This window comes from Pseudoduganella namucuonensis, from assembly GCF_900116645.1.
GTDB lineage: Bacteria > Pseudomonadota > Gammaproteobacteria > Burkholderiales > Burkholderiaceae_D > Rugamonas > Rugamonas namucuonensis.
Genome location: NZ_FPBO01000054.1, coordinates 1 through 40,379, shown reverse-complemented (window position 1 = coordinate 40,379; position 40,379 = coordinate 1). Strand labels below are relative to the sequence as shown.

Genomic DNA, 40,379 nt, shown 5'->3' with positions numbered 1-40,379 from the left:
GGCGGCGTGGCGGCGCCGTCCAGCGCGTTGACGGTCTGCTCGATCAGCCGGTTGTCGTAGTTGTAGGTGTAGCGGATCTTCCAGTTCGGGTCGCGCGCGTCGGCCACCGACAGCAGGTTGCCCCAGCGGTCCAGGGTCAGCTTGTTGACGGCGGCGGTCTTGCGGGTGGCGACGCTGGTGGTGTCGACGCCGAGCTTGATGCCGTCGGCGAGGTAGCTCAGTTCCGACGTTTTAGCCGCGATCAACTGGGTCGTGGCCAGCACGGCGAGGCTTTGCTTGGTGTGGCCCTTGAACAGGTCGGCCGACAGGGCCAGCGCCGTGCCCACGCGGCTCATGAAGGCGGCGCGCATGGCCAGCCGGGTCGGGTTGCCCAGGCTGTAGGCCAGCAGGTCGGTGATCAGCTTGAGCGCGACCTTGCCGCGCGTGTTGCCGGCCACCGCCAGCAGGTTGGTGTAGGTGGTGATGTCCTCGGCGACGCCGGCGCTGTCCAGGCCCTGGCTGTACAGGCGCACGATGAAGTCGCGGTTGGCCAGCGTGGCCGGGTAGGCCAGCTTGCCCTCGGCGGAGTTGAGCATGTCCTGCGCCACCACGTCCAGCGCGGCGCCGGCGGCGGCCCGATCCATCCAGTACTGCAGGCCGGCCCGGTCCGGTGTGCGGCCGAAGATCACCGTGTAGAGTTGGGTCAGCTCCCTGGCCTGCGCCGCCAGCGGCGAGACCTTGGCGGCGGCCGCAGCGTCGGCGGCGACGGCTTCCTTGCGCAGCAGAGCCTCCGTCTGCGCGATGGTGTCGGTGGCGATGGTGGAACTGCTGGCGGCCACGATCAGCAACTGGGGCAGCCCCGAGAGCGCCGTCCTGACCTTGGTGTTGAAGGCGTTGGTGCCGGCCGTGGCCGTCTGGTGGGTCAGCTGGTCAATCAGGTCGAGCACCATCTGGGCCTTGCCGATGTAGGGCAGCTGGCCGTTCCAGTATGTATTTTCGGGACCAGGCACGCTGAGGGCGGTGCTGTTGGCGTACAGCTTGATGATGAACGTGCTGTTGGCCATGCCAGCGGGGTACACGGTGGGGTTGGCGGCGAACAGCTCGTCGATCAACTCCACCATGGTCTTGCCGTGCTTGAGCGCATGGTCGGCGGCGAGTATCTCGGCGGCGTTCGGCGCGCGCGCCAGCACCATGGTGTAGACCTGGGTCAGCAGCAGCACGTGCCGCGCGGCGGCCGGCATGGCGTCCAGGTTCTGTACCGCCTGCGTGTAGTCGCCCCGGGTGCGCGAGTAGTCGCCCTGGGCCTTGCTCAGCGTGGCGTCCTGGCCGACCACGGTCTTGAGCGTGGTGGCGTAGATTTGCGCCGCGGACAGCTCGGCCAGCGTGGTCACTTCGCGGCCGGTGTCGAGCGACACCAGCGCGAGCGCCGTGTTGGCGAGCTCGCGTTTGGCCCGCGCGTCGCGCTCGGCCGTGGAGGCGGTGGCGTTGGTGCGTTCCATGAACACGGCCAGCGCGTAGATGCGTTTCTTGAGGTCGTCCTGGGCCGTCTGCACGCTGGCCACGGCCGTGTTCAGGTTGCGCGTGGCCGTGCTGATCTTGCCGTCGATCGTCGCTTGCGCCGTCGCCAGCGCGGTGTCGTAGGCGGTGACGATCTTCTCGCCTTCCACCTGGTTGGCGTTCCACGCCGTCGTCACCTCGTCGAAATAGGCCGCGCGCAGGTAGGCCGGATGGCCGAACTCGACTTGCTTGGCGGCGAGCACGAAGCGGTACGACAGCGCCCAGAAGTTGGACTCGGGATAAGCCATCCAGTAGTCGTAGCCCGCCTGGTCCGGCGTGCGCAGCAGCACTGTGCTGTACAGGAATTTGACCAGGGCGTCTCGGTTGGGCAGGCTGCCCAGGAAGGAGCCGGCGATCTTCTCCATCGAGGTGGTGCCCGCGTGCAGCGCGGCGATCTGCGTCTTCAGCAACGTGTAGCTCAGCGGCTTGCGGAAGGCCACATACAGTTCGGTCAGCTCCTGCCGCTCGGGTGCCTCCAGCAGCGCGACTGCGGCGTCCTTGGCCGTGGCGGCCGTGATGACGGCGGGCTGGTCGGTGGCCACCAGCGCCTGGGCGGCTTCCAGGGCCAGGCCGGTGGTCACCACGTTCTTCTCGGCGGTGACGATGGCGGTCCTGGCCGTGCCGATGGCGCCTATGCCCGCCACCGAGCTGGTCGGCACCATCGCCAGCACGCCCGGTATCTGCAGCAGGGCGCTGGCGACCGCCTGTTCGAAGGCGATTTCGCGGGTCATCTCGGCGCTGGGCGCCTCCGGGTTGTTGATGGCGGCGTCGATGATGCCCACCGCCACGGCGCCCCGAGTGTAGCCCTGCAGGTCGATCTTGTCCTCCCAGAAGGTGCCGTCGGCGGCGGTCATGGCGCGGCCCAGCACTTGCTGGTAGATCTGCTCGACAAAGGCGCGCGTGCTGCCGGCCGCCGCGAACAGCGCGGCGCCTTCGTCGCTGTCGAGCATGTCGTCGGCGATGTCCTCCAGGCTGTAGCCGGCCTGGTATTCGCCGGTCCAGTAGGCCAGCCCGGCCATGTCGAGCGCCCTGGAGCGGCCCGAACCACGGTTGAGGACGCCTGTGAACAGGCGCGCCACGTCGAGCGCGGCGCGGCTGTCGACGGCCTGCGGGTTGGCCATCAGCGTGGCGGCGGTCTTGATCGGCGTGATTGCGGCGCTGGCCGCCGTGTTGGCCGCGTTGAGCTTGGCGGTGGCGTCGACCACGTCGGCGACGACCCGCGTCGGCTCGTTGACGATGGTGGTGAGCGCGGCGCTGACGCGCTGATGCAGGGCGCCGACCAGGCGCAATTCCTCGGCCTTGCCGGGCTCGGTGTCGGGCACCGTGGAATTCAGCATGGCGTCGATGAAGCCGGCCGCCAGTTCGCCGCGGTAATCGGGCCCCGGCAGCAGGTCGGTCCAGTACGCCAGGCCGGCGGCGTCCGGTTCGCGGCCCAGCACCTGCAGGTACAGCGTGGCCACGAAGGCCTCCGCGGCGGCGCGGTCCCACGGCTCGGCGGGCGGGTAGAGCAGGGCGCCTTCAGGGGAAGTGATCAGCATCTGGGCGACCGCGGCGTCCGATTCGCCGGCCAGCAACATCCGGCTGCGGTCGGTCAAGCCGCCGATGTCCAGCTTGGGATAGCCGGTCTGGCCTCGCTTCAGCAGGCCCACGTACAGGCGCGCCGCGCGCAGCACCGCGTTGGCGGTGGGCCTATTGGCTGTGGCGATGGCAATGGTCGCCGTGCTGAGGGCGGTGCCGGCCGTCACCAGCGGGCCGCCGGTGTTGACGGCCGCCTGCAGCAGCGGTCCGGCCTGGGTGGCGCCGGTGTAGAACTGCATCGCGTTGGCCTTCACCACCGGGGTGATGCTTTGCAGGCCAAGGGTGACCGCCGCCGACAGGTCGGACGCGGTCACCAGGGCCAGCATGTCCCTGGCCACGGTGGTGTCTTCTCCCGCCATGTCGAGCGCGTAGATCACGCCGACGGCCGCCTTGTTGTTGAACAGGGAGCGCTGCGCCTCGCTGGCCGCTGACGCGTCGCGCCGCAGCCAGGCGATGACGTCTTGCGTGAGCGCGCCGCGGCCTTGGGCCAGCTTTGGCATCATGTTCGCCAGCTCGGCGGCGGTCGGGGCGGCGCCGGTCACGTTGCGGTACAGGTGGGTGATGAAGTCGGCGTCGCTCATTGCCGGCAGTCCGGCCTCCTGGTCGGCATTGATCATGCCTTGCGCCACCTGGGCCAGCGAATTGCCGGTACGCATCGCGCCGAGCCAGAATTCCATGCCGGCCTTTTCCGGCGCGCGGTTCAGCAGGGCGGTGTACAGGCGCGCCACATCCATGCGCATGTCTTCCAGCGGGATGGCGCTGGCGGCGGCGTCCAGCGCGGTGGCCCGGTTCTGCGCGTTCAGCACGACGGTGTTGGCGTTGGCCACCGCGGCCACTGCGGCCGCTTGTGCTGTGGCGGCCGAGGTCACGGCGGCGATCATCGCCGTGCTAACCTCGGCGCCCTGGTTGCCCTGCAGCGTGTGCGCGTAGGTCAGGCCGACCGCGACCCTATCGAACAGCAGCGTGCGCGCGGCCAGGAAGGCCGCGTCGGTGCCGCCGTAGGTGGCGATTTTTTCGATGAACTGGGCGACGAACCCGCCCGGGGTCGACTGTGCGATGTCCGCTTGCGACTGGGTCAGTTCGGCGGCTGTCGGATCGCGTTGGAGCAAGGCCTGGTGGACGCGCGTGATGAGCGTCTGGTTGTATTGCGCGGCCGTCAAACCCGTTTTCGGATACCACTGCGCCGCCTGCGCCTCGGGCGTGTCGAGCAACGCGTCGGCGATGGCGGCCAGCGTCGCGCCGCCTTGCATGGCGGCGGTCCAGGTGGTCAGCGCGGCCCCTTCCGGTGCGCTGCCGAACAAGGCGATGTACAGCCGGACGATGCCGGCGCGTCGCTGCTCCAGCTGCGCCGCTTCGGTGCCGGCCTTTTTTGCGCCGTCGATGTCGGTCTTGGCCTGGGCCAGCACGCGCTCGGCGGTGGCGGCGTCGCTGCCGCCTTTCTCGACCAGATAATTCAGGAGCGCATCGAGGCGGCCCTGCAACTGCCACTGGTTCTCGTTGAGCAAGTCGGCGATGGCCTGGCCGCGGTTGCCCGGTTTGTCCATCTGCGCCACCCACTTCTCGATGTCGGCGAGGTAGGCCGGGTCGGCCGATTCCGGGCGATTCAGCGCGTCGCGGAACACCGCCTTGATGATCGTCCGGCTATCCGTGCCCAGGTGTTCCCTGCCTTCCGTTCCGGCCAGGAAATCTGCGGCCAATTGCGCCATGCTGATGCCGGTGTTGGCGCGCCCCACCCAGTAGTTCAGGCCCTGCGGATCCGGCGCGCGGTTCAGCAGCAGCAGGTAGAGGCCCATCACCAGGACGTTCTTGTTCAGCTTGGTCTCCGCAGTGATGCTGAGCAAGCCGCTGTCGCCGTCGGCGATGACGCCGGTGTCCGATTGCGTGACGGCCTTGTACTCGTAGGTGTTGCTGGCCAGTCCGGTGGTCAGGAACACCTTGTAATTGTCGATGGTCAGCAGGCGCGCCGCGCCGGCGTCCAGCCATGCCGCAGCGCCCTTGACGCGGTATTTCACCGCCGTCACCTTGGTCGCCGCGTCCGCGCGGCCGACCACGATCATCGCGTCGACATTGGTCTGGCTGCCGGCCTGGGTGGCGACGCGCCATTCCATGCCTTCGCGCTGCAGCACCTGCAGCGCGGTGTTGCCCACCAGGCTGGTGTCGACCACGCGCCCCAGCATGTCGTAGCGGGTTTCGGTGCGCATCAGGTCCGTCATGGCGACCGCGTCGGCGGCCTTTTGCACGCCCTTCAGGGCCTCGGCGTTGGCGCTCGTGCTGACCAGCTGCGCGCTGGCGCGGCCGAACGCGTCGAACAGCGTCACCCGGTACACGCCATCGCCCGCGTTGCTCAGCCAGGCATTGCCGGCCTGGTCGTAGGTGGTGGTGCTGAGGACGGTTTGAGCGCCGCCGGTCACGACGGCGGTGGCGACCACCTCGCCGAAGGCGTTGTAACCGGTGGTTCTGCGGGTCGCGGGCGTGTCGCCCCCCGCGATCAGGTTGACGTTGCCCGGCGTGACGGTGGCCACGGTCCTGCCCAGCGCGTCGTACTCCCTGATTTCGAACGCGGTCTGCTTGGCGCCATCGCTGTCGGTGACGACGCGCCATTGCTTGGCGACCCGGCCCTGCCTGTCATACGAACTGCGGGTGGTTGCGCGCCCCTGCGCGTACTGCTCGGCGTCCATCACCGCGATGGCCCGGCCGTACTGGTCGAAGCTGGAGGCCGTGACCCGGTTGGCGGAATTCCGGAGCGCCGCGGCGCTCAACTCCGTGTAGCCTTGTGCGCCCACGTTCTGCGCGCCGGTCGCGTAGTCGATGCGCAGCACCGCGTTGCCGTAAAGGTCGCGTTTGTATTCGGTCAGCGGCACGTCCGCGTTCGTGATGCCGGCGACCGCCGCGCTTTGCGCGCTCGCCACCGCCGTCACGCGGCCGAGCGCGTCGTAATAGGTGTAGGTGGCTCCCTTCAGCGCGTCGGTGACGGAGACCCGGTTGCCGGCGGCGTCATAGGTGACCGACGTGGTCAGCGTCGCGTTGGCGACCGTGGTGGCGGCGTCGGTGTTGTCGGTGTACGTCACGCCGTACTTCGATTCGGTGAGGCGGCGGTTCAGCGCGTCGTAGGTGTAGCCGGTCTTGCGGTCGAAGGCCGGGTTGTCGGCCGGCTGTCCATAGGTGTAGTCGTCCCAGGTTTCCAGGGCATCGCTGTATTCGATCCTGGTCTTCAGGTTGCCGGCCGGGTCATACTCGTAGGTGTTCAGGTAGCCGCTGCGCGACGTCGCGGTCTCGGACAGCGCCGCGATCTCGGCCACGAGCCTGCCGCTCACGTTGTAGTACATCCGGCTCACCGCGGCGGCGGTCAATTGCTTGCCGGCCGCGTCCGCGCCGTAGACGGACACCATGCGCACCTCGCCGAAGGCGTTGTAGACGGTGTCGGTGACTTTGCCCGCGGTGATGTAGGACGTCGCGCCCAGGGTGGACTGGTCGTACAGTGCCGCCAGCGGTTCGCTTACCTTCACAGTCCGGCCCAGCGCGTCGTAAGCGGTGCGGATGGTTCGGTCCTCGGCCGCCTTCACCGTCACCTTGACTTTCAACAGGTCGGCATTGGTGAGTTCCGTCGTCAGCGGGTCGGCCACCAGGGCCGTGGCGTAGCGCGTCAGGGTGGTGACGGCGCCAAACGTGTCGCGCTCGTAGCCGGTGACGTTGCGGTTCGCGTCGACCTCGTAGCGCACCCGCCCCAGCTTGTCGTACGCCTTGTAGCTCTTGGCGCCGCCGACGTCGACGTTGGCGATCGCGTTGCCCAGCGTGTCATAGGTGACGGTCGTGACGCGAATCCCGGAATGCGTTTCCAGCGCGGCGACCGAACCGGCGGTCGACAGGACTTCGCGCGAGGGGTCGTATACGCTGACGGAGTCCTGGATGGTGTGGGTCCGCCGGCCCAGCGCATCATAAAGGTACTCGGTGGCGCGGCGGGTGGCGTCGACTTCGGCAGCGGCTGCCTCGTCATAGCCGACCTCGGTACGTTTCACCAGGTTGTTCAGCGTGTCGTATTCCAACCGGGTCTTCAAGGCCAGGTTCTTTGGCACGCCCCAATTGCCCATGGTCGTCGCCAGGCCGCCGTCGTACACCGCCACCCGCGGCGTCAGCTCTTGCACCAGGCGGCCGGCCTGGTCGTATTCGTAGGTCCAGGTGTGTTGCGCCTTGTTGGTATAGCTGGTCTTGCGGCCCAGCGCGTCGTACTGGAACGATTCCGTGGCGCCCATGGCGTCGCGCACCAGCCGCACGTTGCCCATGTTGTCGTACTCGGTGCTCGAAATGCGCGCCAGGTTGCGCTGCCACTGGTCGTGGCCTTGCAGGCTGATCGCATACGTGCTGTAGTCGCCGCCCGTCAGGCGCTCGGGGAATTCCAGCGTGTTGACGGCGCGTCCCAGCGCGTCGTACTGGATCTCCTTGAAATAGCCTTCCGCGTCGATGGTGTAGCGCAGATTGTGGCTCTGGTCGTAGGCGTAGCGGGTGATGCGGTCGCGCTCGAGGAAATACCATGGCAGCAGCGCGTTGACGTCGCCCTCCGTCGCGGTGACCTTCACCGAGGCCATGGCGACCGCGTCGAGCGGCTTGTCGTAGCGCACGATGGTGGTGACGTTGCCGAAGATGTCGTAGCTGCGCTCCGTCACGGCGCCCAAGGCGTCGATGGTGTAGACCGGCTGGTTGCTCATGTCGTATACCGTGCGGGTGACGCGGTCAAGCGCGTGCGCGGCGGGCGCCACCACGCCGGAGGGCTTGGTGTAGTACTCGATGGTCTGGGCCACGTTGCCGCGGCTGTCGTAGACCTGCGCGGTGGCCGCGCCGGTGGCGTCGATGGTGAGCACCCTGCGTCCCGCGGTGTCGTAGGCGTGCCGGGTGGTGCGGTCGCGGGCCGCGTCGAGCGCCACGCCGGTCCGCAGGTCGGCCGGCGGATTGTCCACCACCCACGCGGTGGCGTGGCGGGTGGTGCTGGTCAGGTTGCCGAACGCGTCGTAGTCGCTGCGTGTGGCGGCCCATTGCTGCTTGCCGTCCGCGTTCAAGCCGAGCGAGCTGGCGGTCGCCGACACCCGGCCCTTGCCGTCATAGGCGTAGCGCGTGACCGTGTCCTTGAACGAGGCCGGCAACGCCAGCGCCAGCAGCTCGCCGGCGGACGGGGCCAGCTTGCGCAGCGTCTCCGCGTGGAGCGTGCGGATGGCGACGTCGCCGAACGAGTTGTACTGCAGGCGCTCTACGCTCCACTCGGTCGCATCCTCGGCGGAGGTGGCGCCCTTGACGAAACGCAGGGCGGTGGCCGTGACGGCCAGGCGTCCGGCCTTGTCGTAGGCCATGCGCTGCACCGAGTCGCGCTCCGAGCGGTTGGCGGGGTCGTCCAGCCATGCCAGCACCTGCGCGTCGGTGGGTGCGGTGCCCGCCACCTTCATGGCGGTGGCGTGGCCGATGCGTTCCACGAGGTTGCCGTCGGCGTCGTACACCTGCCGCACCACGGACCAGTCGCCACTGATGGCGCCTTGCGCGTCCTTGCTGCCCTGCTTCAGGACGAGGGTCGCGATCGGCCTGCCGCTGGCGTCGTAGACCTGGCGCTGGCGGACGTCGCGCAGCATGTCGGCCACGGGGGCCCCGGCGGTCGAGAGCGTGCCGTGGCTGACATGTTCGGTGATCCTGCCGGCGGCATTGTATTGGAACGATTCGGTGCGCCCGGATGCGTCGCGCGTCAGCACCACGTTGCCCATGTTGTCGTACTCGGTGCTGGCGAAGAGAGCCTGTCCACGCTGCGTCTGGCGCTCGGCCTGCGGCGCGATGGCCTGCAGGCTGTGGTCCCATCCGGTCAGCGGCTCCAGGAATTCCAGCGTGCCGACGACGCGTCCCAGGGTGTCGTATTTGAATTCCTTGAAGGAACCGTCGTCGTCGACGCTGTAGCGCAGCCTGCCATCCTGGCCGTACGCGTGGTAGACGGCGCGCGCGCGCCCGCCGTTGATCTCCGGAATCAGGTTAGCCACCGTGGCCGCCGTCGAGGTGGCCGTGAGTTTGGCCAGGGTGGTCGGCTTGAACGGCGTCTCATAGCGCAGAACGGCGGTGACGTTGCCGAAGTTGTCGTAGCTGCGTTCGGTCACGGCGCCCATCGGATCGATGGTGTACACCGGCCTGTCGTTCAGGTCGTACAGGGTGCGGCTGCCGCGGTCCGCCGCGTTGACGGCGGGTACCACCAGCGATCCGGGCTTGGTGACATACTCGATGGTCTGGACCAGGTTGCCGCGGCTGTCGTAGACCAGCGAGGTGGCCGCGCCGCTGGCGTCGACCGTCAGTTGCAGACGGTTCACGGCGTCGTAGCCATTGCGGGTGACGCGGTCGCGCGCCGCGTCGGCGACCACGCCGGTCTTCAGGTCGGCGGGCGGCTCATTGATGACCAGCGCGTTCGCGTAGCGCGTGTTGACGGTCAGATTGCCGGCCGCGTCGTAGTCGTTGCGCGTGATGGCCCACTGCTGCGTGCCCAGCGCGTTCAAGCCGAGCGCGGTGGCGGTGGCGATGACGCGGTTCGCGCCATCGTAGGCGTAGCGCGTGACCGCGTCCCTGACGGAGGCGGCCACCGCCAGCAGTTCGTCGCCGACGGGCGCCAGTTTGCGCAGCGGCTCCTCATGCACGGTGCGGTGGGAGACATTGCCGAAGGCGTCATACTGCAGGCGCTCGACGCTCCATTCGATCGCGTCCTCGGCGGCGCTGGAGCCCTTGACGAAGCGCAGGGCGGTGGCCGTGGCCATCAGGCGCCCGGCCTTGTCGTACGCCATGCGCTGCACGGTGTCCCGCGGCGTGCGGTTGGCGGGGGCGTCCAGCCACGCCAGCACCTGCGCGTCGGTGGGGGAGGCGCCGGCCACGTTCATGGTGCCGGCGTGGCCTATGCGCTCGATCGGATTGCCGTCGCGGTCGTACACCTGGCGCACCACGGACCAGGTGCTGGAAACGGCTCCCTGCGCGTCCTTGGCGCCTTGTTTCAGAACCAGCGTGGCGCTTGCCCTGCCGTTGACGTCGTAGAGCTGACGCTCGCGCACGTCGAGCGCGATGTCGGACAGCGTGCCCGCCGCGATCGCGGCGCGGATGTCGGCCGCGCTGGCGCCGGCGGCCGCCGGTTTGCCGTAAGTGACACGCTCGGTGACGTTGCCGGCGGCGTCGTAGCTGAACGCGGTGACCACGCGCGCGTTGTCGATGGTGGCCAGGACGCGCCCGTCGGCGCCGTAAATGGTTTGCCGCGCGCTGTCGGCGCCCGCCACCTCGGCGGTGCCGCCCGCCGTGCCCAGTTGCACCTGGCGGATGGCCTCGCCGAAGTTGTTGTAGCTGGTCAGCGTGTGGTTGCCCAGCGCGTCGCGGTAGTCGATCACCTGGCCGCGCGGATTGTAGCTGTAGGCTTGTACCCGGTTGCCGGCATCGGCCTTGCCCAGCGTGGCGGCCTCGGTGGCCAGGCCCTTGAGGAGCGCGGCGTTGACGCGCGGGGCGTACTGGGTGGTCGTGCCGACCTGGCCCAGGTCGTCGTAGGTCCGGCCCTCCACCTCGCCCATCGCGTTGACGGTGTAGCTGAGGCGCCCCTTGGCGTCGTAGTAGTTCAGCGTGCGCTGGTTGCCCGTGGTGCCGGCGAGGGCGGTGGCCAGGTCGGTGGTGGCGAACGTGGTGCCGCCGCCGCGCGCGGCGGCCACCGTGGCGGCGCCCAGGATGCCGCCGTAGACGATGGTGCTGTCGACCTGGTTGTAGCGGTTGTAGGTGCGCCCCGTGACGGTGCCGGCGCCGTCGAGCGTGTAGCGCAGCCGCCCGATGTTGTCGTAGTAATAGGCTTCGACGTGGTCGGCGGGCTTGGACAACGTCGCCATGATGGTGTTGAACGCGGCCTCGTTCTGGCCGCCGTTCAGCGTGGCCAGCTTGGCGGCGTCGATCGGCGTGGCGTAGCGGATGGATTTGACGGCGCGGCCGAACGCGTCGTACTTCTGCTGCGCCACCTCGCCGTTGCCGTTGACGGTGTGGGTCAGGCGGCCCACGTTGTCGTAGTAGAACAGCGTGCGCGCGCCGCCCGCGGCGGTGGTGCTGGCGCGCAGGCCCTGCTTGTTGTAAGTGTGCCGTATCGCGTATTGCCGCCAGATGGCGTCCAGCTCGGCCGGCGTGACCGCGTCGGCCAGCTTGCCGGCGCCTTCCGCGTTCAACTCCTCGGTCAGCCGGCCCTGCAGGTCGTAGCGCTGCTTCACGGCGCGCGCGGCGCCGCCCACCTGGCGGGATGTCTCGACGACATTGCCCTCGGCGTCATACGCGTAGCGCGTGACGATGCCGGCCTGGTCGGTTTCCGTTTCCAGCTGGTTGCGCGCGGTGTGGGTGTAGCTGACGGCGCGGTCCTCGGCGCTGGCGGTCACGCCCAGCTTGGCGATCGTGGCGCCGGCCGGGGTGGCGACCGGCGTGGCGTAGCGTATGCGCCGTTCCACGTTGCCGGCCGCGTCGTAGCGCGTTTCGGTGAGCTGGTTGTAGCCGTCGATCACGCCCACCTGCTGGTGCCGGCTGTTGTACAGGAAGCGCTGGCTGAGGTCGGCGGCGGTGGCGGCGGGGCGCATCAGGTCGACCGTGGCGGCGGCGCGGCTGGCGTCGGCCACCGCCGTGGCGTAGGTGACGGTCTTGACCAGCATGCCGGCGCCGTCGTAGAAGTTTTCCGTCAACAGGCCGTCCGGGTCGAGTTTGCCCACCAGCTTGCCGTCGGCGTCGTACAGCGTGCGGCTGATCCGGTCGGCCGCCGAGACGGTCTGGGTGAACGAGACCGGCACGTACACCGCCGCCAAGCTGGCGGTCGCCACCAGGGTGGCGCGCAGCGTCACCGTCACCAGGCGCGAGGCGCCGTCGTAGTCGTAGTGGGTCAGGGCGCCGCTGGCGTCGACGTTGTCGGTCAGGCGGCCGGCCTTGTCGTACAGGTTCCAGGTGCTGACGTCGGCGCTGTCGGCCACCGGGCGCAGCGTGCTCACAAGCACCTGCTTGGCGTTGTCCTGGGCGTCGAACAGGGTCGCGATGGCGGCCGCCGTCACCGGGGTGGCGTAGCGGGTGGTGCGCGTGACCTGGTCGTTCGGGTTATAGAAATACTCGGTCAGGTAGCCGTTCAGGTCGATCTCGCCGGACTGGCGGCCGGCGGCGTCGTAGACATGATAGGACTTCAGCGTGTCCTGGTATTCGCTGCGCACCAGCCTGCCGGCGCTGTCGTAGACGTTGCGGGCGCCGCTCAGCACCGTGGCCGGCGCCGCCTTGTCGGCCCGCGTGACCTGGATGGCGCGGCCGTTGCGGTCGAACGCGGTGCTCGTCACCAGGCCGCCGGCCTGGGTCGTGCTGATCTTGCCGCCGGTGGCCAGGTCCTCGTAAATGGTCGTGGTGCTGTTGCCCAGCGCGTCGACGGTGCTCAGCAGGCGGCCCAGGCCGTCGTACGCGTAGCTGGTGGCGTTGCCCTTGCCGTCGATGGATAGTCGCAACTGGCCGTGCTGGTCATAGACCAGATTGGTCTCCACCGCGGCGCCGACGGCCTGGTTCTCCAGCATGGCGTAGCTGGTGGTTTTCTTCACCAGGCCGCGGTCGTAGTCATAGTCGCTGCGGTTGATCAGCGCGTTCTTGACCGGCGATGTCTCCGCCCAGGCGGCCAGCGCGGCCAGCGTGGGCGCGCCGGCGCTGTAGGCGGCGCCCGCGTACTCGAGGGCGTTGCGCAGCAGGCCGGCGCCGTCGTAGCGGTATTCCTGCACCCGGCCCGCCGGGCTGACGGTAAAGCGCAGGTGGGTGGTGCTGGCGTCGTAGACAAAATGGGTGGTCAAGGGCTGGCTCGCCGCCTGCGCGCCCGCGCCGTCGGGATCGGCGGCCAGGTAGCGCGTTTCCGTCAGCAGCTTGTTGGTCGCCAGGTCGTAGCTGCGCGTGACCGTGTTGCCCATGGCGTCGCGCTCGAGCACGCGGTTGCCGTTCGCGTCGTAATCGAACGCGGTTTCCTGGCCCCGGGCGTCCAGTATCTTCGTCACGTTGCCATTGCCGTCGTAGGTGAACGTGGTCACCTGGCTGGCGGTGGCCGTGGCGGGCGCGGTGACGGACAACAGCTGGCCTTTGCTGTCGTAGCTGTACACCGTCTTGTTGGCGTAGGGGTCGGTGACGGTGGTCTTGCCGTCGATGCTGGTGTCGAATGTCGTGATCTTGGCGTTGCCGTCGATCATGGTGGCCACCCGCCAAGCGCCCCGCACCAGCAGATAGGTGAAGGAGACCTTGGTGCCATCGCTTTGGGCGATGCTGGCGATCTGGTTGCTGGTGTCGCGGTAGGTGTAGGTCGTGACGTAGGGCGTTTCGCCCGCGATGCCGTGGATTTCCGGCGACAGGTCGGTGGTGACGGTTTCCAGCCGGTTCAGCGCGTCGTAGGCGTAGCGCACCTGGATGGCGAGCGTGCCGCCGGAGGTGATCGTGCGAACCTGGCTCAGGTTGCCATTTGTGTAGTCGAAGGCCAGGATATCGCCGCTGGCGTCGATCACCTGGTCCAGCGTTCCGGACGCGTTGTATTTGTACTGTACGCGATTGCCGTCCTGGTCATAGGCATCGGTGATCCGGCCCGCTTGGGCGCCGTCGTAGAGCTCGCGCATGCCGGCCTGGTCCCGGCGCTCGCTGGTCCAGGTCCACTGCTGGCTCGCGGCGTCCAGGCTCAGGTTGCGGTAGGCGCCACCGCCGTCGGTGCCGCGATACATGCCCAGCGCCGCGTCATAGGTGTACAGGGAACCGCTGCCGTCGGTATCGACCAGGGTCACGGTGCTGCCGGCCGTGTTGGCGGCGCCGGTCAGGCCGGTGACCTGCCTGGTCATGCCCACCCGCCAGTTCGAACCCAGGCCGTTGCCGTCGTTGCCCAGGGAGTTGTAGGTCCTGGTCAGGTTCAGGTCGATGCCGTGCGAGGCCAGGAACTCGTCCTGGTGCTGCACTACCAGGTTGCCGGTGGCGACGTTGACGTAGGCGGCCTCCTTGCCGCTGCCGGTGACGGCGTTGCCGAACATTCCTTGCTGGCCTAGTACCGATGCCGAGCCCGTGAACAACCCCAAACCGCTTCCACTAACCACTGCAACCATGCAAACACTCCTAGAATTGAATGACGAGCGCTGAATACGCAGCGCCTTTTGCAAGGTATCCAAAGATTTTGGGAAAAGTTAAGGAAATCCGGAAATTTATTTTGCCCTGGACAAATATTAACTTTGTGTAATTTTTGTTGTTATGTAACAATTCGATAGATTTCACATTCACAACAGCTGATATCATTTTGCAACTCGACATGGCTGTTGTACCAATTCCCCAGGTTCCTCGGTGCAAGATCCCCGCTAAACACAGCGATGTTATGAAAACGTTTTCAATAGTTGACCGAGGAAATGCATAAATGGACGTGATGAAAATCGCCGCCGCGGGCATGCAGCGCGACCTGCAGAAAATGGAAGGCATCAGCCAGAACGTGGCGAATGTGCTGACCCCCGGCTACAAGCGGCAGATATTCACCGCCCAGGCCTTCGTGCAACAGGTGGACCAGGGCTTGCGGCTGGCCGAGGCGGCCGCCGGACTGAAGTCCATCGACGCCAGCCAGGGCACGCTGCGCCAGACCGGCAATCCGCAGGACGTCGCCATCGAGGGCGACGGCTACCTGGAGGTGGCGACGCCCGACGGCCCGCGCTATACGCGCCAGGGCGCGCTGCGGGTCGACAACGCCGGCCGCCTGGTGGGCGCCGGCAACCTCCCGGTGATGGGGCTGGGCGGCGAGATCGCGCTGGCCGGCGGCGCCTTCACCATCGACGCGCAGGGCCAGGTGCGCCAGGGCGACCGGATCGCCGGGCGCCTGAAGGTGGTGCGCTTCGCCGACGCCGGCCAGTTGCAGCCGGTGGGCGGCGGCATGTACGCGCAGGGCGCCGCCGGCTTCGCCGCCGACGGCCTCGAACCCCGGGTGCGCGCCGGCCACCAGGAAAACTCGAACGTGGACTCGGCCCGGGAGATGGTGGGGCTGGCTGAAACCGTACGTCATTTCGAAGCCTTGCACAGGATCGCCCAGGGGTACGACGAAGTGTTGGGCAACACCATCAGGAAGCTGGGAGAATTCAATTGAACGACGCGCTTTATATCGCCGCCACCGGCATGCACACGCAGCAGCGCAGCGTGGACACCATCGCCAACAACCTGGCCAACGTCAACACGCCCGGCTACAAGAAGGGCCGCGTCAACTTCGAGGACATGGTCTACCGCGGCATCGGCGGCGCGGCGCAGGCGCAGGGCGGCCAGGCTCCCGCCAGCCTGTGGCAGGGCACCGGCGTCGGCATGCTGTCGCTGAGCAAGGTGTTCACCCCGGGCGAGATCAAGAAGACCGATTTGCCGCTGGACGTAGCGATCCAGGGCGACGGTTTCCTCGAAGTGGTGGCCACCGATGGCGCGGCCGCGTACAGCCGCGGCGGCTCGCTGATGGTCGACAAGGACGGCCTGCTGGCCACCGCCGACGGCCACGCGCTCAAACCGGGCATCCACGTCGGCGTGGACGCCCAGGAGATCACGCTGAAGGCCGACGGCCGCGTGCTGGTGCGCAACCGCGAGCAGGGCGAGGCGGTCGAGGTGGGGCGCATCGAACTGACGCGCTTCTCCGACACCACCGGCCTGGTGGCGATGGGCGGCAACCTGTACCGGCCGTCGGAACGCTCCGGCGACGCCATATACGGCCGTCCGGGCGAGGACGGCATGGGCGGCATCGCCCAGGGCCACCTGGAATCGTCCAACGTCAAGCTGATCGAGGAAATGGTGGACCTGATGGTCGCCCAGCGCGCCTACGAGAGCAGCGTCAAGGTGATACAGGCGTCCGATGAGATGCTTGCGATGAGCAACAACCTGCGCAAGTAAATCCTCACCGGCTTTCGATTCCCCATGACCATCCATCTGGCATTGCGCCTGCTGCCGGCGTGCGGCCTCGCTTGCGCCGCCCAAGCCTGGGCCGCCGAGATCGTGCTCGACCTGCGGGACGAGGTCCTGCTGGCGCAGCCGCGGGCCCGCCTGGCCGACGTGGCCCGCGTGCACGCGCCGGACGCCGCGCTGCGGCAAGCGCTGGAAGCGCTGCCGGTGGCGTCCGCGCCGCTGGCCGGCCAGGTGGAACGGCGCAGCCGGATCGAACTGGAGGCGGCCCTGAAGGGCCAGCCCGCCATGCGCGGCCACAGCATCGCATGGCAAGGCGCCGCAGGCGTGCGCATGCGCACGGAAAGCGTGGCGCTGGACGGCGCGCGGCTGGCCGAAGCGGCCGGCGACCACCTGCGGCAACACTACGGCGCGGGCTACGAGCGTTTCGAGGCGCGCCCCGTGGCCGCGGTGCCGGACGTGGCCGTGCCGGTGGGCCCGCTGCGCCTGGTGGCGCGCCCGCTGGACCGGCCGCGGCCCGCCGCGCGCGTGGCGGTGTGGGTGGACGTGCTGGTGCGCGACACCGTGTACCGCTCGGTGGTGGTGCCGATGTCGGTGGCGGCCTGGCGCCAGGTGTATGTGGCGAAACGCGCGGCGTCCGAGGGCGCCGCGGCCGCCGGCGATTTCGAGTGGCGCGCGCGGGACGTGGCGGCGCTGGCGGACGATCCGGCGGAAGCGGCCGACCTGGCCCCCGGCGCGCGCCTGCGGCAGCCGGTCGCGCCGGGACAGATATTGCTGCGCAAGCAGCTGGCGCCGGGCGGCATGGTGCTGCGCGGCGAACGGGTGCGCCTGCTGGCGGGCGCGGACGGCATCCGCATCGAGACCTCGGCCGTGGCCGAGGCGGACGCGGCGCTCGGTCAGCCGGTGAAAGTGCGCCCCGGCGCGGATGGCGCCGCGGTCATGGCCCGGGTGACGGCGCCCGGCGTGGTCAGTTTGGAAGAAAGATAGAACGATGCGATACGGATACTTTTTGCCGGTCCTGGCCTGGGCCGCCTGCGCGGCCTGCGCCGCGCCGCCCGCGCAGGCCACCAGCCTGTACCAGCCCGCCACCTACCAGCCCTACACCTCCGACCTGCGCCCGCGCAGGGTGGGCGACCTGATCACGGTGATGGTCTATGAAAGCTCCAGCGCCAGCAGCAGCGCCAACACCAGCGCCGGCCGCGACGCGGCCGTGGGCGTGGAGGTGCACGCGGCCGGCAGGGCGCACGGCGCCGGAGCCGCCGCCAACAACCAGCTCGACGGGCGCGGACGCACCGAGCGCGCCGGGCGCGTGCTGGCCCAGATCACGGTCGCCATCCGCGAGATCACGGAATCGGGCGACCTGATCGTCGCCGGCGAGCAGCTGCTGGAAGTGAACAATGAAAAGCAGCAGATCAAGGTCGAGGGCCGCGTCCGCGCGCAGGACGTGTCGGACGCCAACGTGGTGCTGTCGACCCGCATCGCCAACGCCAGGATCAGCTACGCCGGCGAGGGCGACCTCTCCAATATCCAGCGGCCGGCCTGGTGGCACCGCTTCCTCACCCTGTTCGGACTGTAAGCGATGAGGCATCCCTTCCTGTGCGTGGCACTGGCGCTGGCCGGCCTGTTCGGCGCCGCCCTGGTCCAGGCCGACACCATCCGCATCAAGGACATTGGCAAGATCGCCGGCTGGCGCGAGAACGCGCTGACCGGCTACGGCCTGGTGACCGGCCTGGCCGGCACCGGCGACTCCAGCCGCAACAAGGCCACCCGCCAGTCGATCGCCAACATGCTGGCGCGCTTCGACATGACGGTGGTGGCGGACGACGTGCAAAGCCGCAACGTGGCGGCGGTGATGGTGACGGCGCGCCTGTCGCCGTTCGCCCGCGCCGGCGACGCGCTCGACGTCACCGTGACCTCGCTGGGCGACGCGCGCAGCCTGGTGGGCGGCGCGCTGATCCTGGCGCCGCTGAAGGCGGCCAACGGCCAGGTCTACGCGCTGGCCCAGGGCGCGCTGTCGGTGGGCGGCTACAAATACGACTTGAACGGCAACGTGGTGCAAAAGAACCACCCGACGGTGGCCTCGATACCGGGCGGGGCGACGGTCGAGCAGGGCGTGCCCAACGACGTCACCAACGGCGGCCAGCGCGTCACCTTCGTGCTCGCCGAGCCGGACTACACCACCGCCAGCCGGGTGGCCGCCGCCATCAACCGCGGCCTGGGCGCGCAACTGGCCGTGGCCGAGGACGCAGGCGGCATCGAGATCCGCATCCCCGAGGAGCGCCGCGGCCGCCTCAACGACTTCCTGATGGCGGTGGAGAACGTGCAGGTCGAGCCGGACCGGCGCGCCAGGGTCGTCATCAACGAGCGCACCGGCACCGTGGTGGCCGGCGCGGACGTGCGCATCTCGCGCGTGGCGGTGTCGCACGGCGAGCTGAAGGTGAGCATCCTGACCGAGAACGCCGTGTCGCAGCCGTCGCTGGTGGCCAACACCGGGGCGGACGTGCGCACCGCGCTGGTGTCGAACAGCCGGGTCGAGGTCGAGGAGCGCGGCGAGACCGGCCTGGTCACGGCCAACGGCAACACCGTGGCCGACCTGGTGCGCTCGCTGACCCGCATCAAGACCAATACCCGCGACATCATTTCCATCCTGCGCGCGGTGAAGGCGGCCGGCGCGCTGCACGCCGAGCTGGTGGTCCAGTGATGGCGCTCTTTTCATCTTTTTCCCGGAGCATGCCTTGGTTTCCCTAGTCGATCCCGCCACCGTTAATTTGCTGACCCTGGCGCTGGACGCCACCGCCATGCGCCAGCACGCGATAGCCCAGAACATCGCCAACGTCAACACGCCCGGTTACCAGCGCCTCGGCGTCGGTTTCGAGAGCCGCATGGAGGAGCTGAAGGCGGCCGCGGCGCGGGGCGCGGGCAAGGCCGGCCTGGCCGAGTTCCGCCCGGTGTTCGAGCTGGCGCCGGACGAGGCCGTCACGCTGGAGACGGAAATGGTGGCGTTGTCCGAGAACACGCTGCACCACCAGGCGCTGCTGAAGGCGCTGAACAAACAGATGGCGCTGATGAGCGTCGCGATCAACGAAGGAAAACGTTAATGGACTATCACGCGGCATTCCAGATCAGCGCCAGCGGCATGGCGGTGGAAAAACTCAGGCTTGACGTCACCGCCGCCAACATCGCCAACATGAACAGCGCCGCCGCCTCGGCGGACCAGGTCTACCGCCCGCTGCGCGTGCTGGCGCAGGCCGCGCCGCTCAGCTTCGGCCAGCAGTTCGGCCAGCTGTACGGCGCGGTGGCCGGCGGCGGCGTGGACGTGCTGGGCGTGGCGCCGGAGGCGGCCGCGCCGCGCATGGTGCACGAGCCGGGCCATCCGTACGCGGACGCCAAGGGCATGGTGGCCTACCCGGGCGTGAACCACACGCAGGAAATGGTCAACATGAGCACGGCCCTGCGCGCCTACGAGGCGAACGTGGCGGCGATGAACGCGGCCAAGACCATGGCGGCGCGCGCGCTGGAAATCGGAGGCCAGCAATGACGGTCGAGGCGATCGGCGCGGTGGCGGCGGTGGCCGCGCCCCAGGCGGCGCCGGTGGCGGCCGTGGCGCCGCCGGACGGCAGTTTCGGCAACTGGTTCGCCGGCGAGCTGAACGCCGTGAACGCGACGCTGGTGCGCGCCGACGAGGGCGTGCGCCAACTGGCGGCGGGCGAGGCGACCAGCCTGCACGAGGTGATGATCCAGCTGGAGGAGGCCAAGATGTCCTTCCAGCTGCTCGCGCAGGTGCGCAACCGGCTGCTGGAAGCGTACCAGGACGTGATGCGGACGCAGGTGTAAGCGATGGCGATGATGGAAACATGGAAAACGATGGCGCCGCGCGCCCGCGCCGGCATCGTGGCCGGCTGCGTGCTGATCGCCGGCTTCGCGCTGGCGCTGGGCCTGTGGGCCTACCGCGCCGACTACCAGGTGCTGTTCGCCGACGTGGCGCCGGCCGACGCGGCCGCGATGACGGCCGAGCTGGACCGCATGAAGACGCCCTACCAGCTGGCCGACGGCGGCAACACCATCCTGGTGCCCAAGGATCTGGTGTACAAGACGCGGCTCCAGCTGATGGGCAAGGAACTGCCGCTGCATGGCGCGGTCGGCTTCGAGGTGTTCAACAACGCCGATTTCGGCATGACCGAGTTCGTGCAGAAGGTCAATTACCTGCGCGCCATCCAGGGCGAGCTGACGCGCACCATCCTGTCGATCGAGGACATCCAGGCCGCGCGCGTGCACCTGGCGCTGCCCGAGCAGGGCCTGTTCAAGAAGGCGATCGCCAAGCCCAAGGCGTCCGTCACGCTGACGATGAAGAACGGACGCGTGCTGGCGCCCGAGCAGGTGGCCGGCATCCAGCGCCTGGTGGCGGCCTCGGTGCCGGACATCGCCAGCGCCGACGTGACCGTGCTGAACCAGCATGGCGTGGCGCTGACGCGCCCGGTGCAGGCCGACGCGGCGGGCGAGCAGTCCGGCACCGCCCAGCTCGACACCAAGCGCAGCACCGAGGAATACCTGGCCAAAAAGGTCACCCAGGTGCTGGAGCGCACCTTCGGCCCCGGCGAGGCGGTGGCCAGCGTGGACGTGGCGCTGAACCTGGACCAGAGCAAGGTCACCACCGAGGAGGTGCTGCCGGCCAAGGGCGGCGCCGCCGACGGCGTGCCGGCCGGCGTGGTGGTGCGCGAGCGCCAGACCACGCGCGACGGCGCGGCCGCGCTGGGGGCGCCGGCCGGCGTCCCGAAGGCCGGGGCGGGCGGCGGCACGACCACTGAGTCCGACTACCAGGTCGGCCGCCGCGTGGAACACCTGGTGCCGGCCAGCGGCACCGTGCGCCGCATGACCATCGCCGTGCTGGTGCGCCAGCCGCTGCGCGAGGACCAGGTGGAAAAACTGAAGGAAGTGGTGTCGCTGGCGGTGGGCTTCAACAGCGCCCGCGGCGACGCCGTGGTGGTGCATTCGATGGACCAGTTCGCGGCGCCGGTGGGAATGCGCAACGCGGCGGACGCGGCGACTGCGGCGGTGGACGCGAACGCCGCCGCGGCCGGCTCGCCGGCGGCGGCTCCCGCCCAGGCCGCCGGCGCCGGTCCGCTGCGGGTGGCCGGCGTGCTGGCGGCGGTGCTGGCCGCCATCACACTCACGCTGTTGGCCTACCATACGGCGCGCGGCCGCCGCCGGCGCGCGGTGGCGCGCCTGGACCCGGCGGCCCGCCAGCAGTTGCTGCAGGACATACGGACCTGGATCGCCACGCCGTCCGCGCCGGACGGCCCGGGGAGCCGGCCATGAGCGGGCACCGCCGCGCGGCGGTGGCCCTGCACGGCCTGGCCGGCGAGGACCGCGCCCTGATACTGGCCGAGCTGCCGGCGGCCGAGCAGGCCGCGCTGCGGGGTTACCTGAGGGAGCTCGACGAACTGGGCTTTGAGAGCGGACCGGACGTGGCGGCCCTGGCCTCGGCCGGCGCCACCGCCGCCGGCCGGCACGACCCGCTGGAAGCCGCCTCGCCAGAAGCCATGCTGGCCGTGTTCGAGCACGAGCCGGCCGCGCTGGTCGGCCAGTTCCTGGCCTTGCGCGACTGGCGCTGGCGCGACGGCTTGCTGGCGTTGCTGCCCGCCGCCCGTCGCGAACAGGTGCGTGCGGCGGCGAGTGCGGCGGCGAGTGCGGCGGCGAGTGCGGCGGGCTCGGCAAGCCCGGCGCCGGCGCGGCAACGCTTCCTGCTCGACGCCGCCGCCCAGCGCCTGGCAGACAGCGCCGCGCCGCGCGGCCCGGTGGCGCCGGGCCTGCTGTCTCCGCTGTTGCGCCTGGTGAAGACATGGACCCGATAATCCGCGCGCCCGCCGTCTCCGGCGCCACCCGCCAATTGCGCCGCCCGGGCGTGTCGCCGGCGGCGCCGCCGCAGTCGGCCACGCCGGCGCTCGCGCCGGTGGCCCCGGTCGCGCCGGTGGCACCTGTGTTGCCCGCGGCCGCCGCGGTGACAACTCCGTCGCCGTGGCTGCCAGCGCCCGCCACGCCGGCGGGCGCCGCGCCAGCCGCCGGCGTGATGTCGCCGCCGGCGCAAGCCGCGGTGGCCCAAGCCCAGCCCGCCATCGCGCCCGCGCCCTCGGAATGGCAGGCGCTGGAACGCCGCCGGGCCGAACTGGACGCCGCCGAAGCCGGCGCCGGCCGCCGCGCGGCCGAACTCGAGGAGCGCGAAGGCGCGCTGGCGCTGCGCGAGGAAGTGGCGCAGGCCGAGGCCGAGGAGCGCGGCTACCGCCAGGGCCGGGAACAGGCGGCCGCCGATCTCGCCAAGGCGCGCGCTGCCGAGCGGGCCGAAGCCGCCGCCGAGCTCAAGCGCCTGGAGGGCCTGGTGGCGGACTTGCTGGCGACCCGGCCCAGGCTGGTAGAGCAGGCCGAGGACATGATGGTCGAGATCGCCTTCGCGGCGGTGTGCCGCGTCGTCGGCGAGCCGCATGCCGCGCGCGCGGCGGTGGCGCTGGCGGTGCGCGGACTGTTGCGCGAGGCGCGCGACGGCGAGCAGCTGAGGGTGGGCGTGCATCCGGACGACATGGAATTGTTGCGCGGCCTGTTCGGCGCCGGCGGCGACCAGCGCGTCACGCTGCGGCCGGACCGGGCCGTGGAACTGGGCGGCTGCATCGTCGAAACGCCGCACGGCACGCTGGACGCCCGCCTCGAATTGCAGTTGCGGCGGCTGGGGGACGCCCTGCTGGCGGCGCGTCGCGGGCGCGCCAGCCTGGAGGTGGCCGATTGATGCAAGCCTACCTCGACGCCGTCCGCGACACCGAACTGACGCGCCGCGTCGGCCGCGTGCTGGCCATTTCCGGGCAAAGCATCGAAGCGGCCGGACCGGACGCGGCCATCGGCGAGGTGTGCGAGCTGCGGCTGGACCACTCGGCCAGCCCGCTGCTGGCCGAGGTGGTCGGCATGCGGCCCGGCCGGGTGATCCTGATGCCCTATGGCGACACCCGCGGCGTGGGCGCCGGCAGCGAGATCGTGGCCACCGGCCAGCCGCCTGGCGTGCGCGTCGGGGACGCCTTGCTGGGACGGGTGATCGACGCCTTCGGCCAGCCCATCGACGGCCGCGCGCCTCCCGCCTTGCCGCTGGTGCGCAGCCTGTACGCGCCGCCGATCAACCCGCTGACCCGGCCGCGCATCGACACGCTGCTCGAGACCGGCGTGCGCGCCATCGACAGCCTGCTGCCGCTGGGCCGGGGCCAGCGCGTGGGCATCTTCGCCGGCAGCGGCGTGGGCAAGAGCACCTTGCTGGGCATGCTGGCGCGCGACGTGCGCACCGACGTCAACGTGATCGCGCTGATCGGCGAGCGCGGCAGGGAAGTGCGCGACTTCGTCGAGAAGCAGCTGGGCGAGGAGGGCCTGCGGCGCAGCGTGCTGGTGGTGGCGACCTCGGACCAGCCGGCGCTGGTGCGCACCCGCGCGGCGCACGCCGCCACCGCCATCGCCGAGTATTTCCGCGAGCAGGGCAAGCAGGTGCTGCTGATGATGGATTCGATCACCCGCTTCGCCATGGCGCGCCGCGAGATCGGCCTGGCGGCGGGCGAACCGCCGACCGCGCGCGGCTACACGCCCTCGGTGTTCTCCGAGATACCTGCGCTGTGCGAGCGCTGCGGCACCACCGATTCCGGCGGCGCCATCACCGCGCTGTACACGGTGCTGGTGGAGGGCGACGACTTCAACGAGCCGGTGTCCGACATCGTGCGCGCCACGCTGGACGGCCACATCATGCTGTCGCGCGAACTGGCCCACGAGGGCCATTTCCCCGCCATCGACGTGCTGCAAAGCGCGTCGCGGCTGGCGTCCGAGCTGACCAGCCAGGACGAGCGGCAAGTGATGTCGGCGGCGGTCGACCTGCTGGCGACCTATGAGCGCAACCGCCAGATGGTGGACATGGGCGCCTACCGGGCCGGCAGCAACCCGGCCATCGATCGCGCGATGGCGGCGATGCCGGCGCTGCGCGCGGTGCTGCGGCAGTCGGTGCTGGAATCGAACACGCGGCGCGAGGCCATGGCGCTGCTGGCCGCCGCCGTGAACGGCGGCGCCAACGGGAGCGCGGCGTGAGCGGCGGCCGTTTCCGCTACGCGCTGCAGCCCGTGCTGCTGACCAGGCAGTGGGAGCTGGACGGGCTGCTGGTCGAGCTGGGCGAGGCCAACCAGGCGCTGGCGCAACAGCGCCGGGAGCTGGAGGGTCTGCGCGCCGCCAGCGCCGCCGCCGAGCTGGAATGGCTGCGAACCGGGCAGGGCCAGCAGGTGTTGTCGGTCGACCGCTTCACGCTGATGGCGCGCTACATCGCCGATTGCCGCGCCAAACAGGGCGCCATGGAGGTGGTGGTGGCGCAGGCTGAACGCGCGCGCGACGAGCTGATAGAACGGATCACGGCGGCGCGGCGGGCGCTGGACGCGGTGGAGGAACACCGCGACGACATGCGGGGCAGGTTTGTGCGGCAAAGGCAGAGCGGCGACTTCAAGTCGGCCGACGATCAATGGGGTGTGATGCGAGCGGGATTGGAGAGACATGGCGATTAATCTTGAAGCAAGCGAGGCGCAGCCGGGCGCGGCGGGCCGTTTCGACCGTCGGCACGCGGAGGCGCGGCAGGGCCGCTGGCTGTCCGAACTGGAGCACGCGTTGCTGGCTTCGGGCCTGGGCCGCCAACGCCGCGCCGAGGGAGCGCGCGCGCCGACGGCCGAGACGTTGACGTCGCCGAGCCGGCCGGTCGGGCAAGGGGCGCCCGTCGGGCAGGGGGAATCCCGTCCGGTCGCGGCCGCGCGCGCCGGCCGCGTGCCAGCTGGCTCCGGGCCTGACGGTGCCGATTCGACGGCGGAGGCTGGGTCCGTGGACCGGCTGTCGCCTTCCACGCTGGACTCCGCACTGGCCCCGGAGTCCGCGCGGGCCGCCGGCGGCGATGCGGCCGGAACCGCCGCTGGCATGGCGGCAGTGCCGACGGCGGGCGCGGCGCCAAATGGGCCGACCGCGCGATCGGGCCATGCGGCGCCCGACGCGGCCGGCCTTGTCACGGCTGGCGCGGGTCCGGAGACGGCCGGCCAGTCGCAGGCGGCCATCGCCGATCAGGACGGGCACGGCGCAACGGGAATGGACGATGCCGCGCAGCCCGCCGCCGCCGGGTCGGCGCCATTCGCCGCGGGCATGGCCACCGCCGTCCCGCGAGCGCCAATCGCCGGACCAGCCCCGGCCGCGGCCGGCTTGGTGGCCTTGGACGGCGATGCGGGACAAGCGCCGCCGGCCAGGCTCGCCGCCGCCGGCGCGGTGACGGACGCGGACGCCGGCATGGCCGTCAAAACGACAGCGGTGGTCTCCGCGCGAACGGCCCTGTCGGGGGCCATGCCCTTGTCGTCGGCGCCGGAGGAGGCCGCCGCGGCGGCGGACATGCCGCCGCCCGAGCTGGACGAGACCGAGGCGCCGCAACGGCACGCGCCGGAATCGCCGGAGCCCGCCGGCGAGCCGATCGCGAAAAAACTGCTGCACCTGTACCACGGCGCCGATGGCGTGCAAGCCTGGATCCGCGACGCCGAGCTCAACGCCGCGCAGGTGCGCAGCCTGGCGCAGGCGCTGGCGGGCGAACTGAACACCAGCGGCCAGCGGCTGGCCGCCCTGACCGTCAACGGCCGCAAGGTTGACGACGCGGAGCACGCCGGCGGCGGACGCGGGGCGGACGACGGCGCGCCGGCGGAAGCCGCGGGCGACGCCGCCGCACACAACATTACCTTGAGAGGATACATCTAATGGCGATCACATCCACCGCCGCCGTCGGCACAGGCTCCGCCTCGCAGTCGAGCAACATCGGCATCCAGGACTTCCTGAAAATCCTGACGTCGCAATTGAACAACCAGGACCCGCTGAAGCCGGTCGACAACCAGGAGTTCGTGGCGCAGATCGCCCAGTTCGCCACGCTGGAGCAGAGCCGCCAGCTGAACGTGAAGATCGACAGCCTGCTGGGCGTGCAGTCCTCGCTGCAATCGGTGGGCATGCTGGGCCGCACGGTGGACGTGAACCAGAACGGCTTCGTCGTCTCCGGCCGCGTGACGGCGCTGGACGTGTCTTCCGGTTCGCCGCTGATGACCATCACCACCTCGACCGGCTCGTTCCAGAACAACGTCAGCCTCTCGCAAATCATCAATATCCGATAACTGAATAAGGGAACAGCCATGTTTGATACGCTTTTCATCGGCACCTCCGGCCTGCTGAGCCACGCCAAGGGCCTGCGCGTGGTCGGCAACAACCTGGCCAACGTCAACACGCCGGGCTTCAAGAGCGCGCAGCTGCAGTTCGGCGAGATGTTCGAGCAGGGCGGCGGCGTGCTGCCCGGCGGCGGCCAGGCCAACCAGGGCACCGGCGTGAGCACGCTGGCCACCAAGGTGATGTTCCGCGCCGGCACCGAGCAGTCGACCGGCAACGCGCTCGACCTGAGCATCAACGGCAACGGCATGTTCACCGTCAAGCGCGACGAGCAGTTGCTGTACACCCGCGCCGGTGAATTCCAGTTCGACGCCGAAAACGTGCTGGTCAACGCGGCCGGCGACAAGGTACAGGCGCTGGACGACAAGGGCAAACTGGTCGACATCAAGCTCGACACGGCGCTCAACCGCAGCATGCCGAAGGCCACCTCCGTCATCAAGCTGGCCGGCAACCTGACCTCGACCGTGGCCACGCCCGCCGTGGACGCGACGCTGAACGGCCTGACCGTGATCGACGCCAACGGCGTCAGCCACACCGTCAACCTGAGCTTCAAGGACCTGACCGGCGGCAGCTACACCGTCACCGTCACCGACGGCGTGACCGGCGGCGCCACGCTGGGCACCGGCACCGTCAAGTTCACCGGCGGTTTTCCGGCGACCGGCTTCACCACGATGAATTTCAACTACGTCAGCACCGGCGTGCCCTCGTTCGCGGTGCAACTGGACTTCAACGCCATGCAAACCAGCACCGCCGCGAGCGCGCTGAACATGGCTTCCCAGGACGGCCACGTGGCCGGTGTGCGCACCGACCAGAGCATCGACGAGGAAGGAACGGTGGTGGTGCGCTATTCGAACGGCGAGACCGCCAAGGGCCCGCGCCTGGCGTTGGCCGAATTCCTGACCGAGGGCGACCTGGAGCAGCAAGGCGGCGCCTTCAAGAAGCGCAGCGGCGCGCCGGTGCGCTACGGCCACGCCGGCGACGAGGCCTACGGCACGCTGGCGTCCGGCCGCCGCGAGGGCTCCAATGTGGACCTGGCGGAGGAGTTCGGCAACCTGATCCTGATGCAGCGCGGCTACCAGGCCTCGTCGCACGTGATCAGCACCGCCAACGACATGATCCAGCAGCTGTTCGACATGAAGGGCAACCGCTGATGCAAGTTCGTCCGTACGCCCTGCTGGGCGCGGCGGCGCTGGCCGCCGTGCGCGGCGCGCTCGAGCGCGCGGCCGACGCCTGGTGCGCCGACTGGGGCCTGCCGCGCCACCAGCTGGCGCTGACCGCCGAGCGGGCCTGGGAAGGCGGCGCGCTGCACGCGCCGGCGTGGCGCCTGTCGCACGCGGCCGGCGAGCAGGCGCTCTGGCTGGGCTGGCCGCTGGACCTGGCGCCGCTGCTTCAAGGCATGCTGTTCGCGCCGGACAAGCGCCACGCGCCGCCGGGCGGCGCGCCGGCCCGCATGGCGCAAGCCGGCGCGGAGGCGGCCTTGGCCGCGCTGGCCGAGGGCCTGGCGCGGTCGCTGCTGGGCGCGCACACCGGCGCGGGCGCCGCCGGCGACGAGCCGCCGCAGGCCGTTTGGCGCCACGCCTCCGGCGCGGTGCGCGTCGATGTCCGCCTGGGCAAACAGGCGTGCACGGGCGTACTCAACCACGCGGCCGTGCTGGCCTTGTGCGCGAGCCAGGCCGGCGCCGCCTCGCCGGCGCCGCTGGCACCGCTGAAGCCGGTGGACCGGGCCCGCGCGCTGGGACATTTGCCGCTGCGGCTGCAAGTGGACGCCGGGCGCGCCGAGGTCGGCCTGGGCAGCCTGCTGGCGCTCGGCGTCGGCGACGTGATCCGCCTGGACACGCTGGCCGACCAGCCGCTGGCCATCAAGGGACCGGACGGCAGGGTGCTGTTCGGCGGCCACCTGGGCACCCTGGAAAAAACCATCGCACTGGAAATCGTGCGCAGCAATTCATCATCCGGAGCAAAAGCATGAGCAGCAGCATGAGCGGCAAAACCCAAGACAAGGCCGCGGGCCACACCCAACTGATCGAACTGGCCGAGATCCAGCCCCAGCCGCCGGCCGGCCCCGCCGTGCTTGCGGGCAACCTGAGCCTGCTGGACAGCGTGCCGGTCAGCGTCAGCGTGGTGGTCGGCGAAGCCCGCACCACCGTGGGCGACCTGATGGCGCTGCGGGAACTGTCGGTGCTGAAGATCGACCGTTCGGTCGATTGCCCGGTCGACGTGGTGGTCAACGGCAACGTGGTCGCCCGCGGCCAGCTGGTGGTGGTGGACGACAACTTCGGCGTGCGCATCAGCGAAATCGCGCCGGCGGCCAAGGCATGACGCGGCGCTGGCTGGCGGCCATGCTCGGCGCGGCCGCCACGCTGCCGTACGCGGCCGGCGCGCTGGCCGCGCAGGCCGAAGCCGCCGCCTCCGTGCCCGCGGCCTCGGCCGCCTCGGCCGCCGCGATTCCGTTCAAGCGCACCGCCGCCGTGCCGGCCGAAGCCATCTCGGGCGGCGCCGTCGGCGTGGTGCTGATCTCGCTGGCGGCGATCGTCGTTGTGTACGTGCTGCGCAAACGGCTGAAGCTGGCCCCGGCCGGCCCGTCGGAGGGCGCGCTGCGCATCGTCGAAACCCAGCGGCTGGGTCCGCGCACGCTGTTGTCGGTGGTGGAGTTCTCGGGCGGCCGCTACCTGATAGCGCAGGGCGAGCATGGCGTCACCTGCCTGGCGTCGGCGCCCACGCCGCCGGACGCGGCGCCGGCAGCCCCGGAGCAAGCGCGATGACGGGCGGATCGATCACGCGCGCGCGGGGACTCCGGCTGGCCGCCGCCGCCCTGCTGGCCGTGTGCGCCTGCGCGGCCTTGCCCGCCGCCGCCGAAACCGCCGTGAGCCTGCCCGGCGTGCAGATCCGGCTGGATGGCGGCGCGGGCGCGCCCGGCGAGGTGTCGTCGGCGATCAAGGTCCTGCTGGGCTTGACCGTGCTCAGCCTGGCGCCGGCCATCCTGATGTCGATGACGTCCTTCATCCGCATCGTCGTGGTGCTGTCCATGCTGCGCACGGCGCTGGGCATGCAGGAGACGCCGCCGAACACCGTGCTGATCAGCCTGTCGCTGTTCCTGACGCTGTTCACCATGTCGCCGGTGCTGCAGGACATCAACAGCAAGGCGCTGCAACCCTATATGGCCGGCAAGCTGGGCACCGAGGCGGCCGCAAGCCGGGCGGCGGCGCCGCTGCGCGAATTCATGGTGCGCCAGACCCGCGAACAGGACCTGGCGCTGATGGTGGAGCTGGCCAAGGCCGAGCAGCCGCGCAGCATGGACGACATCAGCATGGTGCAGCTGATCCCGGCGTTCATGCTGTCCGAGCTGCGGGCCGCGTTCCAGATCGGCTTCGTCATCTTCCTGCCCTTCCTGCTGGTGGACCTGATCGTCTCCAGCGCGCTGATGGCGCTGGGCATGATGATGGTGCCGCCGGCCTCGATCTCGCTGCCGCTGAAGATATTGATGTTCGTGCTGATGGACGGGTGGAACCTGGTCGTGCGTTCGCTGCTGGGTACCTTCCTCTAGGACTTGCCGTGAGCGCGCTTGCCCAACTGGACGACGCCGGGGACGGCCACGACGGCGCCGCCCTGTGGGCCGCACTGCGCGGCGGCGGCGGCCAGGAGGCGCGCGAGCGGCTGGTCGCGCTCCATCTCGAGTTCGCGCGGATCATGGCGGGACGGCTGTTCGCGCGCCGCACCTACGCGGGGCTGGAGTTCGACGATTACCTGCAGTTCGCGCGCGAAGGCCTGCTGGGAGCGATAGACCGCTACGACGCCACGCGCGACGCGGGCTTTCGGACTTTCGCCGCGCCGCGCATCAACGGCGCTATACTCAGCGGCATTCAGTCCTATAGCGACATGCAGGAACAGATCGCCACGCGCAAGCGCGTCGTGGCGGAGCGGGTGCGGGAGTTGCGCGAGGAGGCGCCGGAAGGGCGCGACGCCAACGCGCTGTTCAGCCACCTGGCCGAGCTGGCGGTGGGCCTGGCGGTGGGCTTCGTGCTGGACCAGTCCGGCATGTACCGGGCGGAAGAGGCCGGGTACGCGGACAACACGTACGCGGCGGTGGAAATGCGCCAGCTGCGCGAGCGGGTGCGGGCCATGCTGGTGGAATTGCCCGAACGGCAGCGCCAGATACTGAGCTACCACTATTTGCAGCAGCAGAGTTTCGGGGAGATCGCGGCCTTGCTGGCGCTGTCGAAGGCCAGGATTTCCCAGCTTCACAAGGAAGCGCTGACGGCCTTGCGCGAGAGCTTGCGCGGCGGCGGCGTGGATTACAGTTTTTAATCAGAGGATGCGGACATGACGATAGGAACACTTGCAATACTGGACCAGGCCGAACTGTTCCAGCTGGCGCTGAGGGCTGGCGCGGCCGGCGATTCGGGCGCGGCCATCGCCTACCTGAAGGAGGCGGCCTCCCGTCCGGACGCGACCGGGCAGGTGCACTACCTGCTGGGCGCCGAATACGCGCAACTGCGGATGTACGACCGCGCCGCCGGCGAGCTGGAGGCCGCGCTCGCGCTGGACCCAGCGCTGGCGACCGCGCGCCTGCAACTGGGCCTGCTGTGGCTGGGCGCGAACGACGCCGAGCGGGCCGCCACCGTGCTGGTGCCGTTGACCGAGGCCGGCGTGCCGGAGGCGCTGCGGCAGTTCGGCGCCGGCCTGCTGAAACTGATCGCGGGCGAGCTGGAGGCCGCGCGCGGCGCGCTGGCGCAGGGCATCGCGCTCAACCTGGGCAACGCGCCGCTGAACGCGGACATGCAGAGCATCATCGCCGAGATCGAGACGCGGCTGGCGGGCGGCGCGCCGGCCGAACCTGCCCCCGCGCCGGCCCAGCCGGCCGATGACGGCGGCCACCAGTTCCTGCTGTCGGCCTACGCCGGCAACATCAAGCACTAAGCGGCGCCATGGCTAAGCTGAGCCCGGTCAACCAGCTGGTCACCGCCATCCAGTCGCAATTGACGGGGCGGGTGGCACAGGGCCGTCCGCGCAAGCCGGCGGGCAAGGGCGGGGACAAGGCCGCCCGGCGCGACGGCTACGCGCCGGCCGGTCTGCCGGAATTGATCGAGTTGCGCGTGGCGCAGATTGCGCCGGACGACCCCAACCGGGGCCGCAAGGCGTTCCGCGTGTTCCTGGAGGCGGTGCTGCTGTCGCATTTCGGCGCCGGGCTCGCCAACGACGCCCGTTTTTATCAGATGCTGGACGACGTCCAGGACGCCATGGAGGCGGACCCAGCGAGCGGCGCGCTGGTGGAGGAGGCGATCGGCCATCTGCTGTCCCGCCAGGGCTAGCACACATTTCAAGAAGGTTTATTTATGCAGTCACCACAAGATCAAGCGGCGCTGGCCCAGCAACTGGAGCGCAACGAAGGCTACCTGGCCGTCGATCCCGGCAACCGGCCCCTGCTGGCCACGGTGCTCGACCTGTGCCTGGCCGCCGGCCAGCACGAGCGGGCCGAGGCGCACGCGCGCAAGGCGCTCGAGGCCACGCCGGAGGACCCCTACCTGCGCGCGCGTCTGGGCAATATCCTGCTGGCGGACCGGCAATGGGAAGCGGCGGCGGCCCTGTTCGAAGGGCTGCTGGCCCAGTACGCGGACGCCGGCCTGGCCTACAACCTGGCCTACGCCTGCCTCTGGCTCGGGCGGCACGAGCAGGGCTGGACGGCGCTGGCGCCCCATGTGGCGGACGCCGGCGCGGGCGCCGAGGCGGTCACGCTGGCGCTGCGGCTGCTGCATCACCTCGGCGAACTCGATCAGGCGGTGGCGCTGGCCGCCACCCACTTGGAACACTGCCGGGAAGCCCCGGCCTTCCTCGGCGCGGCCAGCGCCGTGCACCTGGACGCCGGCGATATCGGGCAGGCCGACCAGCTGAGCGCGGCGGCGCTGGCGCGCGGCCGGACCATGGAGGCGCTGGTGGTGGGCGGATCGGTGGCCTTGGCCCGCACCGACAGCGCCGCCGCCGCCGCGCTGCTGCGCGAAGCGCTGGAGCGCAACCCGGAGGAGGGCCGCGCGTGGTCCGGCCTGGGCCTGGCGAGCCTGCTGCAACAAGACTTGTCCGCCGCGCTGCCGCAGCTGGAAAAAGCGGTGCGCTACCTGCCTGGCCATATCGGCACCTGGCACGTGCTGGGCTGGGCGCGCATCTTCAGCGGCGACCCGGCGGGCGCCGAGGCCGCGTTCCGCACGGCGCTGGACCTGGACCGCAACTTCGGCGAAAGCCACGGCGGCATGGCGGTGGTGCAGGCGCTGGCGGGACGGCGCGAAGAGGCGCAGGCCAGCATCGACCGCGCGCTGGGCCTGGACAAGCAAAGCCTGTCCGCGCGCTACGCGCAGATGGCGCTGGCGGGCGAGCTGGCCGACCCGGTGCGCTTCCGCGCGCTGGCCATGCGCGTGCTGGCCGGCCGCGCCGCACCGTTCGGCGGCAGCCTGGCCGATGTGATGCAGTCCCATGGCGCGCGCTGAGCACGCCCCGGCGGCGATGACGGGGCGGCGCCATGCGCGGTGACCTGGCGTTGCAGCTGTTGGCCGACCTGTTGTGGAACGCGCTGCTGATCTCGGCGCCGCTGCTGGCGGTGACGCTGGTGGTCGGCCTGCTGGTGAGCGTGGTGCAGGTGGTCACGCAGGTGCAGGAGGCGTCGCTGACCTTCATCCCCAAGATCGTCGCGGCGGTGGTGGTGCTGGTCGTCTGCGGACCGTGGATGCTGAAGCGGCTGGTCGGCTACGCGGTCGGCCTGGTCGCCAGCATCCCCTCGTACTTCTGACGCCATGTCGATCGCCATCGATCCGGCCTGGGTGCTGGCCGTGTTCTACACGGCGGTGCGGCTGGGCGTGCTGCTGATCATGTCGCCCATCCTGTCCAGCCTGTCGGGCGTGGTGACGGTGCGCGTGCTGCTGACGCTGTCCCTGAGCGTGCTGCTGGTGAACGGCCTGGGCACGCGCCCGCCGGCGCACGAGCTGGCGCTGGGACCGGTCGTGCTGGGGGCGATGCTGGAACTGGGCGTCGGCGTCACGCTGGCGTTCGGCGTGTTCGCCGCCTTCGGCGCGTTCTCGTTGGCCGGCAAGATCCTCGACATCCAGAGCGGCTTCGGCATGGGCACCGTGTACGACCCCGTCACGCGCGGCGGCGCGCCGCTGTTCGGCACCATGCTGAACATGCTGGCGGTGGTGCTGTTTTTCGGGCTCGAAGGCCACCACGCCTTCCTGCGCGGCGTGGCGTATTCGCTGCAACAAGTGCCGCCCGGCGCCGGCCTGGACGGGCTGGCGCTGGAACCGGTGCTGCGGCAGTTCGGGCTGATGTTTTCGCTGGGCGTGTCGCTGGTGATCCCGGTGATCCTGTGCCTGCTGCTGGCGGAGACGGCGCTGGCCATCGTGTCGCGGGTGCTGCCGCAAATGAATGTGTTCGTGATCGGCGTGCCGGTCAAGATCGTGGTGGCGCTGGCCGTGCTGGCCCTGACGGTGGGCACCATGGGCAGCGCGATGGGCCGCGTGTACAACGCGATTTTCACTTATTGGGAACAGGTGCTGGGTTAAATGGCGGAGCAGGATTCAGACCTGTCGGAACAGGCGACACCCTATAAGCTGGAGGAGGCCCGCAAGAAGGGCAACGTGGCGCGCAGCAACGACTTCACGGCCATGGCCATGATGGCCGCGCTGGTGCTGACGATCTACGCCAACGGCTGGGACGCGCTGCGCCAGGCGCTGCGCATGCAGCAGCAAATCATGGCGCGGGCGACGCAACTGGTGTGGAGCACCGACGCCATGGCCGCCTGGATGGGGCAGCTGCTGACCGGCATGCTGGTGATCCTGGGGCCGCTGTTCCTGGCGCTGGTGGTGACGGCGGTGCTGGCCAATGTGTTCCAGACCGGCCCCATCTTCAGCTTCCACCCGCTGTCGCCGGACCTGACGCGGCTCAGCCCGGCCACCGGCTTCAAGCGCGTGTTTTCCATGCGCACGCTGTTCGAGGCGGCCAAGAGCTGCGTCAAGCTGGCGATCCTGACCACGGTGGCCTATTTCCTGGTGCGCGACGTGATTCCCGGCTTGATCGGCCTGTCGGCGGTGGACGCGAAAAGCTACGCCCGCACCATGATCGGCCTGTGCGGCACCCTGCTGGTGAAGCTGCTGCTGGTGCTGCTGCTGATCGCCTTGCTGGACCTGGGCTTCACGCGCTGGGAGTTCTCCAAGCGCATGCGCATGAGCAAGCGCGACGTGAAGGACGAGATGAAGAACCGCGACGGCGACCCGCGCATCCGCGCCCGCATCCGCGAGTTGCGCAAGGAAATGCTCAAGCGCAGCAAGTCCATGGGCAAGGTGCCCGGCGCCGACGTGCTGATCACCAACCCGACCCACCTGGCCGTGGCGCTCAGCTACGCGCACGGCAAGTCCGGCGCGCCGCAGGTGGTGGCCAAGGGCGCCGGCGACCTGGCGCGGCGCATGCGCGAGGTGGCGGCGCGGCACCAGGTGCCCATCGTGCAGAACCGGGCGCTGGCGCGCACCCTGTTCCGCGAGGTGGATTACGACGGCTACGTGCCGGAAAAGCTGTACCCCCAGATCGCCAAAATCATGGTCTGGGTCTATACCATGCGTGAAGCCAAGCGCAACTCTGGAAAGGCAGTCTGATGTTTTCGTTACGCAAGGTATTCCACAACAACGCGGACCTGGTGCTGGTGCTGCTGGTGGTCGGCATCCTCACGGTGTTGTTCGTGCCGATACCGTCGGGCATGCTCGACTTCCTGATCCTCACCAACGTCAGCTTCGCCATGCTGATCCTGCTGCTGACCTTCTACATCGGCCGGCCGGTGGAGTTCTCCACCTTCCCCTCGCTGCTGCTGATCGCCACGCTGTTCCGCCTGTCGCTGAACGTGGCCGCCACCCGGCTGATCCTGTCCGACGCCGACGCCGGCCGGGTGATCTCGGCCATCGGCTCCTACGTGGTGGGCGGCAACTACGTGATCGGCATGATCGTGTTCCTGATCCTGGTGGTGGTGCAATACGTGGTGGTGACCAACGGCGCGCAGCGCGTGTCCGAAGTGGCGGCCCGCTTCACGCTGGACAGCATGCCCGGCCAGCAGATGAGCATCGACGCCGACCTGAACATGGGCTTCATCGACCAGGAGGAGGCCAAGCGCCGCCGCAAGCTGCTGGAGAAGGAATCCGGCTTCTACGGCGCGATGGACGGCGCCAGCAAGTTCGTCAAGGGCGACGCCATCGCCGGCATCGTCATCCTGCTGATCAACATCATCGGCGGCCTGGTGATCGGCGTGATGCAGATGGGCATGCGCTGGGACCAGGCGCTGCAGACCTTCACCCTGCTGACCGTGGGCGACGGCATCGTGACCCAGGTGCCGGCGCTGGTGATCGCCGTGGGCACCGGCATCATCGTCACGCGCTCGGCCTCGGACGGCAACCTCAGCGGCGAAGTGCTGCGCCAGATCACGTCCTACCCCAAGACCATGTTCATCGTGGCGGCGGCCCTGTCGGTGCTGCTGTTCCTGCCCGGCATTCCGGCGCTGCCGGTGCTGGTGCTGGTGTCCGTGCTGCTGGGCACCGGCTACCTCGTGCTGCGCCAGGCCAGGGAGGCGGGCGGCGCGGACGCGGACAAGGATGACAAGGACAAGGAGGAGGGCGAGCAGGACGCCTACGACATGCTGAAGGTGGAGCCGATCGAGGTGCACGTCGGCACCGGCCTGGCGCCCATGGTGCGAGGCGAAAAGACCGTGTTCATGGAGCGCATCGCCGCGATCCGCAAGCAGTACGCGCTGGAGTCCGGCATGGTGCTGCCGAGCGTGCGCTTCCGCGACTCCACGCAACTGGGCGCCAATGGTTATGAATTGCAGATTTTCGGCGTGCCGGCCGGGCGCGGCGAGATCATGATCGAGCGCACGCTGGCGATCCGCGCCGGCAGCGACGCGCGCCCGGTGAAGGGCATCGAGACGCGGGAGCCGACCTACGGCTTGCCGGCGATCTGGATCGAGGACGCGGAAAAGGAAATCGCCCGCGCCGCCCGCTACACGCTGGTGGACGCCGCCACCGTCTTCATCACGCACCTGAGCGAGGTGCTCAAGCAGCAGTCCGCGACGCTGCTGACCCGCACCGAGACCGACCGCCTGCTGCAGCGCGTGCGCCAGCAGCAGCCCGGCCTGGTGGAGGAATTGATACCGACCATCCTGTCCGTCAGCGACGTGCAGAAGGTGCTGCAAAACCTGCTGCGCGAAAAGGTCTCGATCCGCAACCTGGAAGTGGTGCTGGAGACGCTGGTGGACATGGGCCGCAACAGCAAGGACCTCGGCTACCTCACCGAGCTGGTGCGCCAGAAGCTGGGCGCCGCCATCTGCCAGACCCTGCTGGGCGAAGGCACCGCGCTCAACGTGCTGACCCTGGACGCGTCCATCGAACAGACGCTGATGCAAAGCGTGCGCAACGCCGAGGCCGGCGCGGCGGCGCTGGTGGTCGAGCCCAAGTACGCCGAACAGCTGCTATCGCGCCTGGCCGCCCAGTCCGAGCGCATGATGAAGAGCAATATGTTGCCCGTGCTGCTGTGTTCGCCGGACTTGCGGCGCCACATCCGCGCGCTGTCCGAGCGGGTGGTGCCGCACATGCGCATCCTGTCCATGGCCGAGATTCCGAACACGGTGAACCTGAAGGCCTACGGCACCGTCACCATGTAGGCGGCGCTAGGCCGGGACCTCCCCGGCCCGCGCCATCTCCAGCATCTTCAACTGGGCCGGCAGGCAGACGGTCTTGAGGTCGTAGCGTTCCACCACGGTGTGCCTGGCCCGCTCCCGTACCGCCGCATAGGCCTGCGGTTCGGCCAGCACGGAAATCGCCCGTTGCGCGATGTCGCGCGGCGAAAAGAAGTCCACCAGCAAGCCGTTGTGCCCATCCCGTATCACTTCCTCCACCGGCGGCGTCCTCGAACCGATGACGACACAGCCGGACGCCATCGCCTCCAGCATCGACCAGGACAGCACGAAAGGATAGGTGAGGTAGATGTGCGCGCGGGAGATGCGCAGGATGTCCAGGAACGACGGATACGGCACCCGCCCTAGGAAATGCACGCGGCTCCAGTCCACCGACCGGCCCAGCTCCTTTACCATGACATCCTTCCAGCTGCCGCCCCCGGGAGGCGGCGGACCGTAACTGGTGCCATTGGCGCCCACGATCAGCACCCGCGCGTTCGGTCGGCCGGCCAGGATCTCCGGCAGGCTGCGCATGAAGCTCGGGAAGCCCCGGTGCGGCTCCAGGTTGCGCCCCACATAGGTCAGCACCTCGTCGCCGGGCGCCAGCGTGACGCCGGCGCCCGGCACGGTGTAGCGCGCGGCGGCGTTCGGGCGCGCCTCGTCCGTGTCCACGCCTTCGTGCAGCACGTGCAGCATGCCGTGATAGCGCTTGGGATACAGCGATTGCTGCCACAGCGTGGGCGTCTGGCCGAGGTCCGCCGCCGCCAGCGACAGCAAATTGGTGGTGTTCTTGGTGCGCAGCTTGGGCGCCGTGTCGGGCGTGATGGTCTCGCCCGGATCGAAGCCGATGTCGCCGCCGAACAACTGGTAGAAATACTCGAAATAGCCGATCAGCGGCGTGTTCGGGAACACGTCCTTCAGGTACAGGATCTCGCCCCAGCCGCTGTGGCCCAGCATCAGGTCCGGCACGAAACCGTTGTGGCGCAGCCGCAGGGCGATGCGCGCCACCTCCTGGCCGTTGCGCACGGCCGCCTCCGCGTTGCGCAGGTAATGGTGGGTGTGGGGCGAAGCCTCCTTGCCCTCCGTGTAAGTCATGATGCGCACGCCGGGCAGCACGATGCCCTTGCGCTGGGTGATGAATACGACCCGATGACCGCTGGCGGCCAGGTGCTGGATCAGGTGCCGGTACTGCCCCGGCATGTTCTGGTGGACGAAAAGGATCTTCATGAGCCCCGAACTCTTGCAGATTTCACGCAAAACTGCAAATTTCTCAAAATATTTAAAAATATTTTCGCGATTTCCTTAACTTTTCCAAAAATCTGAGGATCTATTGGTAAGCGTTGTGTTCGCAGCGCATCTTGCTAATTGAAAGTCGCAGGCTATTTGGCTGCGCGTACAGGAGGAATTGAATGGTAGCGATCGTAAGCGGGAACGGAAACGGACTGTTGAACACGTCCCTGGCATTGCTGAACCAGGGCGGCGCGGCGCACGGCGCGGCGAAGGAGTCGGCCTTCCTGAACATCGCCACCGGCAATCTGCTGCTGCAGCGGCGCGACGACTTCCTGGCCGCGCCCGGCGCCGACGTGGCCATGCTGCGCACCTATAACGCGCAGGGCGACTTCGACGAAGGCATGGGCCTGAGCTGGAAGACCGGCCTGCAAAAGCAGGTGGCCTCGCTGACCGGCGCGCTCAACACCGACGGCGGCACGGTCACCCGCATCGGCGGCGATGGCAGCGCCACCGTCTTCCACTACGACGCCGGCCGGAATGGCTACGTCACCGCCGATGGCGGCCAAAGCATCGCCATGGGCCAGAACCAGCAGTGGATCTGGCGCGACGAGCGCGCCGGCAATGGCGGCCTGCACGAAGTCTACGACAGCGCCAGCAACGGCCGCATCGTCGCCGTGCACGACGAGGAAGGCCCGCGGCTGGCGTATGAATACGACACGGCCGGACAGGTGGCCCGCATCACCGACGCCGCCGGCGACGTCACACATTTCGACTACGACGCCAACGGCAACCTGGCGCAATACCGCACCGTGCTGGCCAACAGCGGCAAGAGCTTCGTGCGCGTGCGCTACAGCTACGACAACCAGCAGCGCCTCACCGGCGTCAGCACCGACCTGACGCCGGAGGACGGCGGCGTGGCCGATGGCGAGGTGTACGCCATCGGCTACAGCTATGAAGGCGTCAGCAGCCGCGTGGCGGGCATGACGCAGAGCGACGGCACGCAGCTGGCCTTTACTTATCAGCAGATCGGCGGCGCGTGGAAGATCGGCAGCGTCTCCGACGCGTCTGGGCTGGTGGCGCAACTGAGCTATGGCGTGGGCAAGACCACCGTCAGCAACGCCGCCGGCGTGGCGACCGTTTACAGCTACGACGGCCAGGGCCGGCTGACGGAGATTGCCGGCCCTGGCGGCCAGCAAGCCTACTTCGACTACGACGCCCGGGGCAACGTGATCCGCGCGCTGCTGCCGGATGGGCAGGGTGTTGGCTACGAGTATGACGGACGCGGCAACCGCGTGGTCGAACGCGACGCCGGCGGCGCGTTGCTGGTGCGGCGCGAGTATGACGCCGCCGGCAAGCTGCTGCTTTCGGAAACCGTGTATGGCGCGCAGGGGCAGGTGCAGACCGCAAGCTATGTCTACGACGGCGCAAGCCGGCTGCGCTTCGTCATCGACACCGCCGGCCATGTGCGGGAGCACCGCTACGACAGCCTGGGCCAGCGCGCGGCCACGCTGGAGTACACGGCCGCGTTGGCGTCGTCGGCTAACCGGTCGGAGGCCGATTTGCAGGCTTGGACGGCGACCGGGACCGTGGTGTCCGCCGGCATCAGCCGTACCGACTACGGTTACGACGCGCGCGGACTGCTCAATGAAGTGCTGGATGCCAATGGCGCGGTGCGCCATGTCTATGACCAGGCGGGGCAACTGCTGCAAACGGTGGCCATTGACGGCAGCGTCACCAGCTACAGCTACGACGGCCTGGGCCGGCGGGAGGTGCTGGCCGAGGAAACCGGGGATGTGAGCCTGGTGAGCTATGACGACGTGGGGAACTACGCGGTGACCCGCATGGGCGGCGATTCCCCGGAGAGCGCGCTGTATGCGGATGATGGGGAGATGCTGTACACCGATGAATCGGCAATGTCGGCGATGAGCTTCGGGGCCAGTAGCTTGGAGTCTGAGGTTAATCCGGGGAATGACGGTCTGACCGGCACCAGTGGTGACGACAGCATATATGGGGGAGCGGGCGACGACACCATCACCGACAGCGGCGGCAACGACACCATTGATGGCGGATCAGGCAACGACAGCATCACCGACAGTGGCGGCAACAACGTGCTGCGCGGCGGGGACGGCAACGACACGGTGACGTTCAACTACAACAGCAACAACACGGTCGAGGGCGGCGCCGGGGACGACGTGATCCAGGTCTCCGC

31 protein-coding genes are annotated in these 40,379 nt (G+C 69.5%); 29 read left to right on the top strand and 2 right to left on the bottom strand.

Translation table 11 applies throughout. The features are described 5' to 3' along the window. Window positions 1–14,141, bottom strand: a 14,141-nt coding sequence (locus BM436_RS33360) for a DUF4214 domain-containing protein (RefSeq protein ID WP_177307727.1), incomplete at its 3' end; no start/stop codon positions are given. 374 nt (window positions 14,142–14,515) lie between these two features. Between BM436_RS33360 and BM436_RS33355 the strand changes: the two genes are divergently transcribed. The 28 genes from BM436_RS33355 to flhA are packed head-to-tail and all read left to right on the top strand — an operon-like array spanning window position 14,516 to window position 36,928. Further along, complete coding sequence (locus tag BM436_RS33355) at window positions 14,516–15,229, top strand: flagellar hook-basal body protein (protein WP_093560992.1); 714 nt, start codon at window positions 14,516–14,518, stop codon at window positions 15,227–15,229. After that, window positions 15,226–16,008 carry a flagellar basal-body rod protein FlgG gene (flgG, locus tag BM436_RS33350; protein ID WP_093560990.1) on the top strand — a complete coding sequence of 261 codons (783 nt, stop codon included), beginning with the start codon at window positions 15,226–15,228 and terminating at the stop codon, window positions 16,006–16,008. Before BM436_RS33355 ends, flgG begins: the two co-directional genes overlap by 4 nt. Window positions 16,009–16,032: 24 nt before the next feature. Then, on the top strand, window positions 16,033–17,004 hold the full coding sequence (gene flgA / locus BM436_RS33345) for a flagellar basal body P-ring formation chaperone FlgA (RefSeq protein ID WP_093560988.1): 972 nt from the start codon (window positions 16,033–16,035) through the stop codon (window positions 17,002–17,004). A gap of 4 nt (window positions 17,005–17,008) precedes the next feature. Next, window positions 17,009–17,593: a flagellar basal body L-ring protein FlgH gene (locus BM436_RS33340; protein ID WP_093560986.1), complete on the top strand. Its 585-nt coding sequence runs from the start codon at window positions 17,009–17,011 to the stop codon at window positions 17,591–17,593. 3 nt (window positions 17,594–17,596) lie between these two features. Continuing rightward, window positions 17,597–18,718, top strand: a complete 1,122-nt coding sequence (locus tag BM436_RS33335; RefSeq protein ID WP_093560984.1) for a flagellar basal body P-ring protein FlgI — start codon at window positions 17,597–17,599, stop codon at window positions 18,716–18,718. A 34-nt stretch (window positions 18,719–18,752) separates the two neighbouring features. Continuing rightward, complete coding sequence (locus tag BM436_RS33330) at window positions 18,753–19,115, top strand: flagellar basal body rod protein FlgB (protein WP_143133432.1); 363 nt, start codon at window positions 18,753–18,755, stop codon at window positions 19,113–19,115. Then, window positions 19,115–19,555, top strand: a complete 441-nt coding sequence (gene flgC, locus BM436_RS33325; RefSeq protein WP_093560980.1) for a flagellar basal body rod protein FlgC — start codon at window positions 19,115–19,117, stop codon at window positions 19,553–19,555. Before BM436_RS33330 ends, flgC begins: the two co-directional genes overlap by 1 nt. Then, window positions 19,552–19,851, top strand: a complete 300-nt coding sequence (gene fliE / locus BM436_RS33320) for a flagellar hook-basal body complex protein FliE (protein ID WP_093560978.1) — start codon at window positions 19,552–19,554, stop codon at window positions 19,849–19,851. Before flgC ends, fliE begins: the two co-directional genes overlap by 4 nt. Window positions 19,852–19,860: 9 nt before the next feature. Then, the gene (gene fliF, locus BM436_RS33315) at window positions 19,861–21,333 is read left to right on the top strand and encodes a flagellar basal-body MS-ring/collar protein FliF (RefSeq protein WP_177307725.1); all 1,473 of its coding nucleotides are present in this window, start codon (window positions 19,861–19,863) and stop codon (window positions 21,331–21,333) included. Beyond that, a complete protein-coding gene (locus BM436_RS33310; RefSeq protein ID WP_093560974.1) occupies window positions 21,330–21,869 on the top strand; it encodes a hypothetical protein in 540 nt (179 codons plus the stop codon). Before fliF ends, BM436_RS33310 begins: the two co-directional genes overlap by 4 nt. Continuing rightward, window positions 21,857–22,792, top strand: a complete 936-nt coding sequence (locus tag BM436_RS33305; RefSeq protein WP_093560972.1) for a FliH/SctL family protein — start codon at window positions 21,857–21,859, stop codon at window positions 22,790–22,792. Before BM436_RS33310 ends, BM436_RS33305 begins: the two co-directional genes overlap by 13 nt. Further along, window positions 22,792–24,117, top strand: a complete 1,326-nt coding sequence (locus tag BM436_RS33300; RefSeq protein ID WP_093560970.1) for a FliI/YscN family ATPase — start codon at window positions 22,792–22,794, stop codon at window positions 24,115–24,117. Before BM436_RS33305 ends, BM436_RS33300 begins: the two co-directional genes overlap by 1 nt. Continuing rightward, a complete protein-coding gene (locus tag BM436_RS33295; protein ID WP_093560968.1) occupies window positions 24,114–24,581 on the top strand; it encodes a hypothetical protein in 468 nt (155 codons plus the stop codon). The genes BM436_RS33300 and BM436_RS33295 overlap by 4 nt, the downstream gene beginning before the upstream one ends. After that, window positions 24,571–25,797 carry a hypothetical protein gene (locus BM436_RS33290; RefSeq protein WP_143133431.1) on the top strand — a complete coding sequence of 409 codons (1,227 nt, stop codon included), beginning with the start codon at window positions 24,571–24,573 and terminating at the stop codon, window positions 25,795–25,797. The genes BM436_RS33295 and BM436_RS33290 overlap by 11 nt, the downstream gene beginning before the upstream one ends. Beyond that, entirely contained in the window at window positions 25,797–26,201 is a 405-nt protein-coding gene (locus tag BM436_RS33285; protein WP_093560964.1) for a flagellar hook assembly protein FlgD, read from the top strand. Before BM436_RS33290 ends, BM436_RS33285 begins: the two co-directional genes overlap by 1 nt. Before the next feature lie 18 nt (window positions 26,202–26,219). Next, the gene (locus BM436_RS33280) at window positions 26,220–27,401 is read left to right on the top strand and encodes a flagellar hook protein FlgE (protein ID WP_093560962.1); all 1,182 of its coding nucleotides are present in this window, start codon (window positions 26,220–26,222) and stop codon (window positions 27,399–27,401) included. Then, window positions 27,401–28,219: a FliM/FliN family flagellar motor C-terminal domain-containing protein gene (locus BM436_RS33275; protein ID WP_093560960.1), complete on the top strand. Its 819-nt coding sequence runs from the start codon at window positions 27,401–27,403 to the stop codon at window positions 28,217–28,219. The genes BM436_RS33280 and BM436_RS33275 overlap by 1 nt, the downstream gene beginning before the upstream one ends. Window positions 28,220–28,227: 8 nt before the next feature. Next, entirely contained in the window at window positions 28,228–28,569 is a 342-nt protein-coding gene (gene fliN, locus BM436_RS33270) for a flagellar motor switch protein FliN (RefSeq protein ID WP_177307723.1), read from the top strand. Next, the gene (locus tag BM436_RS33265) at window positions 28,566–29,012 is read left to right on the top strand and encodes a flagellar biosynthetic protein FliO (protein WP_093560956.1); all 447 of its coding nucleotides are present in this window, start codon (window positions 28,566–28,568) and stop codon (window positions 29,010–29,012) included. Before fliN ends, BM436_RS33265 begins: the two co-directional genes overlap by 4 nt. After that, window positions 29,009–29,794, top strand: a complete 786-nt coding sequence (fliP, locus tag BM436_RS33260) for a flagellar type III secretion system pore protein FliP (protein WP_093560954.1) — start codon at window positions 29,009–29,011, stop codon at window positions 29,792–29,794. The genes BM436_RS33265 and fliP overlap by 4 nt, the downstream gene beginning before the upstream one ends. Window positions 29,795–29,802: 8 nt before the next feature. Further along, window positions 29,803–30,555 carry a sigma-70 family RNA polymerase sigma factor gene (locus tag BM436_RS33255; RefSeq protein WP_177307721.1) on the top strand — a complete coding sequence of 251 codons (753 nt, stop codon included), beginning with the start codon at window positions 29,803–29,805 and terminating at the stop codon, window positions 30,553–30,555. Between the two features lie 15 nt (window positions 30,556–30,570). Continuing rightward, a complete protein-coding gene (locus tag BM436_RS33250; RefSeq protein ID WP_093560952.1) occupies window positions 30,571–31,167 on the top strand; it encodes a hypothetical protein in 597 nt (198 codons plus the stop codon). A gap of 8 nt (window positions 31,168–31,175) precedes the next feature. Beyond that, complete coding sequence (locus BM436_RS33245; protein WP_093560950.1) at window positions 31,176–31,559, top strand: hypothetical protein; 384 nt, start codon at window positions 31,176–31,178, stop codon at window positions 31,557–31,559. 24 nt (window positions 31,560–31,583) lie between these two features. Beyond that, the gene (locus tag BM436_RS33240) at window positions 31,584–32,726 is read left to right on the top strand and encodes a tetratricopeptide repeat protein (protein ID WP_093560948.1); all 1,143 of its coding nucleotides are present in this window, start codon (window positions 31,584–31,586) and stop codon (window positions 32,724–32,726) included. A gap of 32 nt (window positions 32,727–32,758) precedes the next feature. Further along, window positions 32,759–33,025: a flagellar biosynthesis protein FliQ gene (fliQ, locus tag BM436_RS33235; RefSeq protein ID WP_093560946.1), complete on the top strand. Its 267-nt coding sequence runs from the start codon at window positions 32,759–32,761 to the stop codon at window positions 33,023–33,025. Between the two features lie 4 nt (window positions 33,026–33,029). Further along, a complete protein-coding gene (locus tag BM436_RS33230) occupies window positions 33,030–33,794 on the top strand; it encodes a flagellar biosynthetic protein FliR (protein ID WP_093560944.1) in 765 nt (254 codons plus the stop codon). Then, window positions 33,795–34,880: an EscU/YscU/HrcU family type III secretion system export apparatus switch protein gene (locus BM436_RS33225; RefSeq protein ID WP_093560942.1), complete on the top strand. Its 1,086-nt coding sequence runs from the start codon at window positions 33,795–33,797 to the stop codon at window positions 34,878–34,880. It abuts the gene before it with no gap. Next, entirely contained in the window at window positions 34,880–36,928 is a 2,049-nt protein-coding gene (gene flhA, locus BM436_RS33220; RefSeq protein ID WP_093560940.1) for a flagellar biosynthesis protein FlhA, read from the top strand. Before BM436_RS33225 ends, flhA begins: the two co-directional genes overlap by 1 nt. 6 nt (window positions 36,929–36,934) lie before the next feature. On the opposite strand, the gene BM436_RS33215 is transcribed toward flhA, so the two are convergent. Further along, window positions 36,935–38,167, bottom strand: a complete 1,233-nt coding sequence (locus tag BM436_RS33215; RefSeq protein WP_093560938.1) for a glycosyltransferase family 4 protein — start codon at window positions 38,165–38,167, stop codon at window positions 36,935–36,937. Between the two features lie 218 nt (window positions 38,168–38,385). Here BM436_RS33215 and BM436_RS33210 point away from each other — a divergent pair. Then, on the top strand, window positions 38,386–40,379 hold a 1,994-nt coding region (locus BM436_RS33210; RefSeq protein ID WP_218164983.1), incomplete at its 3' end, for a DUF6531 domain-containing protein.

Excerpts from the sequence above, each read along its gene's own strand:
- BM436_RS33335 (WP_093560984.1), top strand. The coding sequence starts at position 17,597 with ATGAGGCATCCCTTCCTGTGCGTGGCACTGGCGCTGGCCGGCCTGTTC.
- BM436_RS33265 (WP_093560956.1), top strand. The coding sequence starts at position 28,566 with ATGACGCGGCGCTGGCTGGCGGCCATGCTCGGCGCGGCCGCCACGCTG.
- BM436_RS33250 (WP_093560952.1), top strand. The coding sequence starts at position 30,571 with ATGACGATAGGAACACTTGCAATACTGGACCAGGCCGAACTGTTCCAG.
- BM436_RS33305 (WP_093560972.1), top strand. The coding sequence starts at position 21,857 with ATGGACCCGATAATCCGCGCGCCCGCCGTCTCCGGCGCCACCCGCCAA.
- BM436_RS33280 (WP_093560962.1), top strand. The coding sequence starts at position 26,220 with ATGTTTGATACGCTTTTCATCGGCACCTCCGGCCTGCTGAGCCACGCC.
- BM436_RS33290 (WP_143133431.1), top strand. The coding sequence starts at position 24,571 with ATGGCGATTAATCTTGAAGCAAGCGAGGCGCAGCCGGGCGCGGCGGGC.
- flgC (WP_093560980.1), top strand. The coding sequence starts at position 19,115 with ATGGACTATCACGCGGCATTCCAGATCAGCGCCAGCGGCATGGCGGTG.
- BM436_RS33300 (WP_093560970.1), top strand. The coding sequence starts at position 22,792 with ATGCAAGCCTACCTCGACGCCGTCCGCGACACCGAACTGACGCGCCGC.
- BM436_RS33245 (WP_093560950.1), top strand. The coding sequence starts at position 31,176 with ATGGCTAAGCTGAGCCCGGTCAACCAGCTGGTCACCGCCATCCAGTCG.
- BM436_RS33355 (WP_093560992.1), top strand. The coding sequence starts at position 14,516 with ATGGACGTGATGAAAATCGCCGCCGCGGGCATGCAGCGCGACCTGCAG.
- fliE (WP_093560978.1), top strand. The coding sequence starts at position 19,552 with ATGACGGTCGAGGCGATCGGCGCGGTGGCGGCGGTGGCCGCGCCCCAG.
- BM436_RS33215 (WP_093560938.1), bottom strand. The coding sequence starts at position 38,167 with ATGAAGATCCTTTTCGTCCACCAGAACATGCCGGGGCAGTACCGGCAC.
- fliN (WP_177307723.1), top strand. The coding sequence starts at position 28,228 with ATGAGCGGCAAAACCCAAGACAAGGCCGCGGGCCACACCCAACTGATC.
- fliF (WP_177307725.1), top strand. The coding sequence starts at position 19,861 with ATGATGGAAACATGGAAAACGATGGCGCCGCGCGCCCGCGCCGGCATC.
- fliP (WP_093560954.1), top strand. The coding sequence starts at position 29,009 with ATGACGGGCGGATCGATCACGCGCGCGCGGGGACTCCGGCTGGCCGCC.
- BM436_RS33225 (WP_093560942.1), top strand. The coding sequence starts at position 33,795 with ATGGCGGAGCAGGATTCAGACCTGTCGGAACAGGCGACACCCTATAAG.
- BM436_RS33310 (WP_093560974.1), top strand. The coding sequence starts at position 21,330 with ATGAGCGGGCACCGCCGCGCGGCGGTGGCCCTGCACGGCCTGGCCGGC.
- flgA (WP_093560988.1), top strand. The coding sequence starts at position 16,033 with ATGACCATCCATCTGGCATTGCGCCTGCTGCCGGCGTGCGGCCTCGCT.
- BM436_RS33285 (WP_093560964.1), top strand. The coding sequence starts at position 25,797 with ATGGCGATCACATCCACCGCCGCCGTCGGCACAGGCTCCGCCTCGCAG.
- BM436_RS33340 (WP_093560986.1), top strand. The coding sequence starts at position 17,009 with ATGCGATACGGATACTTTTTGCCGGTCCTGGCCTGGGCCGCCTGCGCG.
- BM436_RS33275 (WP_093560960.1), top strand. The coding sequence starts at position 27,401 with ATGCAAGTTCGTCCGTACGCCCTGCTGGGCGCGGCGGCGCTGGCCGCC.
- flhA (WP_093560940.1), top strand. The coding sequence starts at position 34,880 with ATGTTTTCGTTACGCAAGGTATTCCACAACAACGCGGACCTGGTGCTG.
- BM436_RS33240 (WP_093560948.1), top strand. The coding sequence starts at position 31,584 with ATGCAGTCACCACAAGATCAAGCGGCGCTGGCCCAGCAACTGGAGCGC.
- fliQ (WP_093560946.1), top strand. The coding sequence starts at position 32,759 with ATGCGCGGTGACCTGGCGTTGCAGCTGTTGGCCGACCTGTTGTGGAAC.
- BM436_RS33230 (WP_093560944.1), top strand. The coding sequence starts at position 33,030 with ATGTCGATCGCCATCGATCCGGCCTGGGTGCTGGCCGTGTTCTACACG.